Source organism: Deltaproteobacteria bacterium (assembly GCA_020845895.1).
GTDB lineage: Bacteria > Lernaellota > Lernaellaia > JACKCT01 > JACKCT01 > JADLEX01.
This window is the reverse complement of record JADLEX010000027.1, coordinates 1-57,671: the sequence shown is the minus strand read 5'-3', so window position 1 is coordinate 57,671 and position 57,671 is coordinate 1. Positions and strand designations below refer to the sequence as shown.

Annotated in this window: 51 protein-coding genes and 1 pseudogene (1 of these 52 running past the window's edge); 31 read left to right on the top strand and 21 right to left on the bottom strand. The window is 65.0% G+C overall.

What is annotated here, in order from left to right:
- On the top strand, positions 1–261 hold the 3' portion of the coding sequence (locus IT350_03440) for a hypothetical protein (protein MCC6157079.1). 252 nt of this gene lie to the left of the window's left edge; only the last 261 of its 513 coding nucleotides appear in the window; its start codon lies beyond the left edge, outside the window; its stop codon occupies positions 259–261.
- Between the two features lie 188 nt (positions 262–449).
- Entirely contained in the window at positions 450–2,519 is a 2,070-nt protein-coding gene (locus tag IT350_03435) for a glycoside hydrolase family 88 protein (protein ID MCC6157078.1), read from the top strand.
- Between the two features lie 266 nt (positions 2,520–2,785).
- On the opposite strand, the gene IT350_03430 is transcribed toward IT350_03435, so the two are convergent.
- Positions 2,786–2,926: a hypothetical protein gene (locus tag IT350_03430; protein MCC6157077.1), complete on the bottom strand. Its 141-nt coding sequence runs from the start codon at positions 2,924–2,926 to the stop codon at positions 2,786–2,788.
- A gap of 176 nt (positions 2,927–3,102) precedes the next feature.
- Between IT350_03430 and IT350_03425 the strand changes: the two genes are divergently transcribed.
- Positions 3,103–4,038, top strand: coding sequence for a DUF4349 domain-containing protein (locus IT350_03425; protein ID MCC6157076.1), 936 nt, complete (start codon positions 3,103–3,105; stop codon positions 4,036–4,038).
- A gap of 218 nt (positions 4,039–4,256) precedes the next feature.
- Here IT350_03425 and IT350_03420 read toward each other — a convergent pair whose 3' ends face one another.
- On the bottom strand, positions 4,257–5,801 hold the full coding sequence (locus IT350_03420) for a cytidine deaminase (protein ID MCC6157075.1): 1,545 nt from the start codon (positions 5,799–5,801) through the stop codon (positions 4,257–4,259).
- 434 nt (positions 5,802–6,235) lie between these two features.
- Between IT350_03420 and IT350_03415 the strand changes: the two genes are divergently transcribed.
- From IT350_03415 to IT350_03405, 3 genes are read left to right on the top strand one after another with little or no spacing between them, the layout of a single operon-like run.
- A complete protein-coding gene (locus IT350_03415) occupies positions 6,236–6,634 on the top strand; it encodes a hypothetical protein (protein ID MCC6157074.1) in 399 nt (132 codons plus the stop codon).
- Positions 6,631–8,022, top strand: coding sequence for a YdcF family protein (locus IT350_03410; protein MCC6157073.1), 1,392 nt, complete (start codon positions 6,631–6,633; stop codon positions 8,020–8,022). Before IT350_03415 ends, IT350_03410 begins: the two co-directional genes overlap by 4 nt.
- A 55-nt stretch (positions 8,023–8,077) precedes the next feature.
- On the top strand, positions 8,078–8,587 hold the full coding sequence (locus IT350_03405; protein ID MCC6157072.1) for a TlpA family protein disulfide reductase: 510 nt from the start codon (positions 8,078–8,080) through the stop codon (positions 8,585–8,587).
- A 25-nt stretch (positions 8,588–8,612) separates the two neighbouring features.
- Here the strand turns inward: IT350_03405 and IT350_03400 are convergent, their stop codons facing one another.
- The 4 genes from IT350_03400 to IT350_03385 all read right to left on the bottom strand — a co-directional run bounded on the left by IT350_03400 (position 8,613) and on the right by IT350_03385 (position 12,583).
- Complete coding sequence (locus IT350_03400) at positions 8,613–9,821, bottom strand: DUF3570 domain-containing protein (GenBank protein ID MCC6157071.1); 1,209 nt, start codon at positions 9,819–9,821, stop codon at positions 8,613–8,615.
- A 13-nt stretch (positions 9,822–9,834) separates the two neighbouring features.
- A complete protein-coding gene (locus tag IT350_03395) occupies positions 9,835–10,062 on the bottom strand; it encodes a DUF4266 domain-containing protein (protein MCC6157070.1) in 228 nt (75 codons plus the stop codon).
- A gap of 254 nt (positions 10,063–10,316) precedes the next feature.
- The gene (locus tag IT350_03390; GenBank protein ID MCC6157069.1) at positions 10,317–11,438 is read right to left on the bottom strand and encodes an MBOAT family protein; all 1,122 of its coding nucleotides are present in this window, start codon (positions 11,436–11,438) and stop codon (positions 10,317–10,319) included.
- Entirely contained in the window at positions 11,435–12,583 is a 1,149-nt protein-coding gene (locus IT350_03385) for a hypothetical protein (protein ID MCC6157068.1), read from the bottom strand. The genes IT350_03390 and IT350_03385 overlap by 4 nt, the downstream gene beginning before the upstream one ends.
- Before the next feature lie 615 nt (positions 12,584–13,198).
- On the opposite strand from IT350_03385, the gene IT350_03380 reads away from it, so the two are divergent.
- The 7 genes from IT350_03380 to IT350_03350 all read left to right on the top strand — a co-directional run bounded on the left by IT350_03380 (position 13,199) and on the right by IT350_03350 (position 20,635).
- Complete coding sequence (locus IT350_03380) at positions 13,199–14,128, top strand: TerC family protein (protein MCC6157067.1); 930 nt, start codon at positions 13,199–13,201, stop codon at positions 14,126–14,128.
- Positions 14,129–14,225: 97 nt separating this feature from the next.
- On the top strand, positions 14,226–15,098 hold the full coding sequence (locus IT350_03375) for an FAD-dependent thymidylate synthase (protein MCC6157066.1): 873 nt from the start codon (positions 14,226–14,228) through the stop codon (positions 15,096–15,098).
- Between the two features lie 59 nt (positions 15,099–15,157).
- Entirely contained in the window at positions 15,158–16,264 is a 1,107-nt protein-coding gene (locus IT350_03370; GenBank protein MCC6157065.1) for an AAA family ATPase, read from the top strand.
- A gap of 200 nt (positions 16,265–16,464) precedes the next feature.
- Positions 16,465–16,797, top strand: a complete 333-nt coding sequence (locus IT350_03365; protein ID MCC6157064.1) for a hypothetical protein — start codon at positions 16,465–16,467, stop codon at positions 16,795–16,797.
- A gap of 321 nt (positions 16,798–17,118) precedes the next feature.
- The gene (locus IT350_03360; GenBank protein ID MCC6157063.1) at positions 17,119–18,984 is read left to right on the top strand and encodes a 2-oxoacid:acceptor oxidoreductase subunit alpha; all 1,866 of its coding nucleotides are present in this window, start codon (positions 17,119–17,121) and stop codon (positions 18,982–18,984) included.
- 5 nt (positions 18,985–18,989) lie between these two features.
- A complete protein-coding gene (locus IT350_03355; GenBank protein ID MCC6157062.1) occupies positions 18,990–20,006 on the top strand; it encodes a 2-oxoacid:ferredoxin oxidoreductase subunit beta in 1,017 nt (338 codons plus the stop codon).
- A gap of 227 nt (positions 20,007–20,233) precedes the next feature.
- Positions 20,234–20,635, top strand: a complete 402-nt coding sequence (locus IT350_03350) for a hypothetical protein (GenBank protein ID MCC6157061.1) — start codon at positions 20,234–20,236, stop codon at positions 20,633–20,635.
- A 96-nt stretch (positions 20,636–20,731) separates the two neighbouring features.
- Here the strand turns inward: IT350_03350 and IT350_03345 are convergent, their stop codons facing one another.
- From IT350_03345 to IT350_03320, 6 genes are all read right to left on the bottom strand, one after another.
- Entirely contained in the window at positions 20,732–21,541 is an 810-nt protein-coding gene (locus IT350_03345) for a dienelactone hydrolase family protein (protein MCC6157060.1), read from the bottom strand.
- Positions 21,542–21,639: 98 nt separating this feature from the next.
- Positions 21,640–22,131, bottom strand: coding sequence for a hypothetical protein (locus IT350_03340; protein ID MCC6157059.1), 492 nt, complete (start codon positions 22,129–22,131; stop codon positions 21,640–21,642).
- Positions 22,124–22,621 carry an NUDIX hydrolase gene (locus IT350_03335; protein MCC6157058.1) on the bottom strand — a complete coding sequence of 166 codons (498 nt, stop codon included), beginning with the start codon at positions 22,619–22,621 and terminating at the stop codon, positions 22,124–22,126. Before IT350_03335 ends, IT350_03340 begins: the two co-directional genes overlap by 8 nt.
- 16 nt (positions 22,622–22,637) lie before the next feature.
- Positions 22,638–23,372 (bottom strand): DUF1641 domain-containing protein, encoded by a 735-nt coding sequence (locus IT350_03330; protein MCC6157057.1) that lies wholly within the window; start codon positions 23,370–23,372, stop codon positions 22,638–22,640.
- Between the two features lie 225 nt (positions 23,373–23,597).
- Positions 23,598–24,854 (bottom strand): competence/damage-inducible protein A, encoded by a 1,257-nt coding sequence (locus IT350_03325; protein MCC6157056.1) that lies wholly within the window; start codon positions 24,852–24,854, stop codon positions 23,598–23,600.
- 186 nt (positions 24,855–25,040) lie between these two features.
- Positions 25,041–26,408, bottom strand: coding sequence for a hypothetical protein (locus IT350_03320; protein ID MCC6157055.1), 1,368 nt, complete (start codon positions 26,406–26,408; stop codon positions 25,041–25,043).
- Between the two features lie 221 nt (positions 26,409–26,629).
- On the opposite strand from IT350_03320, the gene IT350_03315 reads away from it, so the two are divergent.
- The 3 genes from IT350_03315 to IT350_03305 all read left to right on the top strand — a co-directional run bounded on the left by IT350_03315 (position 26,630) and on the right by IT350_03305 (position 32,281).
- On the top strand, positions 26,630–28,939 hold the full coding sequence (locus IT350_03315; GenBank protein ID MCC6157054.1) for a hypothetical protein: 2,310 nt from the start codon (positions 26,630–26,632) through the stop codon (positions 28,937–28,939).
- Between the two features lie 156 nt (positions 28,940–29,095).
- Positions 29,096–30,865: a hypothetical protein gene (locus tag IT350_03310; GenBank protein MCC6157053.1), complete on the top strand. Its 1,770-nt coding sequence runs from the start codon at positions 29,096–29,098 to the stop codon at positions 30,863–30,865.
- A 201-nt stretch (positions 30,866–31,066) separates the two neighbouring features.
- Positions 31,067–32,281, top strand: coding sequence for a hypothetical protein (locus IT350_03305; protein MCC6157052.1), 1,215 nt, complete (start codon positions 31,067–31,069; stop codon positions 32,279–32,281).
- A 97-nt stretch (positions 32,282–32,378) separates the two neighbouring features.
- Here IT350_03305 and IT350_03300 read toward each other — a convergent pair whose 3' ends face one another.
- Complete coding sequence (locus IT350_03300) at positions 32,379–32,693, bottom strand: ferredoxin family protein (GenBank protein ID MCC6157051.1); 315 nt, start codon at positions 32,691–32,693, stop codon at positions 32,379–32,381.
- 148 nt (positions 32,694–32,841) lie between these two features.
- Between IT350_03300 and IT350_03295 the strand changes: the two genes are divergently transcribed.
- The 3 genes and pseudogenes from IT350_03295 (at position 32,842) to IT350_03285 (ending at position 36,226) form a co-directional block, all read left to right on the top strand.
- Positions 32,842–33,762, top strand: a complete 921-nt coding sequence (locus IT350_03295; GenBank protein MCC6157050.1) for a hypothetical protein — start codon at positions 32,842–32,844, stop codon at positions 33,760–33,762.
- Between the two features lie 201 nt (positions 33,763–33,963).
- Complete coding sequence (recA, locus tag IT350_03290; protein ID MCC6157049.1) at positions 33,964–34,977, top strand: recombinase RecA; 1,014 nt, start codon at positions 33,964–33,966, stop codon at positions 34,975–34,977.
- A 40-nt stretch (positions 34,978–35,017) separates the two neighbouring features.
- Positions 35,018–36,226 (top strand): annotated as a pseudogene (locus tag IT350_03285) (PilT/PilU family type 4a pilus ATPase).
- 675 nt (positions 36,227–36,901) lie between these two features.
- On the opposite strand, the gene IT350_03280 reads toward IT350_03285, so the two are convergent.
- The 3 genes from IT350_03280 to IT350_03270 form a co-directional block, all read right to left on the bottom strand.
- Positions 36,902–37,327, bottom strand: a complete 426-nt coding sequence (locus tag IT350_03280; protein ID MCC6157048.1) for a helix-turn-helix domain-containing protein — start codon at positions 37,325–37,327, stop codon at positions 36,902–36,904.
- Between the two features lie 157 nt (positions 37,328–37,484).
- Entirely contained in the window at positions 37,485–38,738 is a 1,254-nt protein-coding gene (locus IT350_03275; protein MCC6157047.1) for an Nramp family divalent metal transporter, read from the bottom strand.
- A 36-nt stretch (positions 38,739–38,774) separates the two neighbouring features.
- Complete coding sequence (locus tag IT350_03270; GenBank protein MCC6157046.1) at positions 38,775–40,061, bottom strand: magnesium transporter; 1,287 nt, start codon at positions 40,059–40,061, stop codon at positions 38,775–38,777.
- Positions 40,062–40,527: 466 nt separating this feature from the next.
- Between IT350_03270 and IT350_03265 the strand changes: the two genes are divergently transcribed.
- Entirely contained in the window at positions 40,528–42,636 is a 2,109-nt protein-coding gene (locus tag IT350_03265) for a PKD domain-containing protein (protein MCC6157045.1), read from the top strand.
- Between the two features lie 290 nt (positions 42,637–42,926).
- Here the strand turns inward: IT350_03265 and hemC are convergent, their stop codons facing one another.
- On the bottom strand, positions 42,927–43,862 hold the full coding sequence (gene hemC / locus IT350_03260; GenBank protein ID MCC6157044.1) for a hydroxymethylbilane synthase: 936 nt from the start codon (positions 43,860–43,862) through the stop codon (positions 42,927–42,929).
- A 140-nt stretch (positions 43,863–44,002) separates the two neighbouring features.
- On the opposite strand from hemC, the gene IT350_03255 reads away from it, so the two are divergent.
- Positions 44,003–45,220: an MFS transporter gene (locus tag IT350_03255; GenBank protein MCC6157043.1), complete on the top strand. Its 1,218-nt coding sequence runs from the start codon at positions 44,003–44,005 to the stop codon at positions 45,218–45,220.
- A gap of 304 nt (positions 45,221–45,524) precedes the next feature.
- On the opposite strand, the gene IT350_03250 is transcribed toward IT350_03255, so the two are convergent.
- The 3 genes from IT350_03250 to IT350_03240 form a co-directional block, all read right to left on the bottom strand.
- Complete coding sequence (locus tag IT350_03250) at positions 45,525–46,796, bottom strand: glutamyl-tRNA reductase (GenBank protein MCC6157042.1); 1,272 nt, start codon at positions 46,794–46,796, stop codon at positions 45,525–45,527.
- The gene (locus tag IT350_03245) at positions 46,772–47,452 is read right to left on the bottom strand and encodes a bifunctional precorrin-2 dehydrogenase/sirohydrochlorin ferrochelatase (protein ID MCC6157041.1); all 681 of its coding nucleotides are present in this window, start codon (positions 47,450–47,452) and stop codon (positions 46,772–46,774) included. The genes IT350_03250 and IT350_03245 overlap by 25 nt, the downstream gene beginning before the upstream one ends.
- Before the next feature lie 294 nt (positions 47,453–47,746).
- On the bottom strand, positions 47,747–48,592 hold the full coding sequence (locus IT350_03240; GenBank protein ID MCC6157040.1) for a 4-(cytidine 5'-diphospho)-2-C-methyl-D-erythritol kinase: 846 nt from the start codon (positions 48,590–48,592) through the stop codon (positions 47,747–47,749).
- A 148-nt stretch (positions 48,593–48,740) separates the two neighbouring features.
- Between IT350_03240 and IT350_03235 the strand changes: the two genes are divergently transcribed.
- From IT350_03235 to IT350_03220, 4 genes are read left to right on the top strand one after another with little or no spacing between them, the layout of a single operon-like run.
- Positions 48,741–49,196 (top strand): hypothetical protein, encoded by a 456-nt coding sequence (locus IT350_03235; protein ID MCC6157039.1) that lies wholly within the window; start codon positions 48,741–48,743, stop codon positions 49,194–49,196.
- Positions 49,197–49,245: 49 nt separating this feature from the next.
- Positions 49,246–49,872, top strand: coding sequence for a TlpA family protein disulfide reductase (locus IT350_03230; protein ID MCC6157038.1), 627 nt, complete (start codon positions 49,246–49,248; stop codon positions 49,870–49,872).
- Positions 49,869–50,789, top strand: a complete 921-nt coding sequence (locus IT350_03225; protein ID MCC6157037.1) for an ABC transporter ATP-binding protein — start codon at positions 49,869–49,871, stop codon at positions 50,787–50,789. The genes IT350_03230 and IT350_03225 overlap by 4 nt, the downstream gene beginning before the upstream one ends.
- Positions 50,786–51,562 (top strand): ABC transporter permease, encoded by a 777-nt coding sequence (locus IT350_03220; GenBank protein MCC6157036.1) that lies wholly within the window; start codon positions 50,786–50,788, stop codon positions 51,560–51,562. The genes IT350_03225 and IT350_03220 overlap by 4 nt, the downstream gene beginning before the upstream one ends.
- A 24-nt stretch (positions 51,563–51,586) precedes the next feature.
- On the opposite strand, the gene IT350_03215 is transcribed toward IT350_03220, so the two are convergent.
- Positions 51,587–52,639, bottom strand: a complete 1,053-nt coding sequence (locus IT350_03215; protein ID MCC6157035.1) for a hypothetical protein — start codon at positions 52,637–52,639, stop codon at positions 51,587–51,589.
- A gap of 262 nt (positions 52,640–52,901) precedes the next feature.
- Here IT350_03215 and ffh point away from each other — a divergent pair, with 262 nt between their 5' ends.
- From ffh to IT350_03185, 6 genes are all read left to right on the top strand, one after another.
- Positions 52,902–54,296 carry a signal recognition particle protein gene (gene ffh, locus IT350_03210; GenBank protein MCC6157034.1) on the top strand — a complete coding sequence of 465 codons (1,395 nt, stop codon included), beginning with the start codon at positions 52,902–52,904 and terminating at the stop codon, positions 54,294–54,296.
- A 77-nt stretch (positions 54,297–54,373) separates the two neighbouring features.
- Positions 54,374–54,613 carry a 30S ribosomal protein S16 gene (rpsP, locus tag IT350_03205; GenBank protein MCC6157033.1) on the top strand — a complete coding sequence of 80 codons (240 nt, stop codon included), beginning with the start codon at positions 54,374–54,376 and terminating at the stop codon, positions 54,611–54,613.
- Positions 54,614–54,626: 13 nt separating this feature from the next.
- Entirely contained in the window at positions 54,627–54,968 is a 342-nt protein-coding gene (locus IT350_03200) for a KH domain-containing protein (GenBank protein MCC6157032.1), read from the top strand.
- Positions 54,965–55,522: a 16S rRNA processing protein RimM gene (gene rimM / locus IT350_03195; GenBank protein ID MCC6157031.1), complete on the top strand. Its 558-nt coding sequence runs from the start codon at positions 54,965–54,967 to the stop codon at positions 55,520–55,522. Before IT350_03200 ends, rimM begins: the two co-directional genes overlap by 4 nt.
- 260 nt (positions 55,523–55,782) lie before the next feature.
- The gene (ftsY, locus tag IT350_03190; GenBank protein MCC6157030.1) at positions 55,783–57,087 is read left to right on the top strand and encodes a signal recognition particle-docking protein FtsY; all 1,305 of its coding nucleotides are present in this window, start codon (positions 55,783–55,785) and stop codon (positions 57,085–57,087) included.
- A gap of 55 nt (positions 57,088–57,142) precedes the next feature.
- Positions 57,143–57,671, top strand: a 529-nt coding sequence (locus IT350_03185) for a hypothetical protein (protein ID MCC6157029.1), incomplete at its 3' end; no start/stop codon positions are given.

Sequence of the window (57,671 nt, the reverse complement as noted above, 5' to 3'; positions counted from 1 at the left end):
TCGTCCACATCCGCCGAGTGTCAGGCGAACGAGAACTACATCAATCTGCTGAACTGCTATGGCGGCGCCGTGAACGGCGATTGCGCGGAGGACTGCGGCGGGAGCGCGGACGACGACGCGGGTGATGACGACAGCGGCTATGAATGCCTCCCCCAGGAAAGCTACTGCACGCCGGGAATGGGCGAATGTTGCCTTGGTCTGGTCTGCTGCGATCTCGTCGATCCTCCGACCTGCCTGACCGACACGATGTGCTACTTCTAGCGCGTCGCGCAAATCCATCGAATTTTCCCGACGGCCGGTCCCGAAGCGATTCGGGGTCGGCCGTTCCATTGCGCCACGTGTTTCGAATCTGGTCCCGGGAAATCCGGCGACGATGCGGTTGAGACTTTCCGCGTCGCGGTGCTAACCTGATGCCCGTCCGGTCACCGACCGCCCAACCGGGGGAACGCATGCTCCGTCCGTGGGTCATTGTCCTCGCCGTCCTGTTTACCCTTGTCGCGGCGTTCGCCGTCGCTGGGTGCGACGAGGGCGGCGAACCGAGCGAGTGGGAATCGCCCGACGTGGTCGGCGACGACGATGACGCGGCGACCGAGGACGAGGTTCCGGCGACGGCGGTCGCGCTCGCCGACTCGTGGACCGCGTACCATGACCCGGCGGCGCTCGCGTGGAGTTGGGACGCCGCCGTGCTGATGATGGGCCTGATGGATCTGTCGCGCGTCACCGGCGACGCGTCATACGCCGACTACGCCCTCGCCTGGCTCGATCACCACATCGACGCGGGCTACACCATCGCCAGCTCCGACACCGCCGTGCCGGCCGCCGTCGCCCTGCTCGCGTGGCGCGCGACCGGCGACGACCGCTACCTCGCCGTGGGCGACGACGCGTGGGATTACATCGAAAACAAGGCCGGACGCACGAGCGACGGCGGACTCAACCACCTGGGCTGGATCAGCGGCAACGAGCTGTGGATCGACTCGTTGTTCATGATCGGGCCGTTTCTGATGGACTACGCCGACGCCGTGGGCGACGATGCCCCCGCGCGCGAATACGCACACCAGCTCAACGTCTTTCGCAAGCATCTGCGCGACGACGCGACGGGGCTCTACCGCCACCGCTACGACGACGACACGGGCGAGGTCGCGCCCTCCGAGGCGCTCTTCTGGGGGCGCGGCAACGGCTGGGTCTTTGCCGCGCAGAACATCGCCGCCGCGCGCCTGCCCGAATCCGCGCGCGCCGATCTGGAGTTCGACCTCGAAGCGGATCTCGACGCCATGCGCGCGTCGATCGTCGCCGCGACGCCGCCCGACGGGCGCTTCCACACGATCGTGAACGCGGCGTCGTCGTACCAGGAGACGAGCGCGGGGCTGCTGTTCGCCTACGGCCTCGCCACGGCGGTGCGCGACGGACGCACCGACCGCGCCGCGTCGATCGACTGGATCGAGCGCTGGATCGCGGGCGCGATGCGCGAGATCGCCGAGGATGCGGCGCAGGACACGCTGCTGCTGGGCGTGTCGTACGGCACCTCGCCGGGCGACCTGGCGTACTACAACCAGGTGATGAAGGGCGAAAACGTCTCGTACGGCATCGGCGCGTTTCTGTTGGCCGCGACCGCGCGCGAGGAGATCGGGCGCGAGCGCGTCCTCGCGCGGGCCACGATCCGCAAGGCCGACGAGACCTACGTCGAGCATCCAATCCCATGCGAGGGCTCGACGTGCGGCAAGTTTCATTTGGCGCGCGGCAACTTCGACCGCGCCAAGGGCTCGTTCGCCGAGGCGCTGGGCGCGAACCCCGCCGACAGCGAGGCGCTGTTCTTCGACGCACTGGTGGACACGGTGCGGGTGGGCGTGGGCGTCGTGCAACAGCTCGACAAGGAATACGTGGGCGAGACGGACATGGACGGCGTGATCGCGTGGATCGCCACGCAGCGACCGGTGTTGCAATCGGTGTCGGCGCGCATGGCGGGCGCCGAGGCGAACGCGGAATTTTCGTCGCGGCTCGAACGGCTGCTCATCATCGAGTCGGGCGGCCACAACGCGGTGGGCAAGCGCGAATACGATCTGGGCGAAGCGTATCTCGTGGACGCCGTCGCGCACGTTCTGTCGGGCGGCCTCGCGCTGCTGGGTGGCGGCGAAAAGTCGTTCGCGCTTCCGCACGGCGCGGCGGGGTGGTTTGCGGCGATCCGCGACGCGCATCGTGCGTTCGCGCAGCGGGCGACGAAATCCGAGGCCGACGACGCGATCGACGAGATCATCGCGGGGATCGACGACCTCATCGCGGGGATCAACGCGATCATGGCCGAAATCGACGACCAATCCGACGACCTGATTCCCAAAAATCTGCTCAAACTCGAAGGCACGTTCGGCATCCCCGGCATTTTGCAGGAGACGGACGTGAAGGAGCTTGTCGCCGGCCTCGGCCTGCCGGCGGACCTGCTTGCGAATCTCGACATGCCCGCCGCGCTGATCGACCTGCTCGAAACGATCCAAGCCGTGCTTGAGGCCGTGAAATTGATCGTGTAGCGGGGGGGGGCGAGAACACGCTGCGGGGTTTTTGGTTGTTGGTCGCGCTGACGCGTGCCGCGTCGCGACGACAGCGCCGCGACCGTGAGGGAGCGGTCATACCTTCGCAAACGAATCGGTCAAATCCAACCGACCGTCGTCGGGTGGAGAGGGTTGGTCACGTCGATACGGCATACTACTTCAGTCCGCGAACCGCTCCCTCGCGGTCGCAGCTCTGTCGGGCACCATGGTCGCGGCTCGATCGACGTAAGCGTCCGCTTACGGAATCAATCCACCACCGGCAGCCCCGGCGGGTCGAAGACGCCGTTGTCGTCGATGTCCACCCAGATCGGGTTGGTGAGGGCGTAGATCGCCTGCCCGGGATTGACCGGTCCGAGTTTCGCCGAGGTGTGCCCCGCGCAGACCACGAATGAGCTACGTGGAGCAAAGAATGGGAGTCCGGAGACACGACACGGAATTCGAGGATGTCCGCGGCCCGTCAGAGTCGAGCCTGTGAAACCTTCGGCCGAGCCCCGTACCGCGGGAACATTTCCGGCCGGGCGCGTTTCTCCTATGATCGAGCCCTCTCGTCCCGGAGCCGGTCATGACGCGCCGCCCTTTGCTCGCCATTCTCGCCCTGTGCGCAATGCTCGCCGTGGCCGTTTCGTGCCAGAAATTCGACGTTGCCGGCGGGCCGCCCGCGGAGCCCATGCTCGCCGAGATGGCCCCGACGGGGGCGGCCGAGAGCAAACCCGCGGATCTCCTCGTCAAGGACGCCACCGGCGAAGGCATGGGCGGCGTCAGCGCGGGCGGCGAAGGGCAGGTTGCCGAGAACGTCGCGCTCCAGGGACGCAAGCTCATCCGCGACGGCCACATGCGCGTGAAGGTGAAGGACGTGGACGCCGCGCGCGCGTCGCTGGAGCAGATGGCCGCTGCGGCGGGCGGATTCGTGTCGAACGTCAACGCGCAAAGCTACACGAGCGCGAAGAACACCGACGTGACACTGCGAATTCCCGCGAGCGGGTTTTTGTCCTTCGTTGAAAAGGTTCGCGCGCTCGGCCACGTGGAGGAAGAAGGGTTCGACGTCACCGACGTGACGGACCAGTACGTCGATCTCGACCGGCGCATCAAGACGCAGGAGGCGCTGGCCGCGCGGCTCGAACAGCTCATTCAGGACAAGAGCTACCAGTTCAAGGACCTGCTCGACGTGGAACGCGAGCTGGCGCGGCTGCGTCTGGAGATCGAGTCGATGCAGGGCTCGCTGCGCGGGCTCGACGACCGGATCTCGCTGTCCACGCTGCGCGTGTCGATGTATCAGGAGGTCACGCAGCAGGTCGTGCCGCCCGACAGCGTGTTCTCGCCGCTGGTGTCGGCGTTGGAGAACGCCGGGCCGCGCTTCAAGGGCAGCGTGCGCGGGATCATGGCGCTCACGGGCGGTCTGGTGAACTTCGCCGTGGCGCTGACGCCCTGGCTGGTGATCCTGATCCCGGGCTGGCTGGTGCTTCGAGCGCTGTGGCGACGTCGCCGGGCGCGCAGGTAAGTGCAGAACGACGCCTGATCGCGATTGTCGCTATCCAGCTTGATTATTTAGATTTTCGCTCCGCGCCATTCTCCATTGCAGCGCCGGTTGAATCCGCCGACCGAACCTCCAGTTTCTCCGATGCCGGCCGCGCACCTCGCTTCCACTCCGGCCATTGTTTGACTACGGCGGCGTTCTCCTCGAGAAATGCCCAATATTTACGGGCATCTTCGGTGTCGTCACGTCGGACTTTCATCGCGTACCCTCCTCGCGGTGCTTTCGAGCCAATTCGTGAACTCCACAATATCCTGGGCGGCGGATCGTTCGCGCTCGAAATATGACTGTGGAAGCAACGGCACTTTCGGCTTCCCGTTTCGCCGGGAATATTTCACAGGCGTTCCGTCGGTCCTGTTCTTTCTATTAACCGAAAATCCGGTGCTGATCCCCATCACGGAAAACAGATCGAAATAGCGGCGCGGTCCGACTCCGACGAAAGGCTCGAAGAGTACCTTCTCCCCGGCGCAATGCGGGTCGACGGTTATCGAGTCGGAATGCAACGTCAGTGCCCGACTCTTCGGGTAGGGTTCGATGTAGACGACTCTTTCGATGCCAGCCGCCACGAGATGCTTGGCACAATTGTGGCAGGGAAAGGTCGTGCAATAGAGGGTGCAACCTCTCGGACTCACTCCGATCCGAGCACACGCCAGCAGTGCATCCATCTCGGCGTGAACATCCCGACCGTATTCCGTGATGTCCAAGATCTGGGTATTTCGCAGGCGTTCACGACCATCCGCCCAAATTTCTTCGTCCGACCTTTCAGCGCCCGTCGGCCCTGCTCCGATCCCCAGTGCCTTCATCACCTCGACGACAATTCGTGCTTTCTGCTCGTCATTCGAATCTCGCCCTCGTACGGCATCCCGTTGATCACCGAGCCCCGGCCAGTACAACCCGCCACCCTTCATGGGAGCGTCGTTCGCGCCGGTCGCAATGATCTCGCCATGCTGTGTCATAATCGCTGCGCCGACCTGCCGCGCGAGGCTCCCCGAACGGACAGACGCAGCGTAAGCCATGAACATCCCATGTTCATCGCGGGTAGGAGTAAGAGTCGTGTTTCCAAAGACTAGCTCCAAGAAACGTCCGAGTTCCGACTCGGCTTGGTCGGCTCGAACGAACACGTCGGAGAGTGCAAATGTATCGCGGGTCTTTTGCCCGAGTTCGCTGCCCTCGTCTTCATCCCGACGAATCAGCTCCTCGGCTTCCAAGGGCGACATTCTTATTTCGAGGAGCCGTTGGCGCTCCGGCTGGACGGCGAACACCCCGACGAGAAAAAAACCCGCACCGTAGATGCGGCGAAGAACACGCACCTCTTCGTCGTGTTTCAGGGAGCGGAGGACGTGTGCCGTCCGTGGCAAGAACTCGGTCGATGCCTGCGTTCGTTTCCGGCTGATCTCGGCAACCGCATGAAGCGCGAGAATTCCGCCGTAGCGGGTTTGGGCGCGAAGCTTCGAGCCGGCATCCATATAGGTCTTCAGCCGCTGATACTCCGGCTCCGTGTGCAGCCTGACACCGATTGTGTCCAGAATCTCCGGATCGAGTTGTCCAAGAATGCCGCTCAACCTGACGGAGTTGGGCTGGTACTCGAATGCCCTGAGATTCGCCTCCAGTTTTTCCTGGAAATGCTCGAGGTCGGTTCCGACGGCCCCAACGAGGCCGAAGACCAACTCCGCGTCGGAATACTGAAACATGACGCGCGGCGTAGGAGGATCAGGGTGGGTCGTCGTCATGTTCCGGCCTTGGAGACAAGGAGACTCGTAACCGATCGCTTCACGGATTGTCAAGATTTTCCTGCTTTGATTCTGCGCGAGGAGAATTTTCCTCCCGTCAGGCCATGAAGGACTCTACGAGCAAGGAGCTGACCGCGACCCTGTCACTCCCTCCGGCTGCGCGACCGAAGCCGATTCGGCGCGACGAAGGCCAGTCCCCTCTCCCGGCATGACGGGAGAGGGGTAGCGAGCGAAGCGAGACGGGACGAGGGATTACGTTCCTGGCCGCGCCCCACTTATCCACAGCCCCATGGGGTGCATAAAGATTCCCATTGATATCCGCCTTGGGGTGTGATAAACGCCCGCCGGTCCGTGTCCGAGTGCCCGATTTGCGGGGATGACGGCGCGGACGATTTGCATGTCGCGGCACGATGGTAGTTGACAGAGGTTGCGGCGTGCCCAAAGCGATGGCGGTCTTGATGCTCGTTCTTGCCTCAGTTGGGGCGGGCGGCTGCTCGAATGCGAAGGACGATTCCGGCTCACGGGAGCCGGGCTCATCGGCGTCGCCGTCTTCGGACGACGACCCTTCGACGAACGCAGGGTCTGACGACACCACGGCGAATCCCTCCCCGGACCCCACTTCCGACACGACGCACTGCCGCGACGCGCTGAACACCTCGGTGTCCGCGTGCGGGGCGCAGTTCGTGGACGGCGAGGGGCAGGTCATCACGCAGAACGAACTGCTCGGCGCGTGCGGGCAGGACAAAGTGGAGTGCGTGGTGGGCTGTTGGGATGGGCACACGGATTGCGCCGAATTCCGCGACTGCCTCGGCACGGATTGCGGACTGTCATGAACAAGATCGAATTCACGCTGGCGGCGCTTCTGCTTTCGTTCGCGGTGGGCGTATGGGCCTGCGGCGAAGCGGCGGACACCGCCGTTCCCGCGTCCTACGACGACGCGACCCCCGCGCCCGTGGACGGCGACGAACTGATCTCCGACAACGACGACGAGGATCTGGACGATCCGGCGATCCCCGACGAGACCCCGCCGTTGCCCGCGCTCGATCCGTCGCGCTGCGCCGACTCGCCGCCGATCGACTTCGGCGACATCGATCTGGGCTACGAGTCGCTGCACAGCGATTCGACGCTGCTCGACAAGAACTGGTACCTGCTGACCGTGCTGATGAAGGACAAGGCGACGGCGCTGGCGATCAAGAACGACGCTCGGGCGCGGGCGCTCTCCGCGGCCCGCGACCAGCGTTGGCGCGACGCGGTGGAATCATGCGGCCCAAACGTCTCGTGTCTGGTCGATTCGGTACTGTGGACCGACGCCGACGTCACCGCCGCCGCGAAGATCCTGTATGACCTGTTCGCCGACGACGACCGCATGGCCGATCCGGTGAACGATCACCTGCGTCCCTCGGGCCGATTCGAGCTGCTGGCGGACGACGACGACGCGCACGTGCTGGTCACGGCGTGGCGCGAGACCGTTCGCACGATGAGCAACATCGTGCTCGCGGCGTCGGGGAACATGACGGCGGTGGACTTCGAGATCTTCATGCGCGAGGCGTCCGAGGAGCACCCCGAGCTGACGAAGTTCTACGAGCCGCTCGCGTGGTCCGCACTGGGGGCGCTGTTCGCGCAGGATCGCGACGAGGCCGTACGCTACGAGCCGATGGATCACGGCATCAACGCGCCGGCCATCGCGCGCATGTCGAAGATCGACTGGGCGGCGTACCGGTTCATCGCGATCGTGGTGCCCGGTTATGGCCCGACGACGCTCGATCGGCCGCTGTCGCCGCTCGGCGGGTTCCGCTGCGATCTGGCCGCCGCGCGCTACAAGGCGGGCGTCGCGCCGTTCATCGTCACCTCGGGCGGCCACGTCCACCCCGAAATGACGCCGTACTCCGAGGCGATCGAGATGAAAAAGTACCTGATGGACGTTCACGGAATTCCCGAGAACGCCATCCTCGTCGATCCCCACGCGCGGCACACGACGACGAACCTGCGCAACGCCTCGCGACTGCTTCTGCGCTACGGCGCGCCCGCCACGGGCACCGCGCTCATTACGACCGACGTCGCGCAAAACACGTACATCTCGTACCTGCTCGGCGGGCGATGCCTCGAGGAACTCGGCTACCTGCCGTGGCGGCGCGTGCGCCAGCTCTCGATGACGGATTCGTGCATGACGATGAATCCCGAGTCGCTGCACGTCGCGCCCAGCGACGCCCTCGATCCGTGATCCGCGCCCGGCGCGCGCCCTATTGGTGATCGAAATTTTCCGACGGAGTTCGTGCATGACCATTCGGCGTCTGGGAATCGTGCTGTGTGTTGTGGGGATTCTGGCCGGCATCGCGACCGAGGTCGTGTTTGCGGCGGAGGTCGGCGGCAAAGCCCCGGCGTTCAGCGCGATCGATGAGGCCGGCAAGCCGGTGACGCTCGCCGACTTCGCGGGCAAGCCGGTGCTCGTCAACGTCTGGGCGAGCTGGTGCGCGCCGTGCCTTCAGGAGCTGCCGGAGATGGACAAGCTCGCGGCGCGTCTCGCCGATACGGGCGCGGTGGTGCTGGCGGTCAGCATCGACGACAAGGCCGAAAACGGAAAGCGGATGAAAACGAAGCTCGGCCTCGCGCACCTGCGCGTCGCGTTCGACCCGGGCAAGACGGTCCCGAAGGCGTTCGGCGTCGATGCGATGCCGTCGAGCTTCGTCATCGACGGCGCGGGCGTAATCCGCCACGTCAACCGGGGCTATCAGGCCGGCGACGTCGAGAAGATGGAAGCCGTCATCCGCGGCCTGCTCAAGCCCTGAATCACCACGCCAAGGCCAGGTGGAATCACCACGCGAAGGCGAGATACGCGCGGCCGATGACCGCGTGGTAGCCGTCCTCCACCGCCTCGCGCGAGGTCTGCGTGTAGTCGTCCGCGCCGACGCCGCCCGTCACGTGCGTTCCCTTGATTGCGTTGCCGTGATCGATCAGCGCAATGCGCGCGCCGATGAGCGTCGACGAAAATTTCTGCATCGCAGGCGCGGAGGTATAGAACTCGTCGACGCCGTTGCGCGCCGTCATCATCGTGTAGTCCGATTCCGACTGCGTGTACCACCGCGCGTGGAGTTTGAGCAGCGCCCACGGCGCGAGATACTGCCGCCATTCGCCTGTGAACGTGTGGGAATCGATCGCCCAGTCGTCCGTATAGTAACGATACCCGCCCTCGAGCGCCGAGCCCGCCCACAGCGCGTGGATCACGCGCGCCGACGCCGCGTAGCGCGCGCGGCGGTGCGGCAGGCGCTCGATATCGAGCCGCCACTCGTCGCCGTCGTACTCCACATCCATGTCGCGCTCGGGGTCGCCCAGCGCGCCGCGCTGGAAAATCGCGCTGCCCACGATCTGCGCGATCGCGCGTCGCGACAGCGTCTGCGTGAGGCCGATGTTCACGCCGTCCACGTCCTTGGGCTTGGGAAAATCCTCGGCCCGCCCGATCGCCTCGTCGCCCGATTCGACCGTGTCGAAGTTGTGGAAGTACGTGGCCGCCAGCGTCGTGTTGCGCATGGCGAAGTTTTGCGCGAGCGTGCCGTACACGGTGTTCGAGAGGTAGTTCTTTTCGCTCGAATACATGTAGCCGCCGCCGAGTGTGGTCTCGTCGATCTCGGCCGAACCGAACGCCGACAGCTCGACGCGTCGTTTGTCGCTGATGTCCGGCGTGTCCTCGAAGAGCCCGGTTTTCGTGCCCGAGTTGTAACCGCCGACGAAGCCGCCGAGCTTGTTGCGGCGTTCCTCGCGCGACGCGCCGGAAAGGCCCGTCACGGTTTTGTCGTGATAGCGGTTTTGCGGCGTGGCCGACGAAATGCCGTCCACCACCGCCTTCACGCCGAGCAGGTAATGATCGTGGAATTCGTTCTCGTACTTCATCGCGCCGGTGACGATGTAATTCGCCGCGTCGTCGGCGAAGCCGTTCACCTGCGTCTTGAGCGAGTCGGCGGACGAAACCGAAGCGATCAGGACGGTCAGGATCAGCGAGAGTGATCGTGCAAGATTTCGAGACATGTTGTTCGTCCCGTCACTTGCAGCCGCAGCCGCCGGACGCTCCGCCTTGGCCGCCGGCCGATCCTTCGCGCGTCTCGCACAACTTGGCGAGGTAGGCCGCGTCCAGGTCGTCGTAGTCGAACTGCATGATCGGGTCCGCGAGCACCTCGCGCTCGAACGGCTGCACAACGGCGCACGACGTTGCGCCGAATGCGGACGCCGCGAGCGCGAATGCGAGAATCCACCAGACGAAGTTGCGCATGTCGAACGACCCCGGAAAGCCCAAAAAAACGCGGCGAAAACGGTTGGGAGATGTTTTCGCCCTGAATGTCCACATACTACACGGTTTGTTCGGATTTGTCACAAACGCCGTGAATCGCTCGGAATCGCGTAGGGTTCAGAACGTCACATAAAGGAACGACAGACTCTCGGTGGTCGTGAAGAGCACGATGAGGGCGATCAGCGCGTACCAGAACGCCGCGTGGGCGAGGTCGATCAGAAACTCGCGAAGGACGCTCATGGAATCGCCCCCGTGAAAAGCCGCGCGAAAACGGCCAGCGCCGTGCGTGTGTCGCAGGCGAAAAACACCCAGCCCGCCGCGACGAAGTGGAGCGTCAGCGCCCAAGCGGCGACTGTTTTCCAGATCGACGGCGCACCCGCGGGATATCGGCGTCGCCACGCACGGTAAACGATCAACCCCACCGCGTGCCACAGGCCCCAGATCAGGTAGTGCGCCGCAAAGCCGTGCCACGCGCCGATGGCGGCGAAAACGATGGCGGTGTTCGCGATCTCCCGCCCGCGCCCGGCGCGGTTGCCGCCGAGCGGAATGTACACCGCGTCGCGCAGGAACGCGGTGAGCGACATGTGCCACGCGCGCCAGAAGTCGCGGATGTTCGCCTTCAGGTAGGGGCGATCGAAGTTTTCCTCGACGCGGTAACCGGCGAGCCGCGCCATGCCGATCGCCGCGTCGGTGTAGCCCGAGAAATCGAAATAGATCCAGAACGTGTATGCCCACACGGCGAGGACGAGGTCGAGCCACGCGGCGTCGGCGGGATGCGCGAGCGCCGCCGTCATGGGTTTGAGCGACGCGGCGAGAATGCGCGTCTTGGCGATGCCGACCAGAATCCGCCGCGCGCCGAAGGCGAGGTCGTCGATCCATTCGCGCCGTTCGGCGAGATTCGCGCGAAAGCGATCGAAGTTCTTGATCGGCCCCGCGGGCGCGGTGGCGAACAAAAACAAATGCGCCGCAGCCTCGCCTGTCGTCGCGCCGGCAACCCGGCCGCGCCGCGTTTCGATCAATGAAGAAAGCGCGTGAAAGCACAGGTACGACAGCCCCAGCGGACGTAGCGCCCCGGCTGGGTCGATCGCCTCCCACGTTTGAAACACGACCAGCACGGCGATGACGGCGCACGCGGCGGGCACGAATGCCCCGGCGCTCCCTCGCTCGATGCGATGCCGGGCCACAAGCGCGAACGCGCCCACGGCCAAGCTGATGGCCGCGCCCCCGGGCGAGATGCGCGCCAGCAGCGCGACGGACGCGCACGCGACAAGGCCGTGACGCAGGTTTCGCGGCGCGAGGCGTGCCAGCGCGATAAGCGCGAGCAGGATCAGCGCGTCGGTCCACGTCGCGAGAATCACGGTGCGGCTCCGTCATCGCCCAATCGCGGAAGGATCGTGCCCGCCAGCGCGGCGGCGAGTTGGTCCGCCCCGGCCGTGTTGAGGTGGTCGTTGTCGGCGAAGCCGCCCGGCGCGACGGTATCCGTGGTGTCGACGAAGACGCCGCCGTTTGCTTCGGTCGCCGCGCGGATGCGTGCGAGGTTGTCCGCGTGGCGCGCCCAATCGACCAGCGCGTGTTCATCGGCGAAGGCGCGGTTCATCGGCGTCATGAAAAAGACGGGCGTCATGCCGCGTTCGCGAGCGATGCGTGCGCACGGCGCGATGAAGCGAAAGACGGGGTTCGCGTCATCGAGCGGCGGCACGTCGTAGTATTTTTTCAGCACGTCGATCGCCCAGGGGTCCCAGCGCTTCTCGCGCCAGTCGGTACGACCCGCGCGGCGAAGCAATCGGTCGATCGAGCCGCGCACGCCTGAATACACAAAGACGCGGTGGTAGCTGTCGATCAGCTTGCGCGGGTGCGTGCCGAGCAGCTCGGCGCTGATCCAGTCACGATTGCGAAAGAAGAACCACGCGTAGTTTGCGGTGCGCGAGACGGCGTCGCCACGCGTCTTAGGACCGCGCCGGTCGGGCGGGATGGCGAGCGCGTCGGCGGCATCGAACCCCGCGACGCGGTCGAGCGATGCGTCGTAGAGATCGTAGAAACGCAGCGGCCGCGCGATGTCGTATGCGCTGAAATTCTTTGGATTGATATTGTACACGGCCACGTCGCCGGGCTGCGCGCGCAGCAGGCCCGTCATGTAGAAAAAGTCGGGGATCTTCGACGCGGTCAGACCGAGGTTCGCCGCGCTCCATGGGGCGGGGAGCCGCGCGCCGATGCGGGCGGGCACGGTCTCGCCGGGCGCGAGACGCACCCCCTGAATGACCGAATCGCCGATGACGTAAACGCGTTGCGTGGGGTGCTCGCCGAGGTAGGCGATGTACTCGCGCAGAAAGAGGTTGGTGTCGCGCGGCAGGCGGAACGCGCCCGATGCGAACCGGCGGGCGAGATCGGCGCGCAGGGCGATGTCCGTCGCGACGAAGGCGAGGACGACGAGCACCGCGACGCGGATCGGTCGCCGCGCGGGATGCCGCAATGAGCGTTTGTCGGGATCGGTTCGGGTCGCCACCGCACTCGCCGGGATGATTCGCGACACCATACACCGGCGCGGCGGAGGTTCAAAAGGCGGCGAGCCAACTGACAGAACGCAGTTCCTCTGTTCCGCGCCCCTGGAACATCCCCCGCGCCGGGCTGTCGAACGATTTATCCACAAGAAGGTGTCCGGGGCCCTCGAAAGGGCCGAATCACCCTGACGACAACAAAGGACCCGCACGGGTCCGACCTTCCAAACCGACCGAGGGAGACACCGCCTCCTCCCCCACGTGATCCGGCCCGGCCCCGTTCCCTCGTCGGTTTCTTTGACCTCTTCAACGTTGTCCGATTCGCCGCGACACGCCGTAAGCGATTCCCTCTATGACCGAGATCAGGAACCTGAACGCGAACGCGTTGTCAGTACCTGTAGATCGCCGCCACACCCGGCGGTCAGCGCGAGAGAAGGCCGGCTCCATGCTTCGCCTTCGACCGCAACGCAAGCCCACGCAACATTCTCCCTCCTACGGGTGATCGAAAGATCACCCCTTTTTTTGGAGGAGAGCGGACGCGACGTTCGGACATGCGGTGCGTCACCTTTCCCGCACCGGAAGACTTCGGGTAAAAGTGCGTGCGCGTAACGTGGGGAGGTTCGATGGAAGGTTCGATCGGCAGCCCGCTCATGTGGGCCGTGTTCACGGGATTCATCCTGGCGATGCTCGCCCTCGATCTGGGGGTGTTTCACCGCAAGTCGCACGTGGTGACCACGCGCGAGGCGCTGGGGTGGAGCGTGGTGTGGATCGCCCTGTCGCTCGCCTTCAACGCGTGGATTTATTTCGCCCACGGCGCGACCAAGGGACTCGAGTTCCTGACCGGCTATCTGATCGAGAAGTCGCTGTCCGTCGACAACATCTTCGTCTTTGTCCTTGTCTTCACCTTTTTCGCGGTGCCGCCGCTCTATCATCACCGGGTGCTGTTCTGGGGCGTGCTCGGCGCGCTGGTCATGCGCACGATTTTCATCATCACCGGCGCGGCACTCCTGGAGCGCTTTCACTGGATCATCTACGTCTTCGGCGCTTTCCTGGTGGTGACCGGCATCAAGATGCTCCTGCAGAAGGAGCACGGCGTTCACCCCGAGAACAACCCGCTTGTGAAGCTCGTGCGCAGAGTGCTGCCGATCACGAACGACTACCGCGGCGAACGGTTCTTCGTGCGCGAAGCGGGCCGGCGCATGGGGACGCCGCTGTTCATCGTGCTCGTCACCATCGAATTCACCGACCTGATCTTCGCGGTCGATTCGATCCCCGCCATCTTCGCCGTCACGCGCGACCCCTTCATCGTATACACGTCCAATATCTTCGCGATTCTGGGACTGCGTTCGCTGTATTTCCTGCTCGCCGGGATCATCGACAAGTTCCACTATCTCAAAGCCGGCCTCGCGCTCGTGCTCGCGTTCGTCGGCACGAAGATGCTCATCATGGGCGTCTACAAGATCCCCATCGGGCTCTCGCTCGCCGTCGTGGCACTGCTGATCGCGGGATCGGTTGTCGCGTCGCTCGTGTTTCCGAAGAAAACGGCGGGGTGAACGCGGCAGGCATGGAGCGTCGGGCGTCCGACCCCGCCTTGACGGGCGCGGCGCAAGGTCGCTAAGGTCCGGTCGATTTCCCTCCCCGGAGTTCCCCATGGCGCACCATTCGACCCCCGAGGCCGACGCCCTGCTCGACCGCGAATTTCCCGTGCTGGACAAGGGCTTCGTGCGTCTCGTGGACTACATGGGCGGCGACGCGCGCATCGTGCAGTCGGCCCGCGTGTCCTACGGCGCGGGGACCAAGACCGTGCGTGAGGACAAGGGCCTCATCGACTACCTGATGCGCCATCAGCACACCTCGCCCTTCGAGCAGGTGGTGCTGACGTTTCACCTCAAGATGCCCATCTTCGTCGCGCGCCAGTGGGTGCGTCACCGCACCGCGCGGATGAACGAGATCTCGGGCCGCTACTCCATCATGCGCGACGAGTTTTACGTGCCGCTGGATGAACACGTGCATTTTCAGAGCGCGTCGAACAAGCAGGGCCGCGACGAGGACCGCGAGGTGCCCGCGGAGGTACGCGCCCGCTTCCGCGACGATCTGGCGCGCATGAACCGCGAGGTGTATGCGCACTACGAGGCCGCGATCGAAAGCGGCATCACGCGCGAGCTGACCCGCATCAACCTGCCGCTGTCGCTCTACACCGAGTTCTACTGGGAAATGGATCTGCACAACCTGTTTCATTTCCTGCAACTGCGCATGGACCGGCACGCGCAGCTCGAAATCCGGCTCTTCGCCGAGTGCATCGCGGGGATCGTCCAGGTCGTCGCGCCGTTCGCGTACGAGTCGTTCGAGCGCCACACCCTCCGCGGGCGGCGGTTCTCGTCCGACGAGATCGCGGCGATCCGCGAAATGATCGCCGGGCGCGAGCCGAAGCTCACCGGCATGAAGCTGCGGGAACTGCGCGAAAAACTCGGACTGATCGAGCCGAGCGACGAGATCGAGCCGGCGCCGGGGGCCGGGTCGTAAGGACGGCCGTCTTCATGATAGGTTGATCTGCGCGTTGGAGTTGGTTTCGGAGGCACACGATGTTTTCGTCGCTGTATGTCGACAATTTTCGCTGCCTGACGAATCTCGAAATTCGTTTCGGCGACCTGTCTCTGTTGGTTGGCGAGAACGGAACAGGGAAGAGCTCGGTGATCGACATTTTGTACAGATTGAGGGATCTGGCGTCTGGCCGTGCCAAGGCGGTGGAACTGTTCCCGGCTGCCGACCTGTGCCATTGGGACCAGCGAGCCGTTCAGGCATTCGAATTGGCTGCTGACCTCGAAGACGAGGCATTTTCCTATCGGGTCGAAATCGAACACGATTCAGGGCGGCGGCGAAGCCGCATCATCGTCGAACGGGTGACACTGGGCGAACGTCCGCTCTTCGAATTTCGGCAGGGGCAGGTCCAGCTTTACCGCGACGACTACTCAAAGGGACCAAGCTACTCTTTCGACTGGGGTTCTTCCGCGCTGTCTTCGCTGCTGGAGACCGGTTCCAACAGCAAGCTCGTCAAGTTCCGAAAATTCCTGTCCTCGACGCTCGTCGTGCGGCCGGTACCGCCGAACATGACGTCGTTTTCCGAAACTGAGGAAGCAATTCTCGAAAGAGACGGTTCAAATTTTGCGTCATGGTTCAGACATTTCACGCTGGAGCATCCGTCGGACACCTTCGAACTCCAAAAATCGCTCCAGGAGATATGGCCGGGATTCCACGAATGGCGTTACAGCCAGTTCTCCGAAGAGACAAGGACGTTCCGCATCGTGCGTCGAACACCCGACGGTCGCGCCGTGGATACGAGATTCGATGCGCTTTCGGACGGCGAGCGTGTACGACTGCTGCTCTACGCGCTCCTCGCGGCGATCCGGAGTGATAACCGCGTGCTGGTGCTTGACGAGCCGGAGAATTTTCTCGGGCTTCGAGAGATTCAGCCCTGGCTACTGGAGTTTCGCGATATCGTCACGGATTTCGAAGCGCAGGGTATTATTGCATCGCACCATCCCGAGCTCATCAACTATTTGGGGCGCGACGACGGGATCTGGATGCGACGGGACGGTGTGGGACCGACGCGCATCACGGACGAAGCGCCAACGATCCCGGAGGGCGGCGTTTCGCTCGCTGATTACGTCATTCGCGGTTGGACGGACTGATGCCGGGCTTGCAACTGATCGTCCTGTGTGAGGACAAACAGCACGGAGCGTTCGCGTCACGGTTCCTGAAAATGCGAGGCTTCGAGAGACGGTTTCGAATCGAAAAGATCGGAGATCGGCCCGCTGTCTTTCGTCGATTCGAGCAGGAGGTTCGCACTCTCAGAGCGATGAGAAACCGACGGCCCAGCTTGCGATTGGTTGTGCTCGTCGACGCCGACAACGAGGAATTGGACGTCTTGCATCGCGAGCTCGTCGGACCGAAGTCCCCGATCGCGAGTGAATTCCGCGAGGTGGAAAACATTGTCGCGTTATTTCTGCCGAAGCGAAACATCGAGACGTGGATCCGATTTCTGGAAGGCTCTCCCGTAGACGAATCGACCCCGTACCCGAAGGAACACAAAGGCCGCGAACGCAAATGCGCGGAGGCCGCTCGCACGCTCGTCCGTCACTGCCAGTCCGAAAAATTCCCGTCGCCGCCGCCATCGTCCCTGACGCGCGCGTGCGACGAGTTCGACCGGGTATTGCGTACGTAGTCAGGCCGATATGCCGCGCCTGGGGCCGGGTCGTAAGGACGCTCGCGGAATTTGCCGTTGTCGTTCGCGCGACGGCGCCGAACCGCCATTCCATGATCCACGCAATTGACAGCCCCGGGTCAAGGGCGTAGGAACTGGCCGCGAGAGGGCGAAAAACCGGCGGAGTTTCGGCCGATTGGCCGGGCGCCGGGCAGGGCATGAACGCGTCAGAACCCGACATCTCGGCAACGCACCGCGCCGCACGGACCTTTGGGGATCGGGACGGCAAAGGGGCCGGAGCACGCGCGGGAATCCATTCGCACACGGGATTTTTTTCACAACATGGTTGAGACCAACGTAACGACGGGTGCGCCGGAGCGTCCGGTGCACGATGTGGAATCGGTCGTGATCCGCTTCGCCGGGGATTCCGGCGACGGCATGCAGGTCACGGGCACGCAGTTCACCACAACGAGCTTCATGGTGGGCAACGACTTGTCCACGCTGCCGGACTTCCCGGCCGAGATCCGCGCGCCGCAGGGCACGCTGGCCGGCGTGTCCGGCTTTCAGCTTCAGTTCAGTTCGCAGCCGGTTCACACGCCGGGCGACCGGCCCGACGTGCTCGTGTGCATGAACCCCGCCGCGCTGAAGGTGAATATGAAAGACTTGCCGCCGGGGGCGATCATCATCGCCAACAGCGACGAGTTCAGCGACGGAAACCTGCGTAAGGCGGGCTTCGCGGGCAATCCGCTCGAAGACGGCGCGCTGGAGGGCTTTCAGCTTTTTCGTGTGGACGTGACGCGACTGACGCGCCAGGCACTCTTCGAAACGGAACTGTCGAACCGCGAGAAGGACCGCTGCAAGAACTTCTACGCGCTCGGCCTGCTCTACTGGCTCTACAACCGGCCGCTCGACGCCACGGTTGCGTGGATCGGCGAAAAATTCGGCAAGAAGCCCGAGATCGCCGAGGCCAACGTCACGGCGCTGCACGCGGGCTACCACTACGGCGAGACGACCGAGGCGTTCGCCGCGACCTACCGCGTCGCCCCCGCGACTATCGCATCGGGCACGTACCGCAATGTCACCGGCAACACGGCGACGGCGCTCGGGCTCGTGACCGCGTCGCAGCTTTCGGGTCTGTCGATCTTCTACGGCAGCTACCCCATCACCCCCGCGTCCGACATTTTGCACGACCTGTCGCGATACAAGAATTACGGCGTGGTGACCTTTCAGGCCGAGGACGAGATCGCGGGCATCTGCTCGGCCATCGGCGCATCGTACGGCGGGAGTCTGGGCGTCACCGCCACCAGCGGCCCGGGGCTCGCGCTCAAGTCCGAGGCGATGGGCATGGCCGTTTCGATGGAGCTGCCGCTCATCGTCATCGACGTCATGCGCGCCGGGCCATCGACCGGTTTGCCGACCAAGCCCGAGCAGGCCGACCTGCTCATGGTGCTCTTCGGACGCCACGGCGAATGCCCCATGCCGGTGCTCGCGCCGGGCACGCCGTCGGAATGCTTCGACATCGCCATCCTCGCGGCGCGGCTCGCCGTCCGCTACATGACCCCGATGGTGATCCTCTCCGACGCGTTTCTCGCCAACAGCTCCGAACCGTGGCGCGTACCCGCCGCAGCCGACCTGCCGCCGATCGAGGTGGAGTTCCGCACCGATCCCGAGGGCTTCGGCGCGTATCGGCGCGATCCCGAAACGCTGGCGCGGCCCTGGGTCAAGCCCGGAACGCCCGAACTCATGCACCGCGTCGGCGGTCTCGAAAAGGACGCCGTGACGGGCAACGTCAGCTACGATCCCGCCAATCACGAAATCATGGTGCATACGCGCGCCGAAAAAATCGCGCGCATCGCCGACGCGCTGCCGCCGCTGGTGGTGGACGGCGAGCGCGAGGGCGATCTGCTGATTCTCGGATGGGGCTCGACCACGGGCGCGATCTCGAAAGCCGTGGCGACGCTGCGCGAAGAAGGGCTGCGTGTCTCGGGCACGCACTTGATTTCGCTTGCGCCGTTTCAGAAGGATCTCGGCGCGCTGCTCGCTGGTTTTCGCCGCGTGTTGATCCCCGAACTCAACACCGGGCATCTGCGCTTTTTGTTGCGCGCCACGTATGGCCTGGAGGCGACGGGCCTCAATAAGATTCAGGGGCGTCCGCTTCGCGTCGACGAGATCGCCGACGCCGCGCGCGCGCTGCTGGTGGAGAACTGATCGACATGGTCGCCGAACAAAAACTGACGAAAAAGGATTTCACCTCCGATCAGGAGGTGCGCTGGTGCCCCGGCTGCGGGGACTACGCCATTTTGACCGCCGTGCAGAAGACGATGCCCGAGCTCGGCATTCCGCCGCACAACGTGGTCTTCTTCTCCGGCATCGGCTGCTCGGGACGATTCCCGTATTACATGAACACGTATGGATTCCACGGCATTCACGGCCGCGCGCCGGCCTTCGCCACCGGTCTCAAGATGATGCGACCCGAGCTGTCGGTGTGGATCGTCACCGGCGACGGCGACTCGATGTCCATCGGCGGCAATCACTTCATCCACGTGCTGCGCCGCAACGTCGACGTGAAGATCCTGATGTTCAACAACCGCATCTACGGCCTGACCAAGGGACAGTATTCGCCCACCAGCGAACAGGGCAAGAAGACGCGCTCCACGCCGTACGGCAGCCTCGACAACCCCTTCAACCCCGTCTCGGTGGCGCTCGGTGCGGGCGCGACGTTCGTCGCGCGGGCGATCGACGTCGAGGTGACGCACCTGACCGAGATGGTCAAGGCCGCCGCCGCGCACAAGGGCGCCGCGTTTGTCGAGATCTATCAGACCTGCGTGGTCTTCAACGATGGCGCGTTCGAGAACATGACCGACCGCAAATCCAAGCACGACACGGTGCTGTTCCTCGAGCACGGCAAGCCCATGGTGTTCGGCAAGAGCCGCGACAAGGGCATTCGTCTGCGCGGCCTCACGCCCGAAGTCGTGACCATCGGCGAAAACGGCGTGACCGAAGCCGATCTGCTCGTTCACGACGCCTACAGCAACGATCCGGTGTATTCGTTCCTGCTGTCGCAAATCCTGCCGCCGGTATTCCCCACACCCGTGGGAATCCTGCGCTCGGTGCAGTTGCCCACCTATGACGCGCTCAACCGAGACCAGCTCGAAAAGACGACGGCCAAGGTCGGGCGCGGCGATATCGATACGCTCCTGCGCTCGGGAGAGTTGTGGACGGTTAGTTAAGCCGTCGACAGCGTCCGCGTAACTAGCTGATTTTTCTCATTTTGTCAAACTTCCGCATTTTTGTATTTGGTGAAGTTGTAAATAGTTTTTGCAATTTTCCGGGTGATAAATTTTTGTTGCAATTCGCGAAAATTTGTCGTAAAGGTGTGTATCCGCATGGTTCATGGGTTGGGGAAGAGCCCTGCGGGTATCCTTGTCGCGCAACAACGGAAAATCTGGAGGGGAACATGGCTCTGACGACTCTGCGCAATCGAATCGCGGGAAATCTGGGAGACCTGGCGTCGCACAGCGGAACGCCTTCGCTGTCGGGCCTCACCAAGGTCTGTTTCTGGGTCATGGCGGACGACGCCGCGGACGGCGACATCTTCCACTTCGTCAAGTCGGGCGGCAACTGGGGCTCCGTCCAGAACGGCGGCGTCGGAACGGGCACCAAGGACACGCTCGTCTTCGTCGTCTCCCGCGCCACGTATCTCGCCCTATGGCAGTACTGCGATCCGCCGCAGGAATCGAATTTCAACACGACCTTCGGCAACGCGCGCACGGCCAAGAAGCTGTCGGAGTACGCCTACAACAACAGCGGCGCGGCGTATCCGGTTCAGGAAGGGGTGTGGATTCTCTGGAAAGCGTGATCGCCTGAAAATCGCCGATTTCTCGACGCGCCGGATCGACGGATCCGGCGCGTCGTCTTTGGATTACCGACGGTCGGCGCGTCCGCTACCTTGGGTTCACGCGAAAATCTCCGCCAGAAAGTCCTTCATCGCCTGCCACGATTTCACGTCGGCGGAGGCGTTATACGCCGCGCCCTTGGATGGATCGAATCCCGCGGATTTCTGCGTGAACGCGTGAACCGCGCCGGGATATCCGATAAACGTGTACGTCACGCCCGCGTCGTCCATTTCCTTTTTGAACGCGGCGACCTCGTCGGCCTTCACGAAGGGATCGGCCTCGCCGTGCAGCACCAGCACCTTGCCCTGGATGTTTCTCGCATCGGCGGGCGTGGGATTGTTCAGCGTGCCGTGGAAGCTCACCACGCCCAGCAGCGGCGCCCCGGAACGCGCGAGTTCGAGCGCGCCCATGCCGCCGAAGCAGTAGCCGATCACCGCGACCTTGGCGGGATCAACCTGCGGCTGCGACTTGAGAGCCTCCAGCGCTCCCGCCGCGCGCGCCCGGAACAGTCCCCGATCGTTCTTGAACTTGCCCGCCTGCGCGCCGGCCTCGTCGGGATTCTTGGGCCGAACGCCCTTGCCGTAGATGTCGGCGACGAACGCGACATAGCCCAGCGCCGCGAGATGATTCGCCACGGTGAACTCGTGCGCGGTCGGCCCCATCCACTGGTGAACGACCAGCACGCCCGGGCGCGGCGTCGTCGCCTTGTCATCGAAGGCGATCGTCCCCTCGAAGGCATCGCTCCCGATCTTGTATTCGAGCGGCTTCGACACCACGGTCGCGTGGGCCGAGCCCGCCGAAAGCGCGATCAGCACGATCACCGATGCGAGAATTCCCAAGCCCCAAAGCGTCCTCGCGTGCGTCGTCATCGCGTACCCCCCCTGGATCGAATTGTTCGATGTGTGTCATGCGCCTGGCGCGTCGGCCATGACGATCGTCACGGCCGCACGAACGAATTTGGGCGACGTTACCGACCGGCGGCCGGGCGAACGATCCAGCCGGCGTCGCCCTCGTAAAAATAATCCGTCCCGTCGATCGTGACCAGCAGTTCCGACAAAAACCCCTTGTGATGGCGCGCGTGGCCGCTCACGCACGCCGTTTCGGGCCATGACGCAAGCGACGGTCCGAGGTTCTCGGGCAGGTCGGGCACCGCGGGCAACACCAGCTCCTCGCCGTCCTCGGTTCGCACGCGGGGCTTGAGCAGATCGGACCCCGACACCGGCAGCGGCGGCAGCATCGTGCCGGTAAATCGGTGATAGCCCTCGAAACGCAGGTCTTCGGAGAACGTCTGCAACTCGTACCAGCGGAAGAGTACGAACGTCATGACAACGCCGAACGCCGCGACGACGACGGCGATGACCAACGTGCCGCGCCAGGTCTTGCGCGGCTCGGGCGGGTCGGGCGGCGCCATCGAACCGAGCGGCGCGCGCAGATCCGGCGGCGCATGCCGGTCAGACATCGCGAACCCCCGGCCAGCGGTTGTCGGAGCGCATCGCGAACGCGGCCTCGATCGCGCGTCGCTGCAGCGGCTTCATTTGCGCGGGCAGCGCGTCGCCCGGCGCGAACCAGCGCGCCTCGTCGATTTCGCCCGACGCGCGAAACGCGCCGCCCCGGTAACCCGCCGCGTAAATGATCTCCATGCGCACCGAGCCGGGATCGGTCTCGACCGCGAGCGGCCCGAAGACCTCGATCTCGAAACCCGATTCCTCGCGCACCTCGCGGGCCAGCGCCGCGCGCGGCGACTCGCCCCGGCGCATCCATCCGCCGGGCGTACCCCACGCGGTCTTCGTGCGATAGGTGTGGTGGAACAGCAGCGCGCGCCCGGCGTCATCGAGGATCACGCCCGTGCAGCCGACGATGAAGTGCGTGTTGAAGAGCCACAGGAGCAGGTGCTGAAGGCCGGGGACCACGCCGGACGCCTTGAACGCCCGCGTGACGAGGTCGGCCAAGGCCCGCCCCGCGCCGTCAGGCCCGCACGCGCATGCGCAGCGAGCCGGACATGGGCACCGCGGCCTTGACGTCGGTGACGAACTTTTCGGCGTCCTGGATGTTCGTGACGAGCAGGTCGAGTTGATCCTGCGCGGCGGCGGGGCTCGCCATGCCCATCGCGTAATCGCCCAGCAGGTTCAGGGTGTTTTCGATCGTGTCGAGGCGTCCTTCGATCACCGCGCGTTTGTCCATCACCTCGAAATACTTGGCTCGTCGCTGCTCGTAGATCGACAGGTTCTGTTCGAGGATACCGCGGATCTCGCCCTCGGCGGCCGGCAGTTTCGATTTGATCTCGGCGATCTTCTGGTCGTAGTTCTCGCGGATGTCCTTGATATACGCGTCGATGCGGCTGCGCAGGATGAGCAGCTCCAGAAACACGGCGAGCATGCGGTCGACCTGCGCGAGCTGGCCCTGCAACAGGGTTTGGAGCGTGCCGACGTTGTTGAAGTCGCGGCGGATCTGCTGGACTCGGTCGATCAGGCGGAAATAGCGCTCGCGGGCGTCCTTCTTCAGAAAGCGAAGCTGAAAGAGCGGACGGCCCGAGTATTCGAGGGCAAGGCGCGTCGCGATGTAGGCCGACTCGAGGCCGAATCCGACCCAGAACGGCAGCGGGCTGTCGGTGGTCCAGCACGACACCGCCCACGCGCCCACGAACAGCAGGTTGAATCGGTTCAGGATCGGATGCAGCAGCAGCGGTTTGTACCAGGCCACGCGTTTCCTCCGGCGCACTCTTCATCGGCGACGCCGCATTATCGGCACGCGCCGCGCGCGTTACAAGACGGGGGGAGTCCCCCCACCACGCCCCTCGCCGACGCTCGCCCGAGACGACCTTGTCGTGATGGGCAATCTTTCCCTGCAGCAGAAATTGGCTCGTCTCGTGCGGATACAGTTTCGTTGAATATGCTCCGCCGATTCCGTCTCTTTTTCGGCGCCCTGTCAGAGCAACTCCACAACCCTTCGCCGGAGCATGTTCAGCGCGTAGTGGGCCGTCAGGCGACGGACCCAATCGCGTCCCGCGCGGAAGACCTGGTGCGCGTGCTGCGTGTCGCGGCCCGTTTCGGCGAGCGCGACGTGGACCGTGCCCACGGGTTTGTCCGCCGTGCCGCCGTCGGGGCCCGCGATACCGGTGACGGCCAGCGCGAGGTCCGCGCCCGATGTGCGCAGCGCGCCCTCGGCCATCTCCATCGCGCATTGGGCCGAGACCGCGCCGTGCGTCGCGATGGTTTCAGGCCGCACGCCGAGCCGCGCGATCTTCGCCTCGTTCGAATACGTCACGCACCCTTCGCGCAAAAACGCCGACGAGCCGGGGACGTCGGTGAGGAGTTTCGCGATCAGGCCGCCCGTGCAGCTTTCGGCGAGCGCGAGCGTGCGTCGAGACTGCGTGAGCCAGTGCGCGACGGTGGCGGGCAGGTCGCGGCCGTCCTCGCTGAAGATGTGTGGACCGAGTTTGGCGCGAAGCTGATCGCGCGCCTCGGCGACGCGGGCCTGCGCGACATCGGCGGATTCTGCCGACGCGGCGAGCGTGAGTTTGATCTCGGGAAATTCGGGACCGTAGATCAGCATCACGCCCGAATCGGGCCGCGGCCAGTCGCCCAGCGTCTCGGCGATCTCGGATTCGGCGAGACCAAACAGACGCACTTGATGCTGGGCGACGTGCGTGCCGTCGGCCATGCCCGCGAGCCAGGGCAGGATGTATCGCTCGCACAGTTCCTTGGCCTCGCGCGGGACGCCGGGCACGAAGACCGCCTCGCCGCGGTCGGGATCGGAACAGCGGAATCCGTCCGCGGTGCCGACGGGGTTCGGCCACACCTGCGCGCCCTCGGGGAACTGCGCCTGACGCACGTTCGATTCCGGCATGGGCCGTCCGCGCCGCGTCCAGAATTCGCGCAACCGTTCGAGCGACGGGTTGCTGGTGACGATGGGGCGCTCGAAAACCTGGGCGGCGGCGTAACGGGTGCGGTCGTCCTCGGTGGGACCGAGGCCGCCGGTGACGACGACGATTTTACGCCGCGCCAGCGCCTCGCGCAGGGCGTCGGCGATGCGGTCCTGCGTGTCTCCAACGACGGTGATGCGCGCGAGCGACCAGCCGACCGACGCGGCGCGCTGGGCGATGAACGTGGAATTGCTGTCGGCGGTCATGCCGAGCAGAAGCTCTTCGCCGGTGGCGACGATCTCGAATTCGCGGCGATGCATGGGCACTCCTCATGAGCCCGCGCACTTCGTCCCTCGGATGCACTCGGGACTTCATTTGCGGCACGGACATCGCGACGTCGCGGACATCGCGACGTCGTTGGCGTCGCAACGTCGCGGGCATCGGGGCGGCACGGACGCCGCGCGGTCGCGGAAACGGCCTTATCTTAGCGCCATTCGTGACATTCGCTAATTGAAGGGCCGCAGGCACAGGTACGGCATTTCGCAGGCGTGGCGGGACACCGTGGTGCAATACTCGCCGTCGATCGGTTTCATGATGACCGAGGGCGTCGTCGTCGAGACGAAGTCGGCCATGATCGTCCCCGGCGTGTATTCCAGATCGTCGTGGCGGCAGACGGTGGTGCGCCACGGGCGGATGGCGTTGATCGACGGGTCCCAGTGGTCGCGCGCGATTTGGCCCGCGAGGGCAAGGTCGATCTTGCCGTAGTGCTCCTCGAAGAGCTGGTTCAGCCGGTGGTAGCGGCACTGCGTGGTGTGCTCGGGCTCGTAACCTTTTTGTTCGGCGATCATCTCGGGCGCGACGTAGTGATTGGTCGCGATGACGTAATCGCCCATGTCGCCGGTGCGCAGCGCGGTCTTGCCGCCCGACACCTCGATCACCTCGGCTTCCTTCGTGAAGCCGTCGGTGAACATGTAGTTGAGCCCCATGGTGCGGTCGTTGGCGCGAATCACGTCGAGGGCTTCTTCCACCGAGTCGGAATACTGGATGGCTTCGCGCAGAAGCAGCAGCATCGGCACGCCGCGCATGTCGGAGTCGTACGACGAGTTGTACGCCAGCGCGCCGGTGATGCCGATGTCGCTCATGCCCACGTGCGTGCCGATCAGTCCCGTGATGCCGGTGTGCACGAAGGAGTGGCCTTCGTCCGGGTGGACGATGGCGACGTAGTTGAATCGGTGGAAGAGGTTCATGTAGTCGAAGTTGCGCGTGGCGATGAGCTCGCCGTCGGCGGTGGCGTCGCCCCACGACGCGGTGAGCGAGCAGAACTCCACGTCGAGGTAGTTGTCCATGAACGCGCGGATCGCGCCGAAGATGTCGCCGAGGCAGTTGCCCGCGACGATCTCCTCATACGTCACGTCGTTGTTCAGGCCGTCCACGAGTCCGCGCATCTCCTCGGCGAACTCGGGCCGGATGTTGGGCTCCAGATTGACGGGCACGTTTTGCAGCAGCCGCCACACCGCGCCCCACGGGTCGATGTAGTTGCGCACGAGGTGGATGATCTCGGTGACGGGTTCGCGCAGCAGCTCGCCCATCTGGTAGCCCATCTCGTAGGGCGAACCCGACACGTGCAGCACGCGCACGCCGTTGCACATTTCCAGGTAACCCTCGCCGCTGCGCGCGACGAGCGTGCAGTTCGGCCACTGGTCGAGATCGGGCGCGGGGTTGTCGTCACCCGCGTCGTTCGCTGTCTCATCCGGTCGCTCGCTCGCGGGGGAATTCAAATCGGCCGGCTCGACCGGCCATTCGTCGCTGCTCGGCTCGCACGCCGCGACAAACACCATCGTCACACTCAACACGGTCAACATGAACGCGCGCATGCCGTCCCCGATCGCAGCGAAATTCGAACGTGAGATAACAGATGATTGTCGGATAGAGGATGACGCTCGTCAAGAATCGCGCGACGCGGGCATTCGCGTAAACCCCGGCGCGAGCTTACGAAAGGGCGGTTCCTCCGTGATCCCTCTTGCATTTTCACGGTCTCGGCCTATGCTCCGCGCCCGTTTCGGCCTTTGAACATCGATGATTTCGTGAGGATTCCATGACCGTCGAAACACGCGCCGACCGGGTTGCGGATGACGACTCGCCCCGCCGCACGCTTCTGATTGTTTTCATTCTCTCGTTCACCACGCTGCTGTTCGAGCTGCTGCTCTCGCGCATGTCGGTGTTCTACCTGAACTACGCGAACAGTTTCATCGCAATTCCGCTCACGCTCTTCGGCCTGGCGGTCGGCAGCCTGCGCGTGCATCTGGGCCGGACGAAGCCCGACGACATCGACATCCGCCGCGACCTCGTCGCGCTCGCCGCCGTGGCGGCCGGTGCGTTCGCGGCCTCGTTCGCGATCTACTCGAGTCTGTTCCCCATCACCTATCGCGGCAACCTCGCCAGCGCCACGCAGGTCGCAAAGACCTTGATCTTCGTCGGCGTTTTCCTGCCACCGTTCTTTTTCGTCGGCAAGATTCTGACCACGCTCTACGCGCGCAACCGCGCGATCATCGGGCGGCTCTACGGCATAGACCTTGCGGGCGCCGCCGCCGCGTGCTTCGTCACGCCGCTCGCGATCCACGTCATCGACCTGCCGCACATCATCGCCGCCGGGCTGTTCGCGCTCACGGCGCTCGTCGCCATCGCGACGCGCGGCGCGCGGGTGCGCACCGTCGTTGCGCTGGTCGCGGCGAGCGCGCTCGTCTGGCCGAGCCTCGTGTGGCTCGAAGGCCGGTACGACCTGACGCGGGCGATCGGGAGAGAAGGCAGGGCGACGGTCACCGAGCTTGCGCATCGGTGGAACGCGTATTCGCGCGTGTCGCTGCTGCGCGTCGAAAAGAGCAAGTCCACTCACTACGAGATCATCCACGACAATGCCGAAAGCAACGTCACCGTTCGCCGGTATCATCCCGAGGGCGGCAAACGCGATTCCATGACGAAAGTGCTGAACCTCGAAAAGCTCGGACGCCCGACCGACGACATCCTCGTCATGTTCGCGGGCTGCGGCGCGCAGATGATTGAATTCCACGAGCGCGGAATGGGGCAGAAGAGCATCGTCGGCGTTGAAATCAATCCGCTCGTCACGCGCTTCGCCGCTGAAACGCCGGAGCTCGCCGACTTTCGCATCCAGGAATTCTACGACCGGCCCAACGTGGACGTGGTCGTGATGGAAGGCCGGCGCTACCTCGACACGCACCCCACGCAGTTCGACGTGATCTACGTGGCGAACAACGCGGCGACCTCGCAGTACAAATCGGGACACAGCCGAAAGTACCTCGACACCTACGAGGCGATGGCGTCGTACCTCGACCATATGCGAGACGACGCCCTCCTGATCTACCGCTGCCAGCCGCTCGAGCACCTCGTCCAGATCTTTCAGGTCCTTTTTCAGGAACGAGGCCTCGGCGATCTCGGGCTGCGCGCGATGATCGTGGAGTTCAGCGGCGGGAAGTGCGTCGACATGATCGTGTCGAAAAAGCCCTTTACGGCCGACGAGGTCGCGGGCATGAAGGAGTCCTATCCCAAGAGCCTGCTCTACGCGCCGGGCGTGAAAAACCGCGCCGGCGAGGCAGGCCTTCTGCTCGAGGGTCCGACTCCGGCGAAATCCGAAATCGTCACCGACGACCGGCCCTACATCGAAAAACTCCTCTTCAGCAAGTTCACGCTGATTCCAAGCAAAAAGCAGATCGACAACCGCGGGTTCTACCGGAGCTGGATCAAGATCATCACGCTCGTGATCGTGTGCGCCGTGCTGGTCGCCATCGTCGCGGCGCTTTATCTCAAGCGCGCGCCCATGCCGCCCGCGCCACTCATGCTCTATCTCGTCATCACGGGCTTTTGCTATATGCTGGTCGAGATCGCGCTGCTGGGAAAACTCGACCTGTTTTTGGAAAACCCGCTGTACAGCATGGCGCTGCTGCTCAGCCTCTTCCTGCTCACCAACGCCGCGGGGTCCATGTTGTACGGTCGGTACGGATCTCGGCTGCCGATGAACGTCATGCCGCTCATCATGGCGGCGATCAGTTTCGCCGGTCTGTACGCAATGGAGACGATGATCGGCGCGCGGATCGGGATGCCGCTCCCGTTGAAGATCCTGCTCACGGCGCTCGCGCTCGCGCCGGTCGGCGCCGGGCTCGGGCTCTTCTATCCACACGTGGTTACCGAACTCACGCGCACCGGCCGCGCCGACGCCGTGCCCGTCACCTACGGCTTGTCCACGCTCTCATCGGTCGCGGGCGCAACCTACGCGATGACCCTTGTCATCAACATCGGTTATGCGAGTCTTGTGTATCAGGCGATCATCGGTTACGCGGCGCTCGCACTGATGCTCGGAGTGTTTGCACTGGCCGGTCGCGCGAAAGCGTGAACCCGGCGGTCTGGCCCGGCGGCCTTCGGCCGGGACGGTCTGCAACGTCGCGGGCGGGGGCGCCCTCGCCACACGTCAAACGCCCGAGCAGACCCCGTGGTGGATCTCCCGTCCGAATTCCTGTAAATAACTTGAACCTGGGCCGGGGGCCGCCGTATGCGTCGGAACCGAAACAACGCGTTCATCCTGTTTTTCGCGACATTCGCGCTGCTCGCGTCGGTGTTCGGGTGCGCGAACGGCGAGTCCGACAACGACGCCGATGACGACGCCTCGGGCGACGTCCCGCGCAACCTCGGGCCGGATTTCGGCGAGGGTGACGACGCGAATGACGATCCCGATCCCGACGCCGAGACGCCGGACCCCTTCGGTTTTGTCCCGCCGCTTTTCGGTCCCATCGTCGCCGGGTGGGAGTACGCGCTCATTCCCGGCGAGCCCGCGCCGGACAACCCCTCCAAGGGATCGAAAACCCCCGACGAATACAACGTCATTCCGCTGTTCCGTTTCCGACTCCAACAGGACATCGACCGAGGCGGCCCGCCGCGTCCGGTGCGCACCATCTTTATCCTCATGCCCGGTTACACCGCCGGGGCGACGCAGCTGTTCCCCATGGCTCGCTGGATCGTCGAACAGTCGCAGGGGCTCGTCGAGGTCTGGGTGCCCGACCGACGGCACGCGCTGCTGGAAGACCAACGCGGCATGGACCTCGCCGAGAGACTGCACGATCCGTGGATTGCGTACGACTACTATTTCCGCGGCGCGCGTATTGACGGTCGGCGTTACGTTCCGCTGCACCCGCGCGGTCCGAAGACCGACATGATGAGCGAGTGGGGACTCGATCTGTGGATGCGCGACCTGCGCCGTCTGGTCCACCTCGTGCCGCGGGGCCGGCGCGCGGTGAACGTGGTGATGGGCGGCGACTCGCGCGGTGCGTTGATGGCGCAGACCTTCGCGGCCTGGCGCTTCGACGACGGCGTTTACGGCGCCGAGGAGATCGCGGGGCTCGTGCTGTGGGACGGCGGGTATCGTCCGCGCGTCGGCATGACGGAATCGGATTACATCAAGGACCTGCGCGCGATCCGGCAGGGCGAGAAGCGGCGCTTCGAGGCCGTGGGTCTCACGGGCGCGTCGCTCTATATGCTCGAGATCCTGGGCATGGCGATCCAGGACGGATTCGTCGATCCGAACAATCCTTCCCTCGGCTCGCACGGCGTCTTCGGCGAGCGCGGCCCGCTGGAACTGCTTTTCCCGCTGCTCACCCGCTTTCACAACATCACGATGACCAACGAGGCCATGCTCGGCATGGTTATCGACAGCGACACGATCCCCGCGAACGACTTTCTCGCGCACGCCGGCAAGCTCTCCGGCGGACCGGTCGCGCACGGATTGCTGGGCGACTACCCGACCGACCCCGCTTCGCTCTACACGTGGTCCTATTGGGACGAATGCGACCCGAGGGAGCTGGTCGATCTAAAGCGGGCGGGCAGGATGTTCTACGAAGGGCCGTCAAACTTCACGGACCCCTACTATTCGTCGCGCCTCGCCCTCGACATGGACGTTGCGGGTTGGCTGGAAACCGAGGGCTCCTGGCGCGAGAACTACTTCGACATCTCGAGCGGCCGCGTCGATGTGCCGATCTTCGCGATCTCGTCGGCGATGTGGGCGGACTCGAATCAGCTCGATCTGTACAAGACGATGATCGCTCCCGTGCGCGGGCAGATCCCCGGCGAGGAGCTCGGCCGAGACGAATACGGGTACGTGCGTCACGTGCTGCCGGACTGGAGCCACTTGGATGCGCTGATGGTCGAGCCCGAAGTCAATCCGATGATCCCATTGCTGGTGGATTGGCTCGACGAGTGGACGACGGGTTGGGCATGGGTACCGCGCTTCGGAGACCGAATCCAGGCGCAATCGTCGCCCGAGTCCTGACGCAGGCGTAAACGGGCCGGCGCTGACCGGAAGAAAAAATGACTGACCGGTCATTTTTTTCTTGGCAATCGCTTGAGCGGCATGCTAAAATAACCCAAGTTCTGGAATTTTTGGGGGCAGTTTCGACGCGCGGGGGGCGCGAGCGGGAAATTGTCCGGGCTCGCGTTCCGGCGTCGAAAGCTTTCCACCCGGGGAGGGCGAATGATGAAGCGCCGAGTGGCCGCGACGATAATGGTGATCGCGCTGACGATGGTTGTTCCGTCCGCGCACGCCGCGACGATTTATTCCTCCAATTTCAACGGTTCGCCGCCTTCAGGGTGGGTGATCGTGAACAGCGGGTCGAACCCCTGGGAGTGGGTCGATTTCGATATTTACCAGTGGCTCTATCGACCGTGGCTGAGTTCCGGCCTGTTCAGCGAGGGTTTCTACGAGGTCATCCGCATCGACGACAACCTCGATTTCACGGAATTGATTTCGCCGGCCTTCGACCTGTCCGGATGGCAGGGCACGAGCATCCAGTTCAACACTTACTTCGAGCCGGTCATCATCCTCGGCGGATCGCGCGCGACGCTCAAGATCTGCGCCGACCCGGGTTGCGACCCGGTGGACGATGGCGTTGAACTCTTCTCCTGGACGTCCACGCACGACAACGAGACCGTCGTGATCGACATTTCAGATTACGCGGACCTCGAACCCTACGTGAAGCTGACCTGGGTGTTCACGTCACTCGACGACGACATCATCTCGTACTGGGCGATCGACCGATTCTTCCTGTTCGGCACGACCACGTCCACAACAACCACAACCACGACCACGACGACCACCACGACGACGACTCCCACCACGACGACGACTCCCACAACGACGACAACTGAGCCGCCGACGACGACAACGACCACGATTGTGACCACGACGATGGAACCGACCACGACGACGACCATCACGACGACCACGATGGAGCCGCCCACCACCACGACCGTCGTCACGACGACCAGCACCACCACCACGACCGACAGCGGCGACGACGACACCGCCGATGACGACACTGCCGACGATGACACGGCGGACGACGACACGGCGGACGACGACACGGCGGACGACGACACGACCGATGACGACACCGCCGACGACGATACCGACGATGATTCGGACGACGACGCCGACGATGACTCGGCGGACGATGACTCGGACGATGATGTGGATGACGATGCCGATGACGACGCGGATGATGATGCCGACGATGATTCGGATGATGATTCGGACGACGACGCAGACGACGATGCGGATGACGATCTCGACGACGACATTCACCCGGGCGACGACGACGCGACGGATGACGACGCGGACGACGACACCGGCCTGAGCGACCGGGGTGACGACGACGACGGCAACAACGGAAACTGCTGCGGCTGTTAGGCGACCCCGACCTGAATGAAACGCCCGGCGTGATCGGTTCCGCCGGGCGTTTTTCCATGCCCGCGATGCGCGATCACCCCGTGTTGAGAAGTTGACGTCAGGACTTGTTGCGGAACACGTAATCGCTTTTCGGCGGCGCGGTGGGCAGTGGATCCTTGCGTTCGAGGATGACGGGGTAACGCATCGCCATCTCGCGGTTGACGCCGACGGCCGACGCGAATTCCGGCGGCGCCTGATCGGCGTCGAAGATCGCCTGCACCGGGCATTCGGGCTCGCAGGCGCCGCAGTCGATGCAGGTTTCCGGATGGATGTAGAGCATGGTCGGACCCTCGTGAAAGGCCTCCACGGGGCACGCATCCACGCAGTCCGTGTATTTGCAGTTGAGGCAGCGCTCGGTCACAACGTACGTCACGGGGGGTCTCCGGGCCGGGTTCTCGAACCGCCACAATAATCCCTCCCGACAATCTGTCGATGGGGCCGTCGGAACATTGATTTCGCCGGGCGCTCCCCTTACAATTCCGTGGCGTTCTCGGGATTTTCCGGAAAAGAGGATCGGGGCCATGTGGCTCTTATTCGCCCTCGTCGGTGCGGTTGTCTGCCTGGGGCTCATCGTCCTTTGGTCTTACGTCGCCCGCATGGGCGAGGCGCGCGTCATTGCGGCCGTCGAACGTGCGCACCGCGACGTGGAGAAAGGCAAGCTCGGCCGGGCCGAGCGGCGGCTCTACGACGCGATGAAGTGGAGCGGCTGGAACTACGAGGGTTACCTCGCCGCGCGGACCTCGAACACCACCCAGAATATCGAGCAGGTCGCCCCGCCGGTGGTGCGTGTCGCGCGGATCATCAAGGCCTTGCCCAAAAACACCTTCGCCTGGATGCCGCCGGGTTTCCTGCTGCTCGCCGAGATCTACGAACGACAGGGCAAATCCACCAAGGCCGCAAAACTGTATGACGATCTGACGACGTTTTTCGACGGGTACGGCGACGACGTGGCCTACAGTGATCGCTGCCGGATCTTCGAGCAGATCTACGGCCGGCAGGCGCGCTACGAGCTGCAGGCCAAGAACGGCGTGGGCGCGATGCGTCTGCTCGCCGGTTCGCATTTCATGCGCGTCGGTTGGCTCAAGGCGACCGGTCAGGAATCCCTGCTGGTCGAGATCGTGCCCTACGTGCCCGACGACGCCATGAATCGAGCCATCGAGTTGGTCGGCCGGCCCGAAGCCCGGGCGATCGTCTGCGAGGTCATCGATCGTCAGGTCCGCGCGATTCAGGGGCGCATCAACGCCGCGGGGCTGATGCGAGAGATCGACCTGTTTTTTGCCGGCTCCGCCGCGCGCAACGCCGACGACGCGGAGTTGCTCGCCACGCGCGACATCATCCACCGCGCGCTCAGCCGCGCCGCCGAAATGGACCGGCGCCACAAACCCGACGGCGAGCCGGAAGAGACCGAGGACCGACCGAAAACGATCATCCTGAGCGAGTGACCGGCCCTCACCCCCGACCCCTCTCCCGCCGGGCGGGAGAGGGGTGGCGAGCGGCGCGAGCCGGGGTGAGGGATTTCGAGCTGATCGGGAGTGTCCGTTCAACTTTCATTGTGGAGGAGACCCGTGGCGGAAAAAGTGACGGCGGAAAAGGACAAACACGCGGACAAGACGGCCGAGCGGCCGGCCAAGGACAAGACACAGATTCGCGCGCTCGACGCGGCGGTGGCGCAGATCGAACGCGCCTACGGCAAGGGCGCGATCATGCGTCTGGGCGACGCGGTGATTCCCGAGGTCGAAGTGGTCTCCACCGGATCGGTCGGGCTCGATCTGGCGCTGGGCGTGGGCGGCGTGCCGCGCGGGCGCATCGTTGAGATCTACGGACCCGAGGCGAGCGGCAAGACGACCCTCGCGCTCACCATCCTCGCCAACGCGCAAAAGACCAACGGCATCGGGGCGTTCATCGATGCCGAACACGCGCTCGACGTGCAATACGCGCGCAATCTGGGCGTCAAGACCGAGGAACTGCTGCTTTCGCAACCCGATACCGGCGAGCAGGCGCTCGAGATCGCCGAGGTGCTGATCCGCAGCAACGCCGTGGACGTGGTCGTCATCGACTCCGTCGCCGCGCTCACGCCCCGGGCCGAGATCGAAGGCGAGATGGGCGACACGCACGTGGGTTTGCAGGCGCGCCTCATGAGCCAGGCCCTGCGGAAACTCACCGCCGCCATCAACCGCAGCAACACGATTCTGGTGTTCATCAACCAGATCCGCATGAAGATCGGTGTCATGTTCGGCAGCCCGGAGACGACCTCCGGCGGCAACGCGCTCAAGTTCTACGCCTCGGTCCGTCTCGACGTGCGCCGCATCGGCCAGATCAAAACGGCGACCGACGTGATCGGCGGACGCACCCGCGTCAAAGTCGTCAAGAACAAGGTCGCCGCGCCGTTTCAGCAGGCCGAATTCGACCTCATCTTCGGCGAAGGCATCAGCTACGAGGGCGAACTGGTCGACATGGGCGTTGATCGAAAGATCATCGACAAGATCGGCTCGTGGTTCTCGTTCGGCGAAACCCGAATCGGCCAGGGCCGGGAAAACGCCAAGAAATTCCTGAAGGACAACCCGGACATCCGCGACCAGGTGGCAAAAGCCGTCCGAGAGTCCGGTCCGGGAGGCATGCACGCCGCCGCGCCCGAAGCCGCGGACGCGAGCGAATGACCGGCGACGGATCATGACGGCGGACCCCCAGACCGAGCAGATGCGCGCGCAGTTTCACAAGCTTCTGGGCTTGGCGGCACAGGTGCAGGCGTCCGACATCCATCTCAAGCCGGGAAAGGGCGCGGTTTTCCGTATCAACGGGCAACTCCTCGAAGTCGAGGGATTTCCCGAGCTGAACCCGCAGATGATCAACGGCTTCGCCAAGCTGATGATGAACGAACGCCAGACCGAGGAATTCAAGCGCCGCCACGAGATCGATCTCGCGTAGTCAGTCTCCGGCGTCGGGCGCTTCCGCGCCAATGTCTTTCAGCAGCGCGGCACGGTCGCCATCGCGATGCGCGCGATCCCCTTCGACATCGGCACCTTCGAGGATCTCGGTTTGCCGCCCGTGATGGAAAAGATCGCGATGGAGCGGCGCGGCCTCGTGCTCGTCACCGGCTCCACCGGGTCGGGCAAATCCACCACGCTCGCGGCCATCGTCGATTTCATCAATCGCCGCCGCAACGCGCACATCGTCACCATCGAGGACCCGATCGAATACCTGCTGCGCGACAAGATGAGCATGATCGCCCAGCGCGAGGTCGGCTTCGACACCGGCACCTTCCTGTCGGCGCTGCGCTCCGCGATGCGTCAGGATCCCGACGTCATCCTCGTCGGCGAAATGCGCGACATCGAAACCATCACCACCGCCCTCATGGCCGCCGAAACCGGCCATTTGGTGCTCGCCACGCTGCACACCACCGACGTCATGGAGACGATCCACCGCATCATTTCGTTTTTCGACGCGGCCCGGTCCGAGCAGATCCGCTTTCAGCTCGCCACCGTCATCAAGGCCATCGTCTGCCAGCGCCTCATCCCGCGGATCGACCAGCAGGGGCGCATCCCCGCCGTCGAGGTGCTCGTCGCCACCAAGCGCGTCAGCGAGCTCATCAAGGACCCCAAGCGAACGCACGAAATCACCGACGTGGTCGCGGGCGGCTTCGCGGCCTACGGCATGCAGACCTTCGACATGAGCCTGATGAAGCTGTGCCTGGAAAAAAAGATCGGTTACGAAGACGCGATGGAAAACGCCAGCAATCCGGGCGACTTCTCGCTCAAGATGAAGGGCGTATCGTCCACGTCCGACGCCGAAATTACCGAGTTCCAGCGAACCGCGTCGCGCCCGCGTCCCGGCGCCCCGACCTCGGGCTCCGCGCCGAATGAACCGGCCCCCAAGCCCAACATGGTCATCGAGCGTTTCTCGAAGTGAGTGAGCGGCCGACGACGGGACATCCGCCCAGGTCGCAGTCCACCCCGGTCGGCGAAAATCCAAACAAAAACGCCGCCCGAAGGCGGCGATTTGAATGAGCATGCAATCCATTGCGCTGTATGTCTGGGGCAGGAAGCGGATGAGATGACCAGATTGATCGGGCTGGGAGATTGGTGGTTCGAGGTCCGGTCGGCGAGGCCGCCCGGGCCGTCATATTTTTTGAGGTTGCATGGAGAGTTGTGATGCGCGCTCCTGCCTCGTATTCCCGGTTTTGAAAGACCCGACGGTGAATGAACCGTCATTCACTTTCGACCTTAACGCAGCGCGTAAAATCCGTCAAGCCTTTTTTCTCGGAATCCGAAAAAAACGTCCGGACGCTGACAGTCGGGTGTTTGAACGCCCATTCACATCGCTGCGATTTGTTCAATATTATCAATCAATTAAGCGCGTTTGCGACGCGCGGGAGTCTCGGGACCCCCTTTAGCACTGACCGGGAACCGTTGTCAAGTCAGCCAGAGCGGATTTCGCGCCTTGCGATGCGCTCGATTTCGCCGTGCCGTTCTGCATTTCTTTTCGGAACCGGCGGCGAAGTCCTCGATCAAAATCGACACGGCAGCTCAAATTCCGCGGCTCGCGAAATCGCCGTGGCCGGGATTCCGGTGGAGTTCCGCCGCCTTAGACCGACCGGCCAATATGGGAGTCGACGCCGCGTTGCGCGGCGCGCAGCCGATCGATCCGCCGGCGCGTCTTGCGCAGCGCCGCCCGCAGGTGACCGAGTGCCGTCGACTGGGAGATGCCCATGCTTCGCGCGATCTCCCTCGAGGACAGGGTTTCGATCAGCATGAGCGACAACGCCCGCCGCTGGCGCGCTGTCAGGCCGGGCATCGACTCGATCTCTTCGACCGTGATCTCGTCGCCGATCATCTCTGACCAGGGAATGCGTCCGTCGGTCGCCGCGAGGATCGCAACGGTGTGGGGGCTGGCGGGAATCATCGCGCCGCGCCCGTGATGCTCGACCTCGGCGACGATCGCCGCGACCGGCTCGCACAGCGTCGCGCACTCGTGGAACCGCTCGCAGCTTCGGCAGTCGTGTTGGACCATGGTTTTCTCCCGGGTGTTGGTTTTCGATGTCGCGGTGGGATTGTCGCGCTAACGGGTGCCGGAACGCAAAGCGCAAATCGCGCCGCGTCGCGCCGAATGGCGCATCGGTGAGTTTTTGGTAGTTGGATTTTGGTTGTTGGCGGAAGCGGGGGCAGCCCTACGCGTTGCGGATGACGTCGTAGACGTAGGAGAGCGACAGCGCCGTGAGAGCCATGGCGGTCAGCCAGCTCGCGACGTTGTACACGCGGCTGTTGGCGTGCTCGCCCATGAGTTCGCGGTCGCTGGCGAGGATGAGCATGAAGACGAGCACGACCGGCAGCAGCAGGCCGTTGACGACCTGCGAGTAGAGCATGATGTTCATGAGCGAGATCTTGGGGATCAGAACGATCGCCGCGCCCAGCACGATCGACGCGGTGTAGAGCACGTAGAACTGCTTCGCGTCGGCGAAGGAATGATCGACGCCCCGCTCCCACCCCAGCGCCTCGCAGATCGTGTACGCGGTCGAAAGCGGCAGGATGCACGCGGCGAACATCGACGCGTTCCACAGGCCGAACGCGAACAGGTGCCGCGCCCACGGTCCCGCGAGCGGTTCGAGCGCGGCAGCCGCGCCCGCGCCGTCCTCGATGGCGATGCCCTGCCGATTCAGCGTCTGGGCGCACACGATGATGATCGCCGCGGCCACCACGTGCACGACGATGCCCCCGATGATCGTATCGGCCTTCGAATACGCGTAGTCGTCGATGTGCACGTTTTTCTCGACGATCGCGGCCTGTTGATAGAACTGCATCCAGGGCGCGATCGTCGTGCCGAACAGGCCGATGATCATCACGAGATACGCGCGGCCCGGCACCCATTTGGGTGTGACAAAAGCCTGCGTGATCTGCTCGACGGGCGGATGCACCAAATGCGCCGTGATGAGATAGGCGACGTAGAACAGGCACGCGGCCAGAAAGACCTTTTCGACCGAGCGATAGTTGTAGCGGATGACGAGATACCACACGCCGGCGGCGCACAGCGGCACGGCGATCCACGGCGGCACGCCGAAGAGCCGCGCGGCGGCGGCGATGCCCGCGAACTCGGCCATGACGTTGCCGAAGTTCGTCACCAGCAGCGCGAGCATGAGGTAGAACGTGATCTTGACACCGAATCGCTCGCGGATGAGCGACGAGAGCCCCTGCCCCGTGACGACGCCCATCCGGTTGCACATCTCCTGCACCATGATGAGCACCACGCACATCGGCCCGAAGATCCACAGTGTGTCGAGCCCGAACATCGCCCCGGCCTGACTGTACGTGGCGAGCCCGCCGGCGTCGTTGTCCACGTTGGCCGTGATGATGCCCGGCCCCATGACGGCGAAAAACAGCGCGATGCGCTGCGTCCACGGTCTGCGGGGTTTCTCGTTTTCCGCCATGCGGTTACTTCCGTCGCGCCGATTCGATGACGGGCGCTACGCCGCCTCTCTCACGTAATAACGCACGAGTTCGTCGAAGCTGGACCGGAACGAAACGACCCCCACGAGCCGGTCGTTCTCGTCCACGACCGGCATGGCCTGGAAGTTGTACTTGTAGAACTTTTCGGCTACGTCCGACCAGTCCTCGTCCGGCGAGACGGTGACGAGACGCATCCCCGCCAGTTCTCGCAGGGGGGTGTCGGGCCGGGCGAGGATGAGCTGCTTGAGACTCACCGCGCCGACGAGCGTGCCGGTGTCGTCGAGCAGGTAGACGTAGTGCAGCATGGCGACCTCGTCGGCCCACTGGCGAACGGCGGCGATCGCGTCGGCGACCGTCGCGGTGGCCGCGATCTCCACGAAATCCGTGCTCATCAGCGCGCCGGCCGACTTGTCCTCGTAGGTGTGGAGCGTTTCGATTTCCTGGCGCTCCTCGGCATCCATCCGGTCGATGATGTCCTCGCGGCGTTCGTCGGTGACCTCGTCGAGGATATCCGCGGCGGCGGCGGCTTCCATCTCTTCCATGATGTCGGCCGCGACCTCGGGGTCGAGTTCCTTGACGATGGCCGCGCCCAGCTCGGGCTCGACCTCTTCCAGCGCGCTCGCGGCCACCTCGGGATCGACCGAGTGCAGAAGCGCGATGCGGCCTTCCTTGTCCAGATCCTCCAGAATGTCGGCGAGTTCGCCCGGGTGCAGATCGTGGAGCTGCTCGTGGCCGACCGCGAGGCGGATCGGTCCCGGCCCGCGCCGCCCCTGCAACGTCTGCACATATCGCCACGAGATCCAGTCGTCCTTCAGGTCGCGGCCGAAGGTCCGCACGATCCGGCGCACGCCGCCCTCGAAACCCAGACGGCGAAGCAGGCCCGGCAAGCCCACATCCACGTGCACGAGGTAGGTGTGCGCGTCCACGGTGAGCAGGTGCACGTCGTTGACGCGTTCCACCTTCGCGCCCTGCACATCGACGATCTGTTTGTCGAGCAGCACCGCCGCCACGAGGAACCGGTCGTCGTCGTGCACGAGCGCCGTCAAATCGTGCGCGTGGGCGACGATCGCGCCACGCCCTTCGAGTGCCGCGCGAGAAACCTTGGCCAGGGGAAGGAAATACTCCTTGCCTTTTCGCCGCACCACGAACCCTTCGAGCTCCGGATACGGCGTCAAGCGCCGCGCGACCAGATCCGTCGCGGTGCCGATGCGCCGCCCGCCTTCGGTCACGGGCCGCGCCACGAGCCGCGACGCGTAAAGAAAGGTGTACGCCGAACCGTCCATGTGGGTCTGCGTCTGCGTCATGATCGCTCCGTTCCGGCGCGCGGGCGCACGGGCGTTGCCGGGTTCATTCACTCGGAAATCATGGACCGGAAGAGGGTCGGGGTAGGATTAGAGGGCGAGCCGTCGGTTCGCCGCAATGGATCCGCGTGGGTTTCCGCCCAGACGCCCCTGCCGATCGCTCCGACTTGGGCCTTCGCCCATCGAAAACTCCGGTTGCGGTGAAACCTGATGGCGGCCGCGCCGCCGATGAATACCTGCGGCCGCGCCGCCGGTGAATTCTCTCGGCCCCATGGGTCCGAAAGCCGCCCGAACCTACGCCGCGCACGGGGGGTTGTCAATCGAAATCGGGGCCGTGAAAGGCGGGCTCCGGGCGAAACCCAATCCGATCCTGATCGAGATCGACGTCGATTTTCCTTGAACCCGATCCCACGCGCGTGATAAGTTATTTGTGCTGCCGATTTTGATGCCTTTTTCGGGAGGGAGTGGGATGTTTCACCGGGTCATGTTTGCGTTCGCCATCGTCTGCGTTTTGACCTTCACGGTCGCCGCGCCCGCGAGCGCCGCGTGGGTTTATGAAACCGTCGCCAGCGCGGGAGATCAGGGCCAGTCGGCCGCGCTCGCCGTGGACTCCAACGACCGCCCGCACCTCGCATGGTACGATGCCTCGTTCGCGCGGCTGATGTACGCCTATCGCGATTTCGGCGGCTGGCACGTGACCGAAATCGACACGGGCCAGGTCGGCAACTACTGCGACATCGCGATCAACCCGATCAAGAACCGACCCGCCATCGCGTATTACGACGACGCGATCGACGCGGCGATGTTCGCGTACCTCGACGACGACGACACGTGGAAATACGAGACGATCGAGGACTCGGACGAGGACGACCGCGGCCGATGGATCAGCATCGCGTTCACCACGAGTGGACAGGCGTGGGCCGCGTACCATTACGACGACGGATGGTCGAACGACAACGGCGTGCGCGTCGCGTGGCGCACCGGGGCGAACGCGTGGTCGAAGACCTCGCCCGACAGCGTGTACAACGCGTTCGGCGAGCGGCTGGGAAGCTGGACTGCCATCGCGCTCTCCACCGTGGATCTGCCCAACGTGGCGTACCGCGACGACGTGTGGTCGAACCAGAAATTCGCGTGGCTGGACGGCCTCGGCTGGCACGAGGAGGACGTGGTCGATCCCGCGGATATCGATGGCACCGGCGAGCACACCGGCATCGCCATGGACATCGGCGACAACGTGTACATCTCCATGCACTTCGACCCGCTGATCGGCGACCAGTGCGCGGTGATCCTGAAAAAACTCGCGGGAAGCTGGGAGTGGGACGAGATCGAGTGCGGCGGAGACGACACGGGCAAGTATTCGTCGATCGCGATGGGCGACGACGCCGCGCCGCACGTGACGTACTTTTCCGACGGCGACCTGAAATACGCGACCAAGGTGGCCGGCGAGTGGCAAATCGAGGTGCTCGAAGGCGACGAGATCACGGGCATGTTCACGAGCCTCGGCCTCGACAGCCGCAACGCGCCGCACATCGCCTACTACGACCCCTTCGTGAAGGACGTAAAGTACGTGTGGGACATGCCCGTCCCGCTCGTGTCGTCGATCGATCCCGATACGGGCGAGAACACCGAGAGCCTGACCGGCGTGACGATCACCGGCGCGACCTTCGCCGCCACGTCCACCGCGCGGCTCTATCGCCCTGACGCCTCGGTAGGCGTGAACTGCGCGAACGCGGTCGTCGCCGACCCCTTCGAGCTGACGTGCGACCTGAACCTCGTCGGCGCGTGGCCGGGCATCTACGACGTCGAGGTGACGAACCCGGCGGGCACCGGGTCGCTTCCCGGCGGATTCACGATCACCTCGCCCGCGCCGGAGCTGACGTCGGCGACGCCGCACCAGGCGTTCAACAACGATCCCGACTTCACGATGGATCTGGGCGGCAACTATTTCACGCTCGACATGACGGCGAAGCTCGTGTCGTCGCGCGCGCAGATCAACACCACGGCGCTCGCGGTGAACTCGCTCGCGGCGGCCGAGGCGACCTTCGACCTCACCGGCGCGGCGGTGGGCGATTACGACGTCGTCATCACCACGCCCTTCGGCAGCGCGACGATGGACGAAGCGCTCACGATCAAGTGCGCGCCGCCCGTCGCCGACTTCACCGGCGCCCCCCTGCGCGGGCCCGCGCCGCACACGGTGAACTTCTTCGACAACTCCGAAGACTACAACGGCTGCCGCATCACGCAGTGGGAGTGGGATTTCGGCGACGACGAGACGTCGAGCGACCAGAGTCCCTCGCACACCTTTACCGAGGTGGGCCGCTACAAGATCAAACTGCGCGTCACCGGCCCCGGCGGGTCGAACACCTACGCGCGCAACAACTACATCACGGTCGAGCCCGGCGCCGATGACGATGCCGACGACGACGCGGATGACGACGCGGATGATGATGACGACTGGGTTCCGCCGGACGACGACGAATCCGATGACGACGACATTTCGCTCGGCGACGACGACGCGGCCGACGGCGATGACCGACATACGGACGAGGGCAACGACTCGGGCGGCTGCGGGTGCTGAGAAGGCTTGAGGCTCGGGGCGTGAGGCGTGAGGCGTGAGGCGCGGGGCGTGAGGCGCGAGGCGTGAGGCTTCGAGGAAACCTGTCATCCTGAGCGAAGCGAAGGATCTGGACCCGAGCGACGCGCAGAAGCGTTCGCGCAGGCGTGGAGTCGAGAAATCCCTTCGATGTGGAACAGGCGCCCCCGCCTGTTCGTGCTCCGCACGGCCGAGGGCGGCCGTGCCACATGCCGAGCCGGCGCTCTCGCCGTCGCATAGCTATGGCGGAGCGGGGCGGCGGTCCCGGCGAGAAATCAGCTTCTTGCGGCGGCGGTAATCTCGGCGAGGATCACGTCGGCGCCCGCGGCGAGCAGCGTCTCGGCGAGCGCGATCCCCACGGCTTCGGGATCGGTCGCGTCGCCCTCGGCGGCGTCGCGCAGAATGCGTTTTCCGTCGAGGCTCCCCACCAAACCGTCGAGACGCACCCGCCCCGCGCTCACGGTCGCGTGCGCGCCGATGGGGATCTGGCAGCCGCCTTCGAGATGCCGCAGAAACGCGCGCTCGGCGCGAACCGCGATCGTCGTATCCGCGTCGGCGAACGCGGCGAGCAGCGCGGCGGTGTCGGCGTCGTCGGCGCGGATCTCGACGGCCAGCGCGCCCTGACCCACGGCGGGCAGGATCGTATCGAAATCGATGCGGTGCGTGATGCGCGTTTCCCAGCCGAGACGCACGAGCCCGGCGGCGGCGAGCACGAGGCCGTCGATCTCCTCCGACTCATCGAGTTTGCGCATGCGCGTGTTCAGATTGCCGCGCATGTCCACGATGCGCAGGTCGGGCCGCTTCGCCCATAGCTGGCTGCGTCGGCGCAGGCTGGACGTGGCGATGGTCGCGCCCTCGGGCAGATCGGCCAGGGCGACGCCGCGCCGGCTCACCCACGCGTCGCGCACGTCCTCGCGCACGCTGACCGCGCCGATGGCGAGACCGGCTTCGAGCTTCGTCGGCAGATCCTTGAGGCTGTGCACGGCGAGGTCGATGCGCCGATCGAGCAGCGCGTTTTCGATCTCCTTGGTGAACAGGCCCTTGTCGCCGATTTTGGCGAGGGGCACGTCGAGGATCTTGTCGCCCATCGTGTGGATGATCTCGATGGGGAACTCGAAACCCGGGTGCCGGGCCGTGAGCCAATCGCGCACGTGTTCCGACTGCCAAAGGGCGAGCTGACTTCCGCGACTTCCGATGACGACCTTGCGCATGACGCGGCAATCTACCGGGCGCGCGGGCGGTGTTCAAGGGGCGGGCGCGATCATGTTCTCGCCGCGAACGAACCGGTGTAAACGTCGCTCTGACGCCGATCGCGAATAGTGTTCGCCACAAAATGGGACGGAAATCCACGATGACCGACAACCGCCGCATCGCCGCGTTTCTCGGCTTACGCGGCGGCATGGTCGGGCTGCTCGGCGCGGTGATCCTCGTCGGCATGGGCGAGAAGATCGCCGAGCGTTTTTTGCCGGTGTACCTGCTGGCGATGGGCGGCGGCGCCATCTCGATCGGGCTGCTCAACGGCCTCGACAACCTGCTCTCGGCCCTCTACGCGGTCCCCGGCGGATGGCTGTCGGACCGCTACGGCGCGCGCCGCGCGCTGCTGATTTTCAACCTGCTCGCGATGTTCGGGTTCGTCATCGTCATCGCCGTGCCGAGCTGGGGTGCGGTGATCGTCGGCTCGTTTTTCTTTTTGTCGTGGACCGCCATTTCGCTGCCCGCGACAATGAGTCTGGTCAGTCGCGTGCTGCCCGCCGGCCAGCGCACCATGGGCGTCGCGATGCACTCGCTCGTGCGTCGTGTGCCCATGGCGCTCGGCCCCCTGCTCGGCGGCGCGTTGATCGACGCGTACGGCGAGACGACGGGTGTGCGGTACGCATTCGTGGCCGCGCTCGCCATGGCGCTGCTGGCGTGCGTGCTCCAGCAAAAATTGATTCCCGAGGATCGCGAGGCGGACCGCGCGACGCCCGAGAAAAATCCGCTGCGCCTGTTTGCGCACATGAATTCGGCGCTGCGTCGGCTGCTCGTCTCGGACATCCTCATTCGCTTTTGCGAGCAGATCCCTTACGCCTTCGCCGTGGTGTGGTGCATGAAGACCATCGAGCACCCGGTGACGGGTTTTCAATTCGGCATCCTCACGACGGTGGAGATGGCGACCGCGGTGCTGATCTACCTGCCCGTCGCGTACATGGCGGACCGCACGGAGAAGAAACCCTGGGTGCTCACAACCTTTGTCTTTTTCACGCTATTCCCCGTCGCGCTCATGTTCTCGCACTCATTCTGGCCGCTCGTCGGCGCGTTCGTGCTGCGCGGGCTCAAGGAGTTCGGCGAGCCCACGCGCAAGGCGCTGATCCTCGACCTCGCGCCCGAGGGACGAAAGGCCGCGGTCTTCGGCCTCTACTACCTGATGCGCGATTCGGTGGTGGCCGTGGCGGCGTTCGCGGGGGCGTTTTTGTGGAACGTGGACCCGCGCCTCAATCTATGGACGGCCTTCGCGTTCGGCGTGCTCGGGACGGCTTGGTTCACGTGGCGCGGCGAGGGATATCGGCCGGCCATTCACCATGCCGAATGAGCGGAGTAGCCCCTACATGTCACACGTTGAGCGATCATCTGTGTCACCCTGAGCAGCCCTCATGTCATCCTCAGCAGCCCTCATGTCATCCTCAGCAGCCCTCATGTCACCCTCAGCAGCCCTCATGTCACCCTGAGCGAAGCGAAGGGTCTGGTGTGAATCGAGGCAAGATCCTTCGCTTCGCTCAGGATGACAAAAAAAGCGCTCAGGATGGCAGTGTAAGCTACGCGCAGGATGAAATCAGGCTCCCGCGCCTATCAGGCTCCCGCGCCTATCAGGCTCCCGCGCCCAACGAACCTCGCGCTTACCCACCCGCCCCCATCATGGCCCGCAGCACCGTCTCGACCTGTTGGCCGTCCTGCGTCATCGCCGCTTGTTTGAGGGTGACGATGGGCTGGTGCAGCATTTTATTCATGATCGTGCGGGTTACGGCTTCGACGCGCGCGTAGTCTTCTTCGGACAGGTGCGTGCGCAGCTTCTCGATCTCCTTCGCGCGGATCGACTCGGCCATGTTGCGCAGCTCGGTGATCGCCGGCGTCATCTGATTCGTCAGGTGCCAGCCGACGAACTCCTCCGCCGCGTTCTCGACGATCTTGAACGCCGCGTGCCGCTCCTCGCTGCGCCGCTCGACGTTGCGTTCGACGTGCGCCTGCAGGTCGTCCATGTCGTGCAGCGTCACGCCGCGCACGTTGCGCACGCCGGGCTCGATGTCGCGCGGCACGGCGATGTCGAACAGGTGGACCGGCTCTATGCGCCCGGCCATCGCCGTGCGAAGCTGCGCCTCGGTCACGACCATGTGGGGCGCGCTCGTCGCCGAGACGACCACGTCCGCGGTCGCCAGATACCGGGGCAACTCGCCCAGGGGACCGAACGCCGCCGCGTGCTCCACGGCCAGCGCCTCGGCCTTCGCCACGGTGCGGTTGAGAATTGTGATGCGCGAGAGCCCGCGCTCGCGCAGGTGACGCAGGGCCAGCGCGCCGGTTTCGCCCGCGCCGACGATGAGCGCGCGGCGCTCCGCGAGGTCGTGGTAGTGCTCGCGCGCGAGGTCGCACGCGACCTGGCTGACGGAGGTGGAGCCGACGCCGATCTTCGTCTCGCTGCGCACCTGCTTGGCGGTGCGGAAGGCGAGGTGGAAGAGTTTGTTGGTGAAGGGACCGTTGGTGTGGCAAGCGACCGCGGCCTCGTACGCCGACTTGACCTGCCCGGTGATCTGGTGCTCGCCGATGACCATGGATTCGAGGCCCGACGCGACGCGGAACAGATGCTTTACAGCCGCCTGGCCCGAGAGGTTGTACAGGTGCGGGCTGACGTCGTCGGTGGCGAGGTCGCGCCGCTCGGCGATGAAGCGCGCGAGGGCCGGGAAGTTGAAGATGTCGCAGTTATAGACGCAGTAGAATTCGGTGCGGTTGCAGGTGGACAGCACGACGCATTCATCGATGATGCGTTTGCCGTCGGCGCCCGTGAACGCGTGCAGCGCGAGCAGCGTTTCGCTCATCCGGTCGTCGGCGAACGCGAGCCGCTCGCGCACGTCGAGCGGCGCCGTCTTGTGGTTTACGCCAATGAGCGCGAGACGCATTCGTCCACCACCTTCCTCGCTTCCGCGTGCCGTCCGTCGCGAAGGAGCGGCAGCACGTCGAGGTCCATCACGTCGTTCAGAATGTCGCGTCGGCGCTCGTAGCCGATGCCGTCCATGTTTTTCAGGCGGCAGCGCGTCTGCGCGAGGAGTTCCATGTAGGCTTCGTATTCAGGCCCGAACTGCAGGTCGAGGCGGCGGCGCAGCGCGGCCGCCACGCCCGGCGCGCGGCCCGAAGTCGACACGGCGATGACGAGGTCGCCCCGGCGCACGACCGAGGGCGATAAGAACTCGCACAGCGCGGGCACGTCGACGACGTTGAGCAGCACGCCGCTTCGCTCAGCTTCGCCGACGATGGCGCGGTTCGTGGCGTCGTCGCTCAGCGCGGAGACGGCGAGGCGAGCCCCGGCCAGATCGCCCTCGCGATAATCGCGGGCGACGTGGGTGATCTCGCCGCGAATCGCGAGCGCCGCGAGCTCGTCGCACAGATTCGGTGCGATGACCGTCACGTCCGCGCGGCAGGCGCGGAGCGCGCGGACTTTTTCCGCCGCGACGGTCGAGCCGCCGAACACGACGGCGCGACGGCGCTCGATGCGCAGCATCAGCGGAAACAGCGGCGCTTCCGATTCGGGAACCATCTGGCGGGCGGCGGCCTCCATGGGCTCTTTCCTCGGGCTCGTTCGATTCGCCCCGGCAGCGATCCGGCGGGGCGCCATCCCCCGAGCGTTTACGCACCGAGGGCATTCTCGGGCGGGATTCTACGCGGACGGGTTCGGCTGTCGCGTTTCGATGACAAAAGGGTGACACAAAATAGGGAGAAATCTAACAAATAACTGCGATTTCGAGCACTTAGGAGGGCTATTTTAGACGTCGGTTAGAACTTGGGTGGGGAGGGCGCGATGAATCGCGCCCCTACGGCGCCCGAACCCCGAGGTCGGATTGCGGCGCGGCGGTCAGATCGTTCGGGTGGCGATCGCGAGCCAGCCCCCGTCCGGCATGTCGGAAACGGCGGCCCGGGCTGCGTCGTGCGTGGCGAAGACGCCGAAAACCGACGGACCGGAACCGCTGACCATCGCGGCGAGAGCGTCGCGGTCGCGCAGATGCGCGAGCAGGTCGTCGATCGCGGGGCACAGGGCGCGCGCGGGGGCTTCGAGGTCGTTGTGCATTTCGGCGGCGACTTCTTCGGCATCGTTCAGTCGTCGCGGGAGCGTCGAAGGCTTTTTCGGCAGGTCCAGCGTCGCCGACGCGCGCCGATAAACGTCGGCGGTCGAGAGCCCTACGCCGGGATTGAGGAGCGCGATGGGAATGTCGGCGGCGACCTCGAAGGGTTCGATGTCCTCGCCGATCCCGCGCACCACCGCGGGTTTGCCGAAGAGGAAAAACGGCACGTCGGCCCCCAGCCGCAGACCGATCGCGGAGAGGTCGCGGTCGCTCACGCCGAGCCCAAGCAATTCGTTGAGGGAGGCCAGCACGCACGCCGCGTTGCCCGAACCGCCGCCGAGCCCCGCCGCGACGGGGATGCGTTTGTCGATGTGGATCCGCACGCCGCCCGGGTAACCGGCGTGCTCGAAGAGCGCCGCCGCCGCGCGCCAGGCGAGATTGGTTTCGTCGCACGGCAGATCGGAGCGGGAACAGGTCAGGGCGATGCCCGACTCGGCGGGCTCGAACCGGATGCGGTCGGCCAGGGCAATCCGCGCGTTGATCATCTGGAGCAGGTGATAGCCGTCGTCACGTCGGGCCAGCACCTCGAGACGCAGGTTCACCTTGGCGTGCGATTCGCAAACGACGGGCTCGAACACGGCAGCACCTCCGCCCCGAACGCTATCGCGAACGCCCATGCCGGGCAAGGCGGGAGGCCGCGATGGGCTGCCCAAAGCCCCAACGCCATGGTATGGTCCGCGCATGGCCGTGCCGGGTTTTTGGGCCGATTGGGGAAAGGAACGTCGGATGCGTCGATCGTTTGTCTCTCGGTGGAATCTCGCGCTCGCGACGCTCGCGCTCATCGCCGCCGCGGGCATGGTCGTGTCCGCCTGCAACGGTGGCGACGATGACGACGACGACGACAACGCGGGCGACGACGACGCGGATGACGACGACTCGGGCGGAAATCCGTGGGTGTGGACCGATCCCGACGCCGAGTGCGCCGATCTGGCCGAGCAGGATTCGTTCGAGCCCTGCCGAAACTGCGTGATCCAGTGCAACCTCGCGGGGGAAAGCCTGATCGACCTGTCCGAGGGTCCCTGCGTCGCGGAGCAGATCGTGACCGGCTGGGCGTGCGACATCGTGCACTCGCCGCCCGACCCGGTGGACGACATCGCCGACAACCAGTGCGCCCAGTACCCCGAACTCGTCCCCAACATCATCAACGTCACGCCCGAGTGCCGGTTCGTCCAGGCCCTCTGAGCGCGCCGAACCGACTTGTGAACTCGCGCCGCGCCGCCATAATGGACGCATGAGCGAATCCGACCTTCATTCCGATGCGCTGCGCCGCCGCCTGCCCCTCGCGATCGCGCTGGCGGTGAGCCTGGCCCTCGTTTGGATCGCGAAGGGCACGCCGCTCTACGACAACCTCGGTCTGATCCAGGACGGCGAGGTCGCGCCCGACTTTTCGCTGAAGCGCACGGACGACGACTCGACCCGCCTGTCGCAGCTTCGCGGCTACGTCGTCTGGGTCGTCTTCGGCAGCACGAAAAAAGAGGACTGCGTGCTCCAGCTCGAGGAAGCGCGAACGCTCGCGAAGGAGTTCCGCGATCGGGGCCTCGCGATCCTGTTTCTCGCGCAGAGCCAGTCGAAGAGCGAAATCGAGCAGTTCATCGCCGAGCGCGGCAGCGCGGCGCAGATCCTGTTCGACAACGGCGGGCGGGTCGCCGACGTGTACCACGCGACGGACATGCCCACGTCATACCTCATCAGCAAGACCGGGCACGTGATGGCCTCGAAACGCGGCCCGTGGCGTGCGAACGACGCGCGGCTTCGAAACCTCATCGACGAGGGGCTGCGCAGCGGATCGCGCAATGCGCCCGCGCCCTTCGACGCGAACCCGAGCGCGGGAGACGTGCCGGAAGGGGCCGCGCCATGAGCGAAATGCTGCTCGAGTGCCGCGGCCTCATCAAGGAGTTTCGCGCGGGCCGCTGGCGAAAACGCATCGTGCAGGCCCTGCGCGGCGTGAATCTTTCCGTGCGCCGGGGCGACGTGTACGGCTTCCTCGGCAAGAACGGCGCGGGCAAGACGACGACGGTGCGCTGCATGCTCGGCATGTCGCCCATCACCGACGGTCAGGTGGTGGTGTTCGGCCACGACAATCCGCCGCCGGAATACACCTTCCGCCGAATCTCTTATTGCCCCGAGGACTCGAATTTTTTCACGGGACTGACCGGCCGCGAGCTGCTGACGATCTACGGACGCCTCAACGGCATGCCCAAGGCCGCGCTTCGCGACGAGGTGCAGCGTGTGCTGGAACTCGTCGGCGTGGCCGAGGCCGCGGACCGGCGCATGACCGGATACTCCAAGGGGATGCGCCAGCGCATCGGCCTCGCGCAGGCGATCCTGCCGAGTCCCGAACTCATCATCCTCGACGAGCCCGCGCGCGGCCTGGACCCCGTCGGGCGGCGGCGTTTCCGCGACGTCATCAACGACCTCGCGGCGAAGGGCACGACGTTTTTCATCAACTCGCATACGCTCTCCGAGGTCGAACGCACCTGCAACCGGGTGGGGATCATCAAAGACGGCCTCGTGGTGCGCGAGCTGACCCCGGACGACCTCGTGCTCGCCGATCAGGGCCTCGAGGTGCGTTACGCGCTGGAGGGCGAGCCGCTCGCCGAGAGCCGCCCGGCGGACCGGATGTGGTCGCTCACCGTGACCGACACGCACGGCCTTGCCGAGGCGAGCGCCGAAATCGCACGGCGCGGCGGGCAGGTGGAGAGCGTGGATCGCCGTCGCCAGAGCCTCGAGGACTACTTCATCCAGGTCGTCGGCGAAAACGAGGTGGTCGAATGAAGATCCTCGTCCTCGCCGGCTATACCTGGAAACGCATGGCGCGCGCACATTACCTGAAAGGCTTGTACGCGTTCGCCTTCGTCGTGCTCATGCTCGTCATGGGGATGCGATCGGACGTGACGTCGCAGTCGAGCCTCACGGGGCTTATGGAGTTCGGCATGCGCGCCGCGCGCGGCGGAGCGCTCCTCGCCGCGATCTGGATCGGCGCGTCGATCTTCTCGGGCGAGCTCGCGTCCTACACCGCGCGCACCCTGCTCACCAAACCGGTGCGCCGCTTCGACGCGGTGTTCGGCGTGCTGCTGGGCGGCATGGCGTACGTGACGCTTCTGCTCGTTGTCGCCACCGCCGTCGCCTTTATCGCGTCGATTCTGCGGGGGTGGCAGCCCTCGCTCGACATTCTCGTCATGCAGCTCTCGGTGCTGCCCGCGATCTTCGCGGTGCTCGCGCTCGCGCAACTCGTGTCGTTCGTCTCGCCCAAGCCCATCACGATCTTCCTGATGTTGGGCCTTTCGTGGGAACACTGGTGGCGCTACGTGGGCAACAGCCTCGATGCGGGGGGCGCGGATTCATGGATCCGCACCGGACTCGGCGCGATGGCGAAGACCGCGTATTACGTCACGCCGACCTACAGCCGCTTCGTGCCCGACTACGAATACTTCCGGCAGGTCGGGTTTCCCGCCGGCGCGTGGGCGTTTCACTCGGTTGCGTGCGTCGCCTACGTGTTCACGTGCTGCGTGCTGACGGCGTACGTGCTCTCGCGCGAGGAGATCTGAGCCAGGGCGCGATGAATCGCGCCCCTACGGTTCGCCCAGTGTGCCCGTCTCGTCGGCGCCGCTCCACGGCGGCACGAAGATGCACACGTCGCACCAGTTCGCCGGCGAGATCAGTTCCAGCATGCCGCCGTGCGTCGAGGTGAGCTTCACGAGGCGGTCGCCGGTGCGCCGGTTCGCCAGTTCCACCGTCACGTTGGCGACGCCGGAATTGACGCACAGCCGGTGCGAGAAATCTGGGTTGGGGTACATGAGTCCCGCGAAATCCTGCCGGTGCGCGACACCGATGGCCCGCAGCTCGAATTCGTCGTTGTGGAGCGTGGCGGCGTAACTCTGGCGGTTCATTGCGATGTCGCGCGCGAATAGGGCGCGCCGCCCGTTGAAGCGGTACCACCGGTTTTCCCAGCGAAGCGCCGCCGCCGAGATGAACGGCGTCCGCCAACCCGCGATGCGGATCTTGGCCGAGAATCCCTCGAAGACGATCCCCGGCCCCTGATCGAAGGCGTTGCAGTGCATCCACGCGTAGGTTTCGGCGTGTGCGTTGCCCCAATTGTGGCCCTGCATGGCGGGCAGATCGGCGAAGGTCTTGCGCGTGCCGCCCACGTCGAACCAGCCCGCCGCGCGCGTATCGACGTACGGACTCGCGACCTTGAACCTGGGGAACGGTAGTTTGTACATCAGTTCGTGGGGGTAGAGCGCCAGCGCGTCGCCGGACGCGTCGAAGGTCAGATCCCACGCGATCTCCTGCCCCATCGCGTCGCGCAGCCGCCCGCGCGTGAAGCCCGGGCCGAACTCGCAAGGCCCGACGACGAGGCCCGCCCGGGCGGCGTCGTACCGACACTTGCCCAGCGGGATCGTGTTGCGGATGCCCACGCTGCGCTTGGGATTCTTCGCCGAAATGCGCGTCGCCCAAACGCTCACCAGCGGCTCGGCGCCCGGCGCGGACGGGGTGAGGATCGTGAACTTGACCCACAGACTCCACGCCTGGCCGGGGTCGTTGACCTTGAAAAAGAAGCTCTCGACGTGGCCGGGCCGCCCGGGGCGGACCATCACGAGGTTTTTCCGATCGGCGTCGTGCATCGGCGCGCTCTCCGATTTCGTTTTGACATCCTCAGGGGGAAACGACCGAACGCATCATAACCGCGCCTCGCGCGGGCGGCAAACCGGCGCGACGTACCTTGCGGCGGAAAACTCCCGTCCCGATTCCGATCGATCCGCCCCCCCGCCCGCCGAACGCGTGTCGCCGAAACTTGACTTTCGCGGGACCGGACGATTATATTCCGCCGCTTGTCGCCGGGCCCCGGTGGGTCGGTGACGTGTTTTTGCAACGCGGAAATCAGGCATGTTCGAGAGTTTGTCGGATCGGCTTTCCGGCGTCTTCAAGCAATTGAAGGGGCACGGAAAGCTCTCGGAATCGAATATTCAGGACGCCCTCAAGGAGGTTCGCATGAGCCTTCTCGAGGCGGACGTGAATTTCCGCGTCGTGCGCGACTTCCTCGCCCGCGTGCAGGAACGGGCCATGGGCGTCGAGGTCATGAAGAGCCTCTCGCCCGGACAGCAGTTCGTCAAGATCGTCCACGACGAACTCGCCGAGCTGATGGGCGGCAAGGGCCAGGACCTCGTACTCTCCGGCCCCAAACCGATCTCCATCATGTTCGTGGGGCTTCAGGGCTCGGGCAAGACGACCAGTGTCGGCAAGACCGCGCTGTTCCTGCGTCGCAAGGGCCGCCGCCCCTATCTGGTGCCCGCCGACGTCTATCGCCCGGCGGCCATCGACCAGCTCAAGACGCTCGGCGCGCAGATCGACATGCCGGTTTACGATTCGCGCCCGGGCATGAACCCGCGCGACATCTGCCGCCTCGCCCGCGAGGAGGCCGAGCGCTACGGCCACGACGTGATGCTGATCGACACCGCCGGTCGTCTGTCGATCGACGACGCGATGATGAAGGAGCTCGAGGACATCAAGGCTTCGATGAAGCCGTCCGAGATCCTCTTCGTCGCCGACGCCATGACCGGCCAGGAAGCCGTCAACGTCGCCAAGACCTTCAACGACCGCGTCGAGATCACCGGCGTCGTGCTGACGAAAATGGACTCGGACGCCCGCGGCGGCGCGGCCCTGTCGATCAAGGCGGTGCTCGGCAAGCCGGTCAAGCTCGTCGGCGTCGGCGAAAAGATGGAGGCCCTCGAAGCCTTCCATCCCGACCGCATGGCCGGGCGCATCCTCGACATGGGCGACATCATGACGCTCATCGAGCGCGCCGAGTCCATGATGGACGAAAAGGCCGCCGAGGAGATGGAGCGAAAGCTCCGCAAGAACGAGTTCACGCTCGAAGACTTCCGCGACCAGCTCCGACAGGTGCGCAAGATGGGCAGCCTCGACCAGCTCATGTCGATGCTGCCGGGCATGAACAAGATGAAAGCGGTCATGGGCATGCAGCCCGACGAGCGCGAACTGACAAAAATCGAGGCGATGATCAACTCGATGACGCACGAGGAACGCCGCGATTACACGGTGCTCAACGGCTCGCGACGCAACCGCGTGGCCCGGGGCAGCGGTGCGACGATCCAGGACGTGAACAACCTGGTGAAAAAATACCAGCAGGCCCGGACCATGATTACTCAGATGACGAAGATGGGCGCGGCCGGACGCATGCCGGGCGGGATGAAGATCCCCGGCGCGGGCGGCGGCGCGGCCAAGGCCGCGATGAAAGCGGTACGAAAGAAGAAACGGCACTGATGCCGACATGAAACCGGCCGCACGGCGGCCGAACAGCTCCGGCCGGGTATCGGCCGGGACGCGAAAGGACGGAATCGATGGCTCTACGTATCCGACTGCGCCGCATGGGCGCGAAAAAGGCTCCCTTCTACCGCATCGTGGTGGCCGACTCGCGAAGCCCGCGCGAAGGGCGTTTCGTGGATCAGATTGGGCATTACGACCCGATGAAGGCGACCGACGGCGTGGTGTTTCAGGAAGACGCGCTCAAGGACTGGATCGCCAAAGGCGCGCAGCCCTCGGTGACCGTGAAGAGCCTGATGAAGGCCAAGGGCCTCTGATCCGGAGGCAACCATGATCGACACCGAAGACACGATCGATAACGAAGACACGTCCGACACCGCCGATCCGTCCGACACCGGCGACACAACCGCGTCCGACCTGGACACGGAACGGGCCGACCGCGTCGCCGATCTGGTGGAGCACGTCGCGCGGGCGCTCGTCGACGAACCCGACCGCGTCGAGATCAGCATCGACGACGGGGTCGACGAGACGCACCTCGAACTGCACGTGGCCCCCGACGACCTGGGCAAGGTGATCGGCCGGGGCGGACGCACCGCCCGGGCGATCCGGGCGCTGCTGACGGCCGCAGGCGTCCGCGACCGACACCGGTACGCACTGGAGATCGTGGATTGACGGACCGGCCGCCGGGCGAGACGACCGCAAAGTCGCCCGCGACGTCCGAGAAGTCCCTTGTGCTCCTCGCCACCGTGTCCAAGACGCACGGCCTGCGCGGGGAGTTCCGCGCGTATCCTCCCGCGGGAGTTTCCGAGAACCTCGACCGCGTAAAGCGCGTGACGCTGCGCAAGGGCGCGGCCGAGCGCGCGTTCGACGTGGAGCGCACGCGCCCCCAGCGCGGGTTTTCCATCATGAAACTGGCGGGCCTGGATCGGATCGAGGACGTGGAGCCGTGGATCGGTGCGCAGGTGCTCGCGGGCGCGGACGAGATCGCTCCTTTGCCCGAGGGCGAATTCTACTGGTACGAGCTCGAGGGCATGACGGTCGTCGATCACCGGGGCGGCGAGCTCGGCACGGTGACGCGCCTGTTCGCCACGGGCAGCAACGACGTGCTGGTCGTGGGCAGCGGGGCGCGCGAGCGATACATCCCCTACACCGATGACGCGGTCGCACGCGTGGAACGCGACGCGCGCCGCATCCATCTCACGGCGCAGGCGCTGGCCGAGGTCTGACCCTCGGACACGAGACGCGCGGTTCGGGCTCGGTTGAGTTCACCGGTCAATTATTGTAGATCGTTCGCGCGCGCCGACGTGGCGCGTTCCATTCATTTACGGAACAACCGATGAATTGGCTCGACATCCCCCTGATCGGGGAGTTTTTGGCCCGTTTTTGGGCGCCGGTGCTGAACGACTTCAACGCCGTGCTCGAACAGACGGGTCTCATGAACCCGACCGTGACCGCGCCGAACCTGATGCTGACGGCGCTGTTCCTCATGTGGCTGCTGATCCGCCTCACGCGGCTGCGCAAGCGACTCGCCGCCGGGCGAACGGAAGAGATCGACGTCGAGCCGGCCGACGAACTCGACGACGACGCCACGGACTCGGACGAGGACATCGAGGCGGAACTGCTCGCCGAAGCTGAGGATCTCGACGAAGCCGTCTCCCCTCGCCCGTCGGACGGGAGAGGGGTCGGGGGTGAGGGCTTCGCGGTCGAGGGTGAGGGTGCCGGAGCCGAAGCGATCGCGCCCATCCCCGCCGTCGAAGAAGAGCCCGATGACGAGGCGATCGAGGCCGAACTCGCGGAACTCGCCGAGGCGGCCCAAGCCGACGAAGCCGAGGAAGAAGCCGCCGAGGGAGTTGTCGAAGAAGCGCCGAAGCTCTCGCTCTTCCAGCGGCTGAAGCAGGGGCTCGCCAAAACGGCGGGCGGGCTCGTCGGCAAGATCGACGCGATCCTGACCGGCCGATCGAAGATCGACGAAGATCTGTACGCGGACCTCGAAGAGGCGCTCATCACGGCGGATCTCGGCGTGCAGACGGCGTTCAGCCTGCTCGAAAACGCCCGCAAGCTGGTGAAGGAACGCAAGATTGAGGACATGGACGGCCTGCGCACCGTGCTCAAGGAACTGATCCTCGACATCATGAAGACCGAGGCGATTCCGCTGGAAACCTCTGGCGCGAAGCCCTTTGTCATCATGGTCGTGGGCGTCAACGGCGTGGGAAAGACGACGACGATCGGCAAGATGGCCGCGCAGTTCACGCGCGAGGGCAAGAAGGTCATCATGGCCGCGGGCGACACCTTCCGCGCGGCGGCGATCGAGCAGCTCGAGATCTGGAGCCAGCGCGTCGGCTGCGAGATCATCAAACAGGCGTCGGGCGCGGACCCGTCGGCGGTGGCCTTCGACGCGGTGCAGGCGGCAGTGGCGCGCGGGGCCGACGTGGTGCTCGTCGATACCGCCGGCCGGCTGCACACAAAATCGAACCTGATGGAAGAATTGAAGAAGACCAAGCGCGTCATGGGCAAGATCGTCCCCGACGCGCCGCACGAAACCGTGCTCGTCCTCGACTCCACCACCGGGCAGAACGCGATTCAGCAAGCCAAGACCTTCAACGAGGCGATCGATCTGACGGGCCTGATCCTCACGAAGCTCGACGGCACGTCGAAGGGCGGCTGCATCGTCGGCATCTGCGACGAGCTCAACGTGCCGATCCGCTTCATCGGCATCGGCGAAAAGATCGACGACCTGCGCCCCTTCGACGCGGTCGAATTCGTGGACGCGCTCTTCGAAAAAGGCGTGTGATCGACCCCGCGCCGTTCGGCGTTGCATCGCCGGGGGAATGTGCGAAAACCGGGGAATGCCCCCCGTTCCCGATACGGCCCCGGCGCGCGCGCGCGCGGTCGTTCTCGCCGCGATCATTGTCGTCGCGGCGATTTGCGGCGCGGCGGTCGCGATGGACACGTGGAATCGCCATGCGCCGCCCATCTTCGCGTCGCGCCCCCATCCGCCGCTGCCGCAGGCGCTCGTGCGTTTTCACGAACTGCGTTTCGACGATCTGTGGGGATCGCTGCCCATCGACTCGCCGGCGTTTGCCGCGACGGACGCCGCCATGCGCACGTGGGGGACGTCGTACGCGTCGCTGATGCGCGGGCAGATCCTGTGGTTCGCGCTGCTGGCCGCGAGCGCGGCGTGGATCGGGGCGATGCTGGCGGGACCGGGCGGCGCGGCATGGAGCGCGATCGTCGCGGCGACGCTTCCGCTCGCGTATGTCGGCGCACTTGCCTTCGACGACCATCTTTTCAACATGGCGATCACGACGTTTGCCGTCGCACTGCTCGTCGCCTCACACGGAATGCGTCGATGGCCGCTTGCGATGGCGGCGGGCG

Excerpts from the sequence above, each read along its gene's own strand:
- IT350_03315 (MCC6157054.1), top strand. The coding sequence starts at position 26,630 with ATGACCGTCGAAACACGCGCCGACCGGGTTGCGGATGACGACTCGCCC.
- IT350_03380 (MCC6157067.1), top strand. The coding sequence starts at position 13,199 with ATGGAAGGTTCGATCGGCAGCCCGCTCATGTGGGCCGTGTTCACGGGA.
- IT350_03310 (MCC6157053.1), top strand. The coding sequence starts at position 29,096 with ATGCGTCGGAACCGAAACAACGCGTTCATCCTGTTTTTCGCGACATTC.
- IT350_03255 (MCC6157043.1), top strand. The coding sequence starts at position 44,003 with ATGACCGACAACCGCCGCATCGCCGCGTTTCTCGGCTTACGCGGCGGC.
- IT350_03215 (MCC6157035.1), bottom strand. The coding sequence starts at position 52,639 with ATGCACGACGCCGATCGGAAAAACCTCGTGATGGTCCGCCCCGGGCGG.
- IT350_03325 (MCC6157056.1), bottom strand. The coding sequence starts at position 24,854 with ATGCATCGCCGCGAATTCGAGATCGTCGCCACCGGCGAAGAGCTTCTG.
- IT350_03245 (MCC6157041.1), bottom strand. The coding sequence starts at position 47,452 with ATGGAGGCCGCCGCCCGCCAGATGGTTCCCGAATCGGAAGCGCCGCTG.
- IT350_03280 (MCC6157048.1), bottom strand. The coding sequence starts at position 37,327 with ATGGTCCAACACGACTGCCGAAGCTGCGAGCGGTTCCACGAGTGCGCG.
- IT350_03340 (MCC6157059.1), bottom strand. The coding sequence starts at position 22,131 with ATGTCTGACCGGCATGCGCCGCCGGATCTGCGCGCGCCGCTCGGTTCG.
- rpsP (MCC6157033.1), top strand. The coding sequence starts at position 54,374 with ATGGCTCTACGTATCCGACTGCGCCGCATGGGCGCGAAAAAGGCTCCC.
- IT350_03370 (MCC6157065.1), top strand. The coding sequence starts at position 15,158 with ATGTTTTCGTCGCTGTATGTCGACAATTTTCGCTGCCTGACGAATCTC.
- IT350_03225 (MCC6157037.1), top strand. The coding sequence starts at position 49,869 with ATGAGCGAAATGCTGCTCGAGTGCCGCGGCCTCATCAAGGAGTTTCGC.
- IT350_03350 (MCC6157061.1), top strand. The coding sequence starts at position 20,234 with ATGGCTCTGACGACTCTGCGCAATCGAATCGCGGGAAATCTGGGAGAC.
- IT350_03275 (MCC6157047.1), bottom strand. The coding sequence starts at position 38,738 with ATGGCGGAAAACGAGAAACCCCGCAGACCGTGGACGCAGCGCATCGCG.
- IT350_03360 (MCC6157063.1), top strand. The coding sequence starts at position 17,119 with ATGGTTGAGACCAACGTAACGACGGGTGCGCCGGAGCGTCCGGTGCAC.
- hemC (MCC6157044.1), bottom strand. The coding sequence starts at position 43,862 with ATGCGCAAGGTCGTCATCGGAAGTCGCGGAAGTCAGCTCGCCCTTTGG.
- IT350_03270 (MCC6157046.1), bottom strand. The coding sequence starts at position 40,061 with ATGACGCAGACGCAGACCCACATGGACGGTTCGGCGTACACCTTTCTT.
- IT350_03250 (MCC6157042.1), bottom strand. The coding sequence starts at position 46,796 with ATGCGTCTCGCGCTCATTGGCGTAAACCACAAGACGGCGCCGCTCGAC.
- IT350_03230 (MCC6157038.1), top strand. The coding sequence starts at position 49,246 with ATGAGCGAATCCGACCTTCATTCCGATGCGCTGCGCCGCCGCCTGCCC.
- IT350_03405 (MCC6157072.1), top strand. The coding sequence starts at position 8,078 with ATGACCATTCGGCGTCTGGGAATCGTGCTGTGTGTTGTGGGGATTCTG.
- IT350_03420 (MCC6157075.1), bottom strand. The coding sequence starts at position 5,801 with ATGACGACGACCCACCCTGATCCTCCTACGCCGCGCGTCATGTTTCAG.
- IT350_03435 (MCC6157078.1), top strand. The coding sequence starts at position 450 with ATGCTCCGTCCGTGGGTCATTGTCCTCGCCGTCCTGTTTACCCTTGTC.
- IT350_03425 (MCC6157076.1), top strand. The coding sequence starts at position 3,103 with ATGACGCGCCGCCCTTTGCTCGCCATTCTCGCCCTGTGCGCAATGCTC.
- IT350_03400 (MCC6157071.1), bottom strand. The coding sequence starts at position 9,821 with ATGTCTCGAAATCTTGCACGATCACTCTCGCTGATCCTGACCGTCCTG.
- IT350_03345 (MCC6157060.1), bottom strand. The coding sequence starts at position 21,541 with ATGACGACGCACGCGAGGACGCTTTGGGGCTTGGGAATTCTCGCATCG.
- IT350_03220 (MCC6157036.1), top strand. The coding sequence starts at position 50,786 with ATGAAGATCCTCGTCCTCGCCGGCTATACCTGGAAACGCATGGCGCGC.
- IT350_03200 (MCC6157032.1), top strand. The coding sequence starts at position 54,627 with ATGATCGACACCGAAGACACGATCGATAACGAAGACACGTCCGACACC.
- IT350_03355 (MCC6157062.1), top strand. The coding sequence starts at position 18,990 with ATGGTCGCCGAACAAAAACTGACGAAAAAGGATTTCACCTCCGATCAG.
- IT350_03410 (MCC6157073.1), top strand. The coding sequence starts at position 6,631 with ATGAACAAGATCGAATTCACGCTGGCGGCGCTTCTGCTTTCGTTCGCG.
- IT350_03295 (MCC6157050.1), top strand. The coding sequence starts at position 32,842 with ATGTGGCTCTTATTCGCCCTCGTCGGTGCGGTTGTCTGCCTGGGGCTC.
- IT350_03320 (MCC6157055.1), bottom strand. The coding sequence starts at position 26,408 with ATGCGCGCGTTCATGTTGACCGTGTTGAGTGTGACGATGGTGTTTGTC.
- ftsY (MCC6157030.1), top strand. The coding sequence starts at position 55,783 with ATGTGGCTGCTGATCCGCCTCACGCGGCTGCGCAAGCGACTCGCCGCC.
- IT350_03395 (MCC6157070.1), bottom strand. The coding sequence starts at position 10,062 with ATGCGCAACTTCGTCTGGTGGATTCTCGCATTCGCGCTCGCGGCGTCC.
- IT350_03305 (MCC6157052.1), top strand. The coding sequence starts at position 31,067 with ATGATGAAGCGCCGAGTGGCCGCGACGATAATGGTGATCGCGCTGACG.
- IT350_03235 (MCC6157039.1), top strand. The coding sequence starts at position 48,741 with ATGCGTCGATCGTTTGTCTCTCGGTGGAATCTCGCGCTCGCGACGCTC.
- IT350_03265 (MCC6157045.1), top strand. The coding sequence starts at position 40,528 with ATGTTTCACCGGGTCATGTTTGCGTTCGCCATCGTCTGCGTTTTGACC.
- ffh (MCC6157034.1), top strand. The coding sequence starts at position 52,902 with ATGTTCGAGAGTTTGTCGGATCGGCTTTCCGGCGTCTTCAAGCAATTG.
- IT350_03375 (MCC6157066.1), top strand. The coding sequence starts at position 14,226 with ATGGCGCACCATTCGACCCCCGAGGCCGACGCCCTGCTCGACCGCGAA.